This is a genomic window from Nostoc sp. CALU 546 (genome assembly GCF_048836525.1).
Genome location: NZ_JAWJTF010000017.1, coordinates 57672 through 111417 on the forward strand (window position 1 = coordinate 57672; position 53746 = coordinate 111417).

At 41.7% G+C, this 53746-nt stretch carries 60 protein-coding genes and 3 pseudogenes (1 of these 63 running past the window's edge); 32 read left to right on the plus strand and 31 right to left on the minus strand.

The window, feature by feature from the left end; translation table 11 throughout:
* Positions 1-425, plus strand: the end of a protein-coding gene (gene tnpC / locus RRG12_RS11305) for an IS66 family transposase (RefSeq protein WP_420759338.1). It extends 1111 nt beyond the left edge of the window; only the last 425 of its 1536 coding nucleotides appear in the window; the start codon falls outside the window, past its left edge; its stop codon occupies positions 423-425.
* A gap of 259 nt (positions 426-684) precedes the next feature.
* On the opposite strand, the gene RRG12_RS11310 is transcribed toward tnpC, so the two are convergent.
* Both RRG12_RS11310 and RRG12_RS11315 read right to left on the minus strand, forming a co-directional pair.
* Positions 685-1221, minus strand: coding sequence for a GNAT family N-acetyltransferase (locus RRG12_RS11310; protein WP_420759339.1), 537 nt, complete (start codon positions 1219-1221; stop codon positions 685-687).
* Entirely contained in the window at positions 1211-1750 is a 540-nt protein-coding gene (locus RRG12_RS11315; protein ID WP_420759340.1) for an adenylate kinase, read from the minus strand. The genes RRG12_RS11310 and RRG12_RS11315 overlap by 11 nt, the downstream gene beginning before the upstream one ends.
* A gap of 322 nt (positions 1751-2072) precedes the next feature.
* Here RRG12_RS11315 and RRG12_RS11320 point away from each other — a divergent pair.
* A pseudogene (locus RRG12_RS11320) lies at positions 2073-2848 on the plus strand (IS982 family transposase); the annotation flags it as partial.
* 149 nt (positions 2849-2997) lie between these two features.
* Here RRG12_RS11320 and RRG12_RS11325 read toward each other — a convergent pair.
* Positions 2998-3477, minus strand: coding sequence for a GNAT family N-acetyltransferase (locus RRG12_RS11325; RefSeq protein ID WP_420759341.1), 480 nt, complete (start codon positions 3475-3477; stop codon positions 2998-3000).
* A 156-nt stretch (positions 3478-3633) separates the two neighbouring features.
* Here RRG12_RS11325 and RRG12_RS11330 point away from each other — a divergent pair, with 156 nt between their 5' ends.
* Together RRG12_RS11330 and RRG12_RS11335 are read left to right on the plus strand one after the other, a co-directional pair.
* Complete coding sequence (locus RRG12_RS11330) at positions 3634-3807, plus strand: hypothetical protein (protein WP_420759342.1); 174 nt, start codon at positions 3634-3636, stop codon at positions 3805-3807.
* A gap of 99 nt (positions 3808-3906) precedes the next feature.
* Positions 3907-4218, plus strand: a complete 312-nt coding sequence (locus tag RRG12_RS11335) for a YciI family protein (RefSeq protein ID WP_420759343.1) — start codon at positions 3907-3909, stop codon at positions 4216-4218.
* A gap of 91 nt (positions 4219-4309) precedes the next feature.
* On the opposite strand, the gene RRG12_RS11340 is transcribed toward RRG12_RS11335, so the two are convergent.
* Both RRG12_RS11340 and RRG12_RS11345 read right to left on the minus strand, forming a co-directional pair.
* On the minus strand, positions 4310-5140 hold the full coding sequence (locus RRG12_RS11340) for a hypothetical protein (RefSeq protein ID WP_420759344.1): 831 nt from the start codon (positions 5138-5140) through the stop codon (positions 4310-4312).
* 331 nt (positions 5141-5471) lie between these two features.
* A complete protein-coding gene (locus RRG12_RS11345; RefSeq protein ID WP_420759345.1) occupies positions 5472-6104 on the minus strand; it encodes a TetR/AcrR family transcriptional regulator in 633 nt (210 codons plus the stop codon).
* Positions 6105-6202: 98 nt separating this feature from the next.
* Here RRG12_RS11345 and RRG12_RS11350 point away from each other — a divergent pair, with 98 nt between their 5' ends.
* A complete protein-coding gene (locus RRG12_RS11350; protein WP_420759346.1) occupies positions 6203-6874 on the plus strand; it encodes a Coq4 family protein in 672 nt (223 codons plus the stop codon).
* Between the two features lie 17 nt (positions 6875-6891).
* Positions 6892-7095, plus strand: a complete 204-nt coding sequence (locus tag RRG12_RS11355; protein ID WP_420759347.1) for a hypothetical protein — start codon at positions 6892-6894, stop codon at positions 7093-7095.
* 249 nt (positions 7096-7344) lie between these two features.
* Here RRG12_RS11355 and RRG12_RS11360 read toward each other — a convergent pair whose 3' ends face one another.
* Entirely contained in the window at positions 7345-7716 is a 372-nt protein-coding gene (locus RRG12_RS11360) for a hypothetical protein (protein WP_420759348.1), read from the minus strand.
* A gap of 525 nt (positions 7717-8241) precedes the next feature.
* Between RRG12_RS11360 and RRG12_RS11365 the strand changes: the two genes are divergently transcribed.
* From RRG12_RS11365 to RRG12_RS11445, 17 genes and pseudogenes are all read left to right on the plus strand, one after another.
* Entirely contained in the window at positions 8242-8637 is a 396-nt protein-coding gene (locus RRG12_RS11365) for a nuclear transport factor 2 family protein (RefSeq protein WP_420759349.1), read from the plus strand.
* Positions 8638-8772: 135 nt separating this feature from the next.
* A complete protein-coding gene (locus tag RRG12_RS11370; RefSeq protein WP_420759350.1) occupies positions 8773-8991 on the plus strand; it encodes a hypothetical protein in 219 nt (72 codons plus the stop codon).
* Positions 8992-9254: 263 nt separating this feature from the next.
* Entirely contained in the window at positions 9255-9701 is a 447-nt protein-coding gene (locus RRG12_RS11375; protein ID WP_420759351.1) for a hypothetical protein, read from the plus strand.
* Between the two features lie 128 nt (positions 9702-9829).
* Positions 9830-9985 carry a hypothetical protein gene (locus RRG12_RS11380; RefSeq protein WP_289794497.1) on the plus strand — a complete coding sequence of 52 codons (156 nt, stop codon included), beginning with the start codon at positions 9830-9832 and terminating at the stop codon, positions 9983-9985.
* A 58-nt stretch (positions 9986-10043) separates the two neighbouring features.
* Positions 10044-10283 (plus strand): hypothetical protein, encoded by a 240-nt coding sequence (locus RRG12_RS11385; protein ID WP_163939136.1) that lies wholly within the window; start codon positions 10044-10046, stop codon positions 10281-10283.
* Positions 10280-10743 (plus strand): annotated as a pseudogene (locus RRG12_RS11390) (HNH endonuclease). The gene RRG12_RS11385 and the pseudogene RRG12_RS11390 overlap by 4 nt, the downstream one beginning before the upstream one ends.
* Positions 10744-10787: 44 nt before the next feature.
* Complete coding sequence (locus RRG12_RS11395) at positions 10788-10940, plus strand: hypothetical protein (RefSeq protein ID WP_420759352.1); 153 nt, start codon at positions 10788-10790, stop codon at positions 10938-10940.
* 578 nt (positions 10941-11518) lie between these two features.
* The gene (locus RRG12_RS11400) at positions 11519-13378 is read left to right on the plus strand and encodes a hypothetical protein (protein ID WP_420759353.1); all 1860 of its coding nucleotides are present in this window, start codon (positions 11519-11521) and stop codon (positions 13376-13378) included.
* Between the two features lie 115 nt (positions 13379-13493).
* Complete coding sequence (locus RRG12_RS11405; RefSeq protein WP_420759354.1) at positions 13494-13874, plus strand: hypothetical protein; 381 nt, start codon at positions 13494-13496, stop codon at positions 13872-13874.
* A 79-nt stretch (positions 13875-13953) separates the two neighbouring features.
* Complete coding sequence (locus RRG12_RS11410; RefSeq protein ID WP_322720466.1) at positions 13954-14130, plus strand: hypothetical protein; 177 nt, start codon at positions 13954-13956, stop codon at positions 14128-14130.
* 261 nt (positions 14131-14391) lie between these two features.
* A complete protein-coding gene (locus tag RRG12_RS11415) occupies positions 14392-14862 on the plus strand; it encodes a hypothetical protein (RefSeq protein ID WP_420759355.1) in 471 nt (156 codons plus the stop codon).
* A 204-nt stretch (positions 14863-15066) separates the two neighbouring features.
* On the plus strand, positions 15067-15312 hold the full coding sequence (locus RRG12_RS11420; RefSeq protein WP_420759356.1) for a hypothetical protein: 246 nt from the start codon (positions 15067-15069) through the stop codon (positions 15310-15312).
* Between the two features lie 23 nt (positions 15313-15335).
* On the plus strand, positions 15336-15728 hold the full coding sequence (locus RRG12_RS11425; protein ID WP_420759357.1) for a hypothetical protein: 393 nt from the start codon (positions 15336-15338) through the stop codon (positions 15726-15728).
* A gap of 384 nt (positions 15729-16112) precedes the next feature.
* On the plus strand, positions 16113-16685 hold the full coding sequence (locus RRG12_RS11430) for a GNAT family N-acetyltransferase (protein ID WP_420759358.1): 573 nt from the start codon (positions 16113-16115) through the stop codon (positions 16683-16685).
* A gap of 80 nt (positions 16686-16765) precedes the next feature.
* Positions 16766-17496 (plus strand): annotated as a pseudogene (locus tag RRG12_RS11435) (ISAzo13-like element transposase-related protein).
* Between the two features lie 794 nt (positions 17497-18290).
* Entirely contained in the window at positions 18291-19403 is a 1113-nt protein-coding gene (locus tag RRG12_RS11440) for a patatin-like phospholipase family protein (protein ID WP_420759359.1), read from the plus strand.
* 912 nt (positions 19404-20315) lie between these two features.
* On the plus strand, positions 20316-20888 hold the full coding sequence (locus tag RRG12_RS11445) for a CAP family protein (protein ID WP_420759360.1): 573 nt from the start codon (positions 20316-20318) through the stop codon (positions 20886-20888).
* A 297-nt stretch (positions 20889-21185) separates the two neighbouring features.
* Here RRG12_RS11445 and RRG12_RS11450 read toward each other — a convergent pair whose 3' ends face one another.
* Positions 21186-22094, minus strand: a complete 909-nt coding sequence (locus RRG12_RS11450; protein ID WP_420759361.1) for an SDR family oxidoreductase — start codon at positions 22092-22094, stop codon at positions 21186-21188.
* Between the two features lie 147 nt (positions 22095-22241).
* On the opposite strand from RRG12_RS11450, the gene RRG12_RS11455 reads away from it, so the two are divergent.
* Positions 22242-23204 carry a helix-turn-helix transcriptional regulator gene (locus tag RRG12_RS11455; protein ID WP_420759362.1) on the plus strand — a complete coding sequence of 321 codons (963 nt, stop codon included), beginning with the start codon at positions 22242-22244 and terminating at the stop codon, positions 23202-23204.
* Between the two features lie 133 nt (positions 23205-23337).
* Here RRG12_RS11455 and RRG12_RS11460 read toward each other — a convergent pair whose 3' ends face one another.
* Complete coding sequence (locus RRG12_RS11460) at positions 23338-23940, minus strand: hypothetical protein (protein WP_420759363.1); 603 nt, start codon at positions 23938-23940, stop codon at positions 23338-23340.
* Between the two features lie 92 nt (positions 23941-24032).
* Positions 24033-24557, minus strand: coding sequence for an IS1096 element passenger TnpR family protein (locus RRG12_RS11465; RefSeq protein ID WP_420759364.1), 525 nt, complete (start codon positions 24555-24557; stop codon positions 24033-24035).
* Between the two features lie 534 nt (positions 24558-25091).
* Between RRG12_RS11465 and RRG12_RS11470 the strand changes: the two genes are divergently transcribed.
* Entirely contained in the window at positions 25092-25712 is a 621-nt protein-coding gene (locus tag RRG12_RS11470) for a DUF1877 family protein (RefSeq protein WP_420759365.1), read from the plus strand.
* 281 nt (positions 25713-25993) lie between these two features.
* Positions 25994-26815, plus strand: coding sequence for an endonuclease/exonuclease/phosphatase family protein (locus RRG12_RS11475; RefSeq protein WP_420759366.1), 822 nt, complete (start codon positions 25994-25996; stop codon positions 26813-26815).
* On the opposite strand, the gene RRG12_RS11480 is transcribed toward RRG12_RS11475, so the two are convergent.
* Both RRG12_RS11480 and RRG12_RS11485 read right to left on the minus strand, forming a co-directional pair.
* The gene (locus RRG12_RS11480) at positions 26804-27028 is read right to left on the minus strand and encodes a hypothetical protein (protein ID WP_420759367.1); all 225 of its coding nucleotides are present in this window, start codon (positions 27026-27028) and stop codon (positions 26804-26806) included. The two genes, RRG12_RS11475 and RRG12_RS11480, sit on opposite strands and share 12 nt — an antisense overlap.
* 373 nt (positions 27029-27401) lie before the next feature.
* The gene (locus tag RRG12_RS11485; protein ID WP_420759368.1) at positions 27402-29618 is read right to left on the minus strand and encodes an AAA family ATPase; all 2217 of its coding nucleotides are present in this window, start codon (positions 29616-29618) and stop codon (positions 27402-27404) included.
* Between the two features lie 83 nt (positions 29619-29701).
* Between RRG12_RS11485 and RRG12_RS11490 the strand changes: the two genes are divergently transcribed.
* Both RRG12_RS11490 and RRG12_RS11495 read left to right on the plus strand, forming a co-directional pair.
* Complete coding sequence (locus RRG12_RS11490; RefSeq protein WP_420759369.1) at positions 29702-30127, plus strand: hypothetical protein; 426 nt, start codon at positions 29702-29704, stop codon at positions 30125-30127.
* 48 nt (positions 30128-30175) lie between these two features.
* The gene (locus tag RRG12_RS11495) at positions 30176-30391 is read left to right on the plus strand and encodes a hypothetical protein (RefSeq protein WP_420759370.1); all 216 of its coding nucleotides are present in this window, start codon (positions 30176-30178) and stop codon (positions 30389-30391) included.
* Positions 30392-30485: 94 nt separating this feature from the next.
* Here the strand turns inward: RRG12_RS11495 and RRG12_RS11500 are convergent, their stop codons facing one another.
* Positions 30486-31337, minus strand: a complete 852-nt coding sequence (locus RRG12_RS11500; protein ID WP_420759371.1) for an SDR family oxidoreductase — start codon at positions 31335-31337, stop codon at positions 30486-30488.
* Positions 31338-31555: 218 nt separating this feature from the next.
* Here RRG12_RS11500 and RRG12_RS11505 point away from each other — a divergent pair, with 218 nt between their 5' ends.
* Complete coding sequence (locus RRG12_RS11505; RefSeq protein ID WP_163939743.1) at positions 31556-31753, plus strand: NblA/ycf18 family protein; 198 nt, start codon at positions 31556-31558, stop codon at positions 31751-31753.
* 221 nt (positions 31754-31974) lie between these two features.
* Here the strand turns inward: RRG12_RS11505 and RRG12_RS11510 are convergent, their stop codons facing one another.
* Both RRG12_RS11510 and pyrC read right to left on the minus strand, forming a co-directional pair.
* A complete protein-coding gene (locus RRG12_RS11510) occupies positions 31975-32106 on the minus strand; it encodes a hypothetical protein (RefSeq protein WP_277926820.1) in 132 nt (43 codons plus the stop codon).
* Positions 32107-32273: 167 nt separating this feature from the next.
* Entirely contained in the window at positions 32274-33380 is a 1107-nt protein-coding gene (gene pyrC, locus RRG12_RS11515) for a dihydroorotase (protein WP_420759372.1), read from the minus strand.
* A gap of 80 nt (positions 33381-33460) precedes the next feature.
* On the opposite strand from pyrC, the gene RRG12_RS11520 reads away from it, so the two are divergent.
* Both RRG12_RS11520 and RRG12_RS11525 read left to right on the plus strand, forming a co-directional pair.
* Positions 33461-33721, plus strand: coding sequence for a ribbon-helix-helix domain-containing protein (locus RRG12_RS11520; protein ID WP_420759373.1), 261 nt, complete (start codon positions 33461-33463; stop codon positions 33719-33721).
* A gap of 12 nt (positions 33722-33733) precedes the next feature.
* Positions 33734-34030 carry a type II toxin-antitoxin system RelE/ParE family toxin gene (locus RRG12_RS11525; RefSeq protein ID WP_420759374.1) on the plus strand — a complete coding sequence of 99 codons (297 nt, stop codon included), beginning with the start codon at positions 33734-33736 and terminating at the stop codon, positions 34028-34030.
* A 187-nt stretch (positions 34031-34217) separates the two neighbouring features.
* On the opposite strand, the gene RRG12_RS11530 is transcribed toward RRG12_RS11525, so the two are convergent.
* From RRG12_RS11530 to RRG12_RS11595, 14 genes are all read right to left on the minus strand, one after another.
* Positions 34218-34760, minus strand: a complete 543-nt coding sequence (locus RRG12_RS11530; RefSeq protein ID WP_392476011.1) for a DUF4334 domain-containing protein — start codon at positions 34758-34760, stop codon at positions 34218-34220.
* Positions 34761-34948: 188 nt separating this feature from the next.
* A complete protein-coding gene (locus RRG12_RS11535; protein ID WP_420759375.1) occupies positions 34949-36190 on the minus strand; it encodes a cytochrome P450 in 1242 nt (413 codons plus the stop codon).
* Between the two features lie 373 nt (positions 36191-36563).
* Complete coding sequence (locus RRG12_RS11540; RefSeq protein WP_420759376.1) at positions 36564-39692, minus strand: plasmid replication protein, CyRepA1 family; 3129 nt, start codon at positions 39690-39692, stop codon at positions 36564-36566.
* A 141-nt stretch (positions 39693-39833) separates the two neighbouring features.
* Positions 39834-40433, minus strand: a complete 600-nt coding sequence (locus tag RRG12_RS11545) for an alpha-ketoglutarate-dependent dioxygenase AlkB family protein (RefSeq protein WP_420759377.1) — start codon at positions 40431-40433, stop codon at positions 39834-39836.
* A 29-nt stretch (positions 40434-40462) separates the two neighbouring features.
* Entirely contained in the window at positions 40463-41221 is a 759-nt protein-coding gene (locus tag RRG12_RS11550; RefSeq protein ID WP_420759378.1) for a hypothetical protein, read from the minus strand.
* A gap of 26 nt (positions 41222-41247) precedes the next feature.
* Positions 41248-41706 (minus strand): DUF1392 domain-containing protein, encoded by a 459-nt coding sequence (locus RRG12_RS11555; protein WP_420759379.1) that lies wholly within the window; start codon positions 41704-41706, stop codon positions 41248-41250.
* The gene (locus RRG12_RS11560) at positions 41703-42101 is read right to left on the minus strand and encodes a hypothetical protein (protein ID WP_420759380.1); all 399 of its coding nucleotides are present in this window, start codon (positions 42099-42101) and stop codon (positions 41703-41705) included. Before RRG12_RS11560 ends, RRG12_RS11555 begins: the two co-directional genes overlap by 4 nt.
* A 16-nt stretch (positions 42102-42117) precedes the next feature.
* Positions 42118-42327 (minus strand): hypothetical protein, encoded by a 210-nt coding sequence (locus tag RRG12_RS11565; RefSeq protein WP_420759381.1) that lies wholly within the window; start codon positions 42325-42327, stop codon positions 42118-42120.
* A 90-nt stretch (positions 42328-42417) separates the two neighbouring features.
* Positions 42418-43269 carry a hypothetical protein gene (locus RRG12_RS11570; protein WP_420759382.1) on the minus strand — a complete coding sequence of 284 codons (852 nt, stop codon included), beginning with the start codon at positions 43267-43269 and terminating at the stop codon, positions 42418-42420.
* Between the two features lie 125 nt (positions 43270-43394).
* Entirely contained in the window at positions 43395-43784 is a 390-nt protein-coding gene (locus tag RRG12_RS11575) for a hypothetical protein (protein ID WP_420759383.1), read from the minus strand.
* 24 nt (positions 43785-43808) lie between these two features.
* The gene (locus tag RRG12_RS11580; RefSeq protein WP_420759384.1) at positions 43809-44009 is read right to left on the minus strand and encodes a hypothetical protein; all 201 of its coding nucleotides are present in this window, start codon (positions 44007-44009) and stop codon (positions 43809-43811) included.
* Complete coding sequence (locus RRG12_RS11585; RefSeq protein WP_420759385.1) at positions 44002-44328, minus strand: hypothetical protein; 327 nt, start codon at positions 44326-44328, stop codon at positions 44002-44004. Before RRG12_RS11585 ends, RRG12_RS11580 begins: the two co-directional genes overlap by 8 nt.
* A 123-nt stretch (positions 44329-44451) precedes the next feature.
* Positions 44452-45216, minus strand: a complete 765-nt coding sequence (locus tag RRG12_RS11590) for a hypothetical protein (protein WP_420759386.1) — start codon at positions 45214-45216, stop codon at positions 44452-44454.
* Positions 45217-45313: 97 nt separating this feature from the next.
* Positions 45314-45646 (minus strand): helix-turn-helix domain-containing protein, encoded by a 333-nt coding sequence (locus RRG12_RS11595; RefSeq protein ID WP_069074473.1) that lies wholly within the window; start codon positions 45644-45646, stop codon positions 45314-45316.
* Between the two features lie 618 nt (positions 45647-46264).
* Between RRG12_RS11595 and RRG12_RS11600 the strand changes: the two genes are divergently transcribed.
* Positions 46265-47170 carry a hypothetical protein gene (locus RRG12_RS11600; protein ID WP_420759387.1) on the plus strand — a complete coding sequence of 302 codons (906 nt, stop codon included), beginning with the start codon at positions 46265-46267 and terminating at the stop codon, positions 47168-47170.
* Positions 47171-47319: 149 nt separating this feature from the next.
* Here RRG12_RS11600 and RRG12_RS11605 read toward each other — a convergent pair whose 3' ends face one another.
* The 3 genes from RRG12_RS11605 to RRG12_RS11615 form a co-directional block, all read right to left on the minus strand.
* Positions 47320-49002 (minus strand): ATP-dependent nuclease, encoded by a 1683-nt coding sequence (locus tag RRG12_RS11605; protein WP_152592198.1) that lies wholly within the window; start codon positions 49000-49002, stop codon positions 47320-47322.
* 38 nt (positions 49003-49040) lie between these two features.
* Positions 49041-50933 (minus strand): DrmB family protein, encoded by a 1893-nt coding sequence (gene drmB, locus RRG12_RS11610; protein ID WP_420759388.1) that lies wholly within the window; start codon positions 50931-50933, stop codon positions 49041-49043.
* Positions 50926-53746, minus strand: a 2821-nt coding sequence (locus RRG12_RS11615) for a helicase-related protein (protein WP_420759389.1), incomplete at its 5' end; no start/stop codon positions are given. The genes RRG12_RS11615 and drmB, both read right to left, overlap by 8 nt.

Consider the following 53746-nt stretch of genomic DNA (forward strand, 5'->3'; position numbering starts at 1 on the left):
TTTTAGTCCAACCAATTCGTAACACCATTAATTCCTCTCTACAAGAGGCTGCCAATTATGAGATTGGTTCCAAGGAAAAAACACCACTAGCTAAAACTGTTCGCACTTGCCGCCAAATACTGAAATTTGAACCTGCTTTATGGTTGTTTGTGACAGTTGAGGGTGTAGAACCAACTAATAATGCTGCTGAAAGGGCGATACGTCCTGCTGTTATATGGCGACGTACCAGTTTTGGTTCTCAAACCCAGGCTGGTAGTTATTTTGTGCAAAGGATGTTGACTGTTGTGACTACTCTCAAGTCTCAGCGTCGAAATGTCTTGGAATTTTTGACTCAAGCCGTTAGTGCTAAACGCCAGGGTCAACCAACTCCTTCTTTACTTCCACAAGTTCTTACCACTGCTGTTGATGTCAAAAATGCTGCTTAAAACCCACGAATTTATACAGTTTTATTTCTCAATTTGAATCAGTCTGCTGTCTGCTTCTTTGCACCTCTAACTCTTTGATGTCAATGGGTTTTACTTTCTTGTAATTTGCGATCGCCCCGTGGTCGATTACGGTAAATCGGCCTTATCTTACTGCTGTGGAAGAGAAATTGTTGAGTGTTGTGGAGTTGGAATATGGGAACGAGATAAAGTTTTAAGAATTATGGTCGTTTTTATATAGTAAGTGTGCGACAGGTTCTCGTTAGGCATCATGGTTGAAGTGTAATGCCAGATGCTCCTCATCAAAATATCTACCATCAATAAATAAAGCATCACGCTCTAAACCGAAACGCTCAAAACCCCGTGAGCTATAAAGAGAGGCGGCTGGTAAATTGTTTGTAGTGACCGTGAGAACGATCTGTCGCAGACCATTAAGCCGTCGAGCATGGGATAATGCCTCATCAAGAAGCGCGGCTCCAACACCTCGCCCTCGATTCTCAGGTAAAACATACATACTCCAGAGAGAACCAATGTGAACACGCTTCAAACGGTTCTCGTGTGAGAAGCCAAGCATACCAATAAGTTTGTCTCCATCGCTGAAAGCACCGAAAATCCCGTTAGCAGAATTATCGTGAGGGCGAAGTCTGGCAGCAAAGTCGGCCAAAGAAAAACGGGATTCCTCCTCATAACTGGAAGCAAATGCTGTAGGTGAGTCTCTCAATGCTTGCCAACGTAGTTCGCGGTAAACGACGACATCCTGTATGTTTAAAAATCTGATTTCCATAGATTTATGCACCATCTTTTAAATTAGTCTGGCACTCAATTAATTCAAAGAATTGCGAAATTTCTTTAGTCGAGCGAATATGATAAACATTTTTCATGCTTTGAGCCTGCTCGATATACTCACGATATTTTGGTGTCAAATATTTGTGACATAGCCAAAGTACGCGGTAGCTATTAAGCGAACTCCTCAATATTGGACTATTGTCAGGCCAGCCTGATGGCGGTTTAAAGTAACCTGTAATAAATCGTTTAGTTACCAGCCATCCATGCACATATAGAGGTAGATCGACAAAAATTAGAGTATCTGCCTCGTTTAGTCTTAGCCAGAGAGTTTCCATGCAGCCAAACCCGTCAATAATCCATCGGTCAGTAGCTAAAATTTGCTGATGGACGCGCTTATAATCTTCATGTGGAACCTCAGTTCCCCCTGATTGATATTTAATCTTGTCCAAGATGTGAAGTGGTAAATCAGTAATTTGGGATAATCTTTTGCTTAGAGTTGATTTACCGCCTCCAGCATTGCCAAACACCGCTACTTTTTTCATTCCCACTCTCCTTTTAGGGCGATCAAGTTCAAGCTGGCACAAGTTTGTTACGAAAGAATAAGAGCTTTACTTATATTACCTTTATAATACAAGATATATTACAGAAAAAATGTATTACTTTGCCCTGGTATCATGCACTGTCAAAACCTGGGGTGGCGAGTACGCTGTTGGTTTGCAGCATCTCAAATCTTACAATTACCTGCCTGCCGAATGTGAGCAGATGCGGGTAATTAGCGATCGCATCAGTCGGGTGTATTCGAGTTCGTTGGAAGAATCGGTGCAGAAATTTTTGGAATCGTTGGGGAAGTTGAACCGTGCTTATTTGACATTGTTGGTAGCAATGGATTTTTTCCATACCCAGGAGAACAGCAGTTTTTAGGGTTCGTCAGAGCAAACTACTTGAGCCTATTCCCGAAATTGTTAGACCAAAGCCAGTTCAACCGAAGAGCCAGACGCTTGGAAGGAATGCTGGAAGAACTAAGACGTTTCTGGGTTGTTGATTTAGGGGCAATCTTTGAGACCACACTGTTGTTAGACACAAAACCAGTACCAGTAGTGGGCTACAAACGTCACAAACGCCAAAGTGATTTTACTGGCAGTGCTGATTATGGGTGGTGTGCCAGTCGAAAAATGAACTACTTTGGCTACAAATTGGTACTCATCAGTACCCTCAACGGCATACCCCTAGTTTACTCTTTAGTGCCAGCTAGTACTGATGAACGTCTAGCAGCCGAATCAGTTTTAGACTGTGTTCGTGGCTGTCGTATCCTTGCAGATAAAGGATTTATTGGTGGCGAATGGCAGAGTGATATTTCCAAAATCACAGGCAATCAAATTTTCACTCCCAAACGAGCCAACCAACTTCAACAACAGCCAAAAGCGTTTGAGGGTTTATTAAATAGCCTGCGCGAGCGTATTGAAGGGGTGTTTAACGAGGTACAAAATACCGGCCGTAATTTAGAACGTTTGTTGAGAAAGAAAGTTGACGCTCTGTGTGTCCATGTTGCTGCTAAAATCACCAGTCATACTTTACGTATTTTTCTACGTCAGCGTTTTGGTATTGATGTGCTTACTTTTGAACAACATCCTGTGGACTAATTCACATAAGGCGTCAAAGAAGAAATACTATTATGCTGTAAGTGATTCTCTAAAACAGAATTTTGACTTAAAAGCCATGCTTAGGAATAAAAACTAAGCATTAGTGAGAAACAAAGCATATTTTGACAAATATAATATTTAAAAGCCTTTTACAGCTTTTTAAAGTACCTGGCAATTGGTAGTAACCCGAAACCCAGCTTTTCATAAGTACAACGTGCTGGTGCATGACCAGGATCGCCTCCAGTCTCGACCATAGCAACGGACATACCAGCAGCTTTCATCCAATTAAGAGCGAACTCAACTAGAGCGGCTCCAATACCAAGACGTTGATAATCTGGATCAACAGCAATCATGTAGATTTCTCCCATACTACTCTCTGAATGGAGTTTCACGGCTACAAAGCCCACGGTTGAATCAGAGTCGATGGCAACCCACACCTTCATGTCTGCTGTAGTACAGACGGACTCCACAGCATTAAGCTGGCTTACACGCCAACCATCAGGGTAGAATGAATGGTACACCTCAATATCCATCGCTTTTTGAATCGAATCAAAGACTGGACTCCATGCCCGAAGCGAAAGACTTTTGATGGTATCAAGTTTGCTATCTTCGTATGGTTCAATTCGCATAGGAGTATTATGTGGTTATACTATGTTACATAAATACTACCAGCTAATCTTTTGTTTTTCTGGTATGGGGAGTACACCGTCAGAATTGACCACTTGAAGCCATTGAACCATTGAAGTAGCTGGAGTCAGAATGTCAGCAGATGCAGGTGATTTGCGATGCCTGCGGTTCTTGCTAGCCTACGCATCAGTAGGTTACGGGAAGATGAGAACTTAGAAGATGCCCCAAGTGCTGTGCTGAAGCACTTGGGGGAACTAAAGCGACCGTATTTGAGTGAGTTTGAGGAAAAATTATTAAGTTTTATTGAACAAGAATATGGGATTGTAGATTAGGGCAGAGTTAACTTGGTCTTTGAACCTACACTGGCGTTCCAGAAGTATTTCTTGGGTCATACAATCTGAACATCATCTCAAATCACCAGCCAGAGCATTATGCCTAAACTTTTTGCCGTTGTGGTTGCAACCGTTCCAGAGTACTACGACTATAAATTGGCTCACCCAGAGCATGACCAAAATCAACTCGCTTGGTTTAATGAGCAACATGAGAAAGGAACACTACTGTGCTGTGGGCCGTTTTTTCCCCATGATGGAACTGGGCTTTGGGTAATCCAGGCAGAGAATCTTGAACAGGCTCAAGCTGTTGTAAACAGCAGTCCTCGTGTGCGAGATGGGATGCTAGCGGACTCTGCTAGAGTTGTGGAGTGGGAAGTTCACATTGGACGCGATCGGTTTGCTCCCGTGTGAATAACTAGAAGCAACAACTGCTGAATTACTTGGGTAGAAGCAGATAAACGCACAGTATAAAATTCTGATAATTGAGATAACAGCAAAATTTCTAAAGTAAGCGTGCGGCTGCCTCACGTAATCGGGAATTACAATCAGTAACTATTGGACTACCATGAGCTACAGAAATAACCTGCAAATCAGTGATGGCATCAGCTAATGCTTCTAACCATTGACGATAGGCATGGCGATCTGTGAGAAAAAAGCGTTTACCCAAGCCAGTGATCCCGAAAAATCCACTTGACCCAATAAGACTTGCTCCTAGCCACTGAAGTAAGAATTCTGCCGTAGGTAAATGTTGCTGTAAATATTGCTTATTCAGATTAAAGAGAATGTCAGTAAACACTAGTGCTTTTCCCGTAGCAAGAGGCAGTTCATAAACTAGTTCTTGCTCCCGGATACCATCAGGTATGTGGCAAATAATACCGTAAGCAGGTAAAACTTCTTCTGCGATTCCGTCTACGGCTACCACCTGTTCAACATAAGGTTTTGCTGTTGCGGGGCAAACAACTACTAGTTTGGGATAGCGTTGTTTATACACACCTGCATCAAGCCTGTGGATGCGGTTAGGTACAATTAGGATTCTAAGTGTGCCTAAAGATTCAAGTTCTGCCATTCCTTGTTGATTTAAAGCGATGGCACTGTGAATTAGTAAGCTGGAGTCGGCGAATCTATAAACCACCATTTCGCGTGGCACTATAACAGAACTCGGCAAAGTGCCAGTTACGTGCCAAAGATTTGGTGCTAGTTCTTCGATTGCACCGTGAGGTAAAACATGAGACTGCCACTTATCTTCATTAAGAGTGCTTTTATGTTGACGAGGTTTAATTGAGGAGAAGAAAGAATAAAATCGCTCAGAAGCTTGTTCTTTTTCTTGATTCATATATCTCACTGCCTGCAAGATGTAACTCAACTACTCAATTGTGACTTGAAGAAGATTTTGGACAGCTTTTGTCAGGAGAAGTCGGACAAATTCTAAGCTGAAATACCCAGAACTTCGTTAAGGCATTAATCAAGCGATCGCTTGCTGTCGTAAGCATTGCTAGGGAGCAAAACCTTTATCTTGTATATGGAGAGATAGTTGGAGCAGTTTAGCTTCCTCTATGTTATTTTTTGGATGCTTTTGTCAGGTAAACTTGGACAACCTGTCCAAAATCTTCTTCAAGTCACACTATCATAAAGGCGGGAGCAAGTATTGGAGATGTTGAAGATAGTTAAATTTGATATGTTTGCAAATAGGCAGTAATTAAGGTTTTGGTTTCCTTCACTAGTTGTTTGCGCTCAAGTGGCTCACGTGTGAATGAAAGCCACAGCAGTTCATTTGAGACTTTAACTACGGTTGTGGCAATCAGTCGAGATTGAGTGGTATCGAGTTGAGGATTTCGTCGTGAAAAGAAATCAGCTAGTTCAACTAATATCTGTTGGTCATATTCGTTAAACTTACTGGCATCAGTAAGGGTCATCAAGTCGATTAACTGTCCTAATACTGCTCGATAACCAAGATGCTGCTGTGCAAAATCTTCAAACGCATTTACCATGCGCTCAACGTAAGTAGCAATATCAGCCTTTGCCAGCTCTGTATGAAGTTGTACAAAAATTTGATATTCCTGTTCAAAGTAGCGATCGGCAAGCGCCCGGACAAGTGCCTCTTTGTCTGGAAAAAATTGGTATAACGAGCCAACTGGAATGGCTGCACGTGTGGCGATAGCTCTTGTAGTGGTTTGCTCATAACCAAATTCGATAAAAAGCTGCTCCGCCACATCCAAAATGTGATGAACTCGTTCTTGGCTACGTGCCTGCTTGGGTTGGCGTCGCATGGTTGAGGCTTTGTGAAGTTCTTTTGTCATCCTTCAAGATTATCATTGACAAACATGAACAATGCTCATACATTGAAAATGAACATTGTTCATGTTTGTGGTGAATTCCATATTCAATAGGTCATATCATGGCATCCATTGTTCAGACACTCAAAGGGATAAAAGCTTTCGTCATGCTTTTGTTAGATGAAAAGGGTGATCTAAAACCTGTTTGGGAATTGAGCAATAGTCTACTCGATAGTCGTGCTTTTCAACTAGCGGTTGCAAGTATGAAAACAATTCCAGAAGTAGCAGATATCTTGACAGAACGCTATATTGCTCCTACACATGATTTAGAAGCTTTACTACAATATCCTCCAGATTCCTTGGGCTACACCTATGCTAGCCACATGAAACAGTTAAGCTTTAAAACGCTAGAGCCAGAAATAAAGAGCAATTCTGATAGCAGTTACATAGAAAATCGCTGGCGGCAGACCCATGATATTTGGCACATCATAACCGGATTTGATACAAGTGAAATTGGAGAAATTGGCTTACAAGCTTTTTATTTGGCACAACTTAAACTACCGTTAGCAAGCTTGTTGATTGCCAACGCGTTAATTTCTGTAAGTCTGTGGCGACCGCAATTTCTCTCTCGTGTGCTGATGGCGATCTCACAAGGATGGAATATGGGCAACAATGCTAAACCCTTGATTGCTCAAAAATGGGAGCATTTCTGGGAAAAGCCTGTGGTACTATTGCGTGCAGAATTAAATGTCCAACCAGTTAACTTCTGTGAATTTGCCTTGAGATCGGTTTGATTGCAAGTTGAATAGAGATGTCGCGCAAGCTTTTTTGGCATATCATTCGTTTGACCGATCCTTGGTTGCCGCTGCTTATAACTCTGTGGCGCATCATCAGATTAACAGGTATCGACCGTTGCCGCGCCCAAGTTCGATTGTGGATACTCTTGAGCCGGATTGATTTTGCTAGTTTAATAGCACTCGCCAGTGACCTGATTCAACCCGAATTCTGGGCTTAACAAGACTCAAGTCTCAAACATCTACTAAATTGCTTAATTCCGCCAAATTTTCACTCTTGACAATCCCGAACCCCGAAGCTAGGTTCGCTAGGCGATTTTCACCGCAGTCAATGACTTCAGTTACACTGTGAGAATGTGGGATGGCGAGTACACCATTGGGTTGCAGTACCTGAAATCTTACGATTACTTGCCTGTTGAATGTGAGCAGATAAAAGAAGCTGGGGGTAAGGCAGGGATTTATGTGAGCGATTAAGTCATTGTCAATGGAGTTTGTTGTTCAAGCCGAGTTTGTAAATCTACAATCAGGTTTTCTCCACCGCGTCGAGCTGACCATACACCAGAATATTGCAAACCTATATTCCACTCTCCTTGCATATAATCTTCATTTTCTGAAACTATGCCTGTATATCTAACTGGTACAGGTGAGGTAATTAAATAACGTTTAGTAAAACTGACAGTGCGCCCAATTACTTCGCCATTGACCTGAGCTTCTCCTAAATAGTTTTCATCTAAAATGGAACCACTAAAAGTATTTCCACTCTGAACAAAGGTTGCTTCAAAGCGACTAGGGATGTCATCTTGCCAATAAGTTCCTAACCAATTACCGCTCAGGTCTGCCATATTGTTTCCTAGTAAAGATGTCTATGCGCTCACCCGAATTGAAGTAATTGACGCAGCAGGTAGTTTACTCACTATTGTTAAGCTGAAACCGTCAACGGTCAAGTCGTCGAAGTACATTCCCAAGCGGTTACTGAATCGTGTTTAGTAGATCGAGCCAGAGAAAGCGGCTGTTAAGAAGATATTGCAATTGCTGGAGATCATGAAATCGTGATTTTGAGGCTGTCACGGGAACTCTTGTTGAAGTTCTTGAACTGACTGAACAAGAGCAGAGTGTCGAGAGCAAAGCAGTGAAGCAGTCCGCAGAAAGGGTTTTTTGCAAGTAGAGGAACTGCCGAATCCGTAACCCGTCGAGCCTGAACCCTAAAGAAGGGCTTGCTGATAGGCAGCGCTACTGTTAAAACCGAGCTAAGTTGCGAGATTCAGCAAAAACATCAATTTAGATGCATTTTTTGTTGATTTTCCGTATAGTAAAAAGTTGGGCTGCTTTCTTGTTTTAATGACATTCGTATTGGATGGTGAACAATTATGAGTTCAAATCAGCAGTTTCTGCAAAATTTATACGAAGCCTTCAACAAAGGCGAGATTGAAACAATCATCTCGGTGATGCACCCGGACGTGAAATGGGCCAACGGGGTGGAAGGCGGTTTCGTTTATGGACGCGACGCGGTGCGCGAATACTGGACTAATCAATATAAGGTTATTCAAGTGCAGCTTGAAACCTTAAAATTCGAGACGGATAAAAACAATCGAAATGTTGTTACCGTTCATCAAATCGTCAGAGATTTGCAAGGCAATTTGCTTGCAGATGCAACAATTGAGCAAATTTTTACTATTGAGGATAGTTTGATTAGTCTTTATGAAATTGGCGAAACCGAAACAATTCAAGAGATGATTCAAAAGACGAGAACTGCCAATGAGTAATTGGGAAGGCAGTTACAATTCGAGCCGTTGCTTTTACCGATCGCAATGAAGAGGGGTTAATAACCTCGGTCAGATTCTGTATAGATGAGATACCACGTAATTCTCACTTCGCGCAACGAGTAGGAGAAAACAGTAATGCAAAGTATTAAGTTATGTTCTCATGTTGGGGCTGATGGCATTTTGCACCTTGAGATTCCTGTTGGCATAACAGACAAAGAAATGGAAGTCGTGGTGATTTATCAACAAATAGAACCATCAACACCTACAAAAACACCCGAAGAATTGGGATGGCCAGCAGGATTTTTTGAGCAGACTTACGGTAGTTGTCAAGACGATCCAATCAATTGTTATTGACTATAAGGGTGATTTTGAAACAAGGGAAGAAATTCTGTGAGGTATTTATTAAATACCAATGTTTGCACTCGTTATCTCAATGGTAGGTCGCTCTTAATTCGAGAACGTTTACAATCACAAAATCGAAGCTGTGACTAAATGAATATTAATTAATTCAGTTAAATTTTAGTAAAATTATTTTATTTTTAGAGAATTGTACACTAAAGTAAACGTTATTAATAACCCAAAATATTTTAAATTATTCTTAAAGCACAAAGGAAAAAATGAATAATAACGTTCTTGTTCCCATCGAATTTGAACTTGCAGCAATAAAAATAGCCCAAGTGCATTTCCCTTGGCTACGTTTTAAAGTATCTCCTATCCAGGAGAAGGGAAGAGTCTACAATCGCTTATCAGACGCTATTTATTTTGAAGCTTACTTTCAAAATAGTTTAATTGATTATGATTCTCTCCACAAACATAATTACTATCCTAGTTTTAACTTTTACTTGTTACCAGGAAAGAAACTAATTCAGTTAAGTGGCTGGTGGCGCGATCAGGTGTTAACTTTCATCTACGCACCATTAGACCCAGAACCATATAACAAGCACTGGCAAAATGACAAAAACTTGGCTGTATCTTGCCCCTATCCAGACGGCGATAAATTTGAACAGATGGCAATCGCTTTATTTCCTTTAGTTCAAGAGTATTTAGTAGGGTATGAGGGATGATGCTGCTTCTTCAATTGTCTAGGATTTTTCAGCCAAGCCATCTAATAGCTCAACTTACCTAGTCAACCCCTAGAACCTACTGTCAGGATCGTAATCTTTAGTGTTTGGCTTCGTACATTGGGTAAACTTTGGCTCAATTGCTTAAGGAGGTCTTCACTTGGGTTTTATCCAACTGTGACTTTAAGCAAACCTACTTCTTACTACCTAAAGAAGCGATCGCCGTTTATAATGTTGGTACTCCTTGTCTTTATGCTGCCAGTATTTATCTACAGTTTCTTTGGTAACCGAAGATTCGCTGTTAAAATACCACCAGTCCGCTAAATTAAACGAGACATACAGCCTATGATTACTCAAATGATGGTTCAACCCTCATTCTGGGTAGATTCTGGAATAAAACTCAGTAAAGTTAGGGACATACATTTATTTAAATTTACTGAAGAATTACAGTCTCGACTCGAAGAATTGTCTGAGAAAAAGAAAGCTGGATTGCTAACCACAGAAGAAGATGCTGAATTGGCAGGCATATTGGAACTGGATAGAATTTTTACCTTGCTTAATGCCAAAATCATTTCTGAATCATGACAGTTAATGATGTAACCAAAAAATTAGTCAGACAAAGAGCAAAATTTCTTTGTGAATACTGTCATTCTTCAGAAGAAGCAAGTGCTGCTCTATTTTCTATTGACCATATTGTACCCCAGTCTCTTAAGGGTTCGGATGAACCTGATAATCTGGCATTAGCCTGTCAGCGTTGTAATGGATACCGCTACAATTTCACCACTGGAATTGATCCAGATACAGGCCAGATGCTACCTCTGTTTAATCCACGTCAGGAAAAGTGGTCAGACCACTTTATTTGGTCAGCAGATGGTCTAAAAATTATTGGAATTAGTTCTGTAGGACGAGCTACAAGTAATCTAATCGTTTAGACCTCAATGATGAACGTCATAATGAAGGCTCTATTGTCAAAGCTCGTCGTCTTTGGCTCAAAGGTGGTTGGCATCCACCGGATGAAGACCCGCGACAACTTAAAAAGTTTTGATTTGCAATTATTTCTTTAACTATAGAAGTGTATCGCTCTCTTGGGTGCAGCGTAGACCATCGCCTCCCCAATCGATTCTCTCTCTGATTGCCGAAAGCCCTGCTGATGTAGGCTATTGGAGTGATGAGTGGCGTGTTGGTGGGAAATCTCGCGCGAAAATTGGGTTTACAAGCTCTTTTATGCTGATGCACTATTAGTCTTCTGCATGAATTAATTCAAGAAATTGCGAAATTTCTTTAGTCGAGCGAATGTGATAAACATTTTTGATGCTTTGAGTCTGCTCGATAAACTCACGATATTTTGGGGTCAAATATTTGTGACATAACCAAAGCGCGCGGTAGCTAGTAAGCGAACTCCTCAATATTGGACTGTTTTGGGGCCAGCCTTCTGGGGCAAGGGTGGCTATTGGGGCATCGCATCGTCAACCATGTGGCCGAATTTAGCTGTACAGTCGCAATGTGAGATGGTAAGTACACTGTGAGAATCGGCCACTTGAAGCCACTGAACTACCTGCTTGCGGAATGTCAGCAGATGCAGGAGATGTGCCATCGCATCAGTCGGGTGTATTCGAGTGGGCTGGAGGGGTCGGTGCAGAAGTTTTTGGAGATGCTGGGGAAGCTTAACCGTGCTTATTTGACAGCTTTGGAGGAGAAATTGTTGAGTTTGCTAGAAGCTGAAATTGCAAATTAACGTTTGTTAAATAATGTTTGACTGTCCTCCTCGTTACTTCCGGTTGAAATAGGCTATTTATGTAATGCTAAGGGGATTTACCAAGATGCCAAAAAAGAGCCAGAGCAATTCTTTGAGTAAGATTAAACAAGAAACCTCTGTTGGTTCGCGCATCTTTGAAGCACTTACAGAAGGGGAAATTTCCCAGCTACTGGATGAATTATTTGCGGTTTTATCCGACGAACAGCGAGTAACGGTGTTTGCTCAACTGCAAGGGAATACCCAGGAGACTTTAACTCAAATCATCGCTCCACCTCAAACAGTAGAACAGGTAAAAACAAGCAAAGCACAACCAACTTCTTTGGCGAAATTAGCTCAAACTTGGTCTCAATTATGGGGAGAATGGAATCAGATTATTTTGTCAGCATCCCAGTCAGAAGGGAAATATATAGTCCAAGAAGCAAGCTGGGAAGAACCTTATTTTGATGACTGTACTTTTGTTGAAGATTTAGAAGCAGTTGCACAAAAGATGAAGCCATTGGTAAAAACGGCTTTTGAGAATGGCTTTAGTAATGACGATGGTTTTGCAGTCAGTTTGTTGTCAGCAGAAAGTGAAATTTCTAATGGTATACCCGACTGGATGGAAATTGCTAATGGTATTCATTTGGAAGGAGTGACAACAAGTAGCTTATTGGAATGGGAATGGTTATTGGTGCAGTCACAAGGACAAGATGGGTTCAAATTAGCTCAAAAAATTAGGGAATGGGATAAGGAATTTTATCACACCAGTTTAGATGATGATGCCGTGATCGATTTCTTTTCCAATTTACCTGATGTTCAAAAAAAATTAATTTTTGACGGAATGACGAACAATCGAGAAGTTCAAGAGTGGAAGCATGATCTAGAAAATACCCACTCTCCTTGGCATATAGTTTACATGGAATTGATACAGCAATTCTCAACCCCAGAGATATATTTGAACAATCTCCGGGCGACTATTTCCCAGGAATGGCAAAATGGTTTACCTGTAATTGAGGATTTGTTGGCTAAACAGGAATATAGAGAAAGTCTTACAGTGATTCAAGAGACTTTGGATGCGTTATTAAAAAACAAACCTGACTTGAATCCCTGGACACCGGAAAACTCGCTGCTATTTGTTGCTGTGAGTGGATTTTCTTACGAGCCTGGGAATTGGGAAAAAGAAAAAACTTTACTTCGCTATTATCAGCAAGCTGTTCGAGAATTGGGAGAAATCGAACGGGTGAATGCTTTGTCAATTCAGTATATTACTTTTGAATGTTGTTATGACTGGTCGAGTATGTTCAAAGCTTTTGCTGAGATACCAGTTAATAAAGATACTCACAAAGCCTTGTTTACATCTTGGCGTGAATCAATAATTAAACGTGGTACACCATACAGGTATTCATATTTTTATACAAATCAAAAAGCCGTAGATACTTGGTGGTTGCATTGGTTGCTCGATAGTATTACAACTGAGGAAAAAGGACATACTTGGTTTAGGCAACAAATTATCGAGTGGTTGGAAAATTTACCTGGAGATGAAGGACAACTGGGTGGGGAATATAGTATTTTACATTTGTTAACAAAAGATTTGACCGAGATAAAGTACCAGGGAAAATCCCCTTATCCTAAGTTTTATGAGATTGTGATTCTACCAAACCAACTATCAACATGGGATGATATTTCTAGGAGAATGTATCTCCAAGAATATGCGCCCCCTGATTTGTGGGAAAGAGTGATGGCTTATTGGCAAGCAAATTTACACAACTTTGTACCTAGACCGGACTCGTCTCAAAGCTCGGATTATACGAAAAATTCACAATGGATGTCTGCTTTGAAGGAGTTAGCACCGCAGAGTTATGATAGTTTGTTGTCCCAATGGAAAGTCCAGCATAAGCGACGACCTAATTTGTGGAAAGCGATGAGAAATTTGGGATTGGATTGATGTAAAGCATTAAGCTCCAGGTCTAAACTAGAAATAAGCGAATTTATGACTGCAACAAATTGAATTTTTTTTAGTCTTTTGAACAGTCGTTTGATTTTTTAAGAAGGTATCTACTATGAATCGAATTCTCAAACGCGCATTTCTACCCAGTTTCATGGCTGCCAGTTTAACTGGAATCTCCTTAGTTCCTCTTCAACCAGCAGCAGCTAACGACCGAATTTTAGGAGATGCAGCCCTTGGTGCTGGTACTTGTGTAGTAACTGGAGCTGCTAGAAGACGTGGTACTGTTTTACGCAATGCTGCTAAGTGTGCTGCGGCTGGTGCTGCCGTCAATTTGGTTGGACGTAAGAAAAAACGTAACTTAGGTAGAGATGCCGCAGTCGGTGCAGCAAGTAGCGCCGGGGTTCGCGCTATTCTTGGCGGGCGCGAAGATGTGACTGGCGATTTATTAGATGGCGCAGCAGCAGGTGCAGCTATTAATATTTTGAGGAGATAAACTCTCAATTCGTAATCTCTAATTCCGACTTGAGAGTTTACGAATTTATCTTGCAACTTCTCTGGCAGAATTAGAGAAGTTGCTTCCACTTCACTCCCCAACTGGAAACCGCCGCATCATCAAAGCCATTGTTGTTAGACAGCAGGGATTATCTGATGTTGAATCGCAGATTTGGCACAAGGCGATCGCTCTTGCTGTGTACAAGTCCGATCGCTCCTCCTCAAGCGCAATCTTCCAGTTACCGATGCCGATTTAGCCTTTTCAGAACGGTTTTTCAACGGAACTGTTAGGGTCGCTTGAGGGCTGTGGTGGGCGGTAGTAAGGCGATCGCACTGAGCGCATTTTTAACAAAGTTCCACAACACAAGCCAATATAAAAATAAGTTTTTGAGCCAAGGCTAGTATATTTGGTCGTGTAATCGCAATTTTAATTGTTAGTGCAAGAGCTAAGTAGACTGGTTTGTTGTAAATATAGGAGTATCAACTGATTTACTATCTGAAAATTGTAATTACTTTCAATGGATTCCGACTCAATTAAAGACCTAGAAATAGCCGCTCATGTCTTGACAATTGCGAGAACGCATGGAATTTCTGTTAAAGAAGCTGTTCAGTTATATATCCAAAGGGTGAAATGGGAGAAATGGGAAGCCGAACAGCAAAAACAAAGTGATACAAGTTTATCTGACAGTTTAAAAGAAAGACTCAGCCCCCAAAAGTGGAAAGCATTGATGAGCTACGTGCGTCATCATCCTAGTAATGAACAACTGACCCAAGCTTATTATCAAGCTAAACAAGAAGGTAAATTAAAGTTAGCTAAATTATTAGTACCCAAAATTTTTTACTTAAGAAACTCTGATTTTGTTGGAAAAAAGTATTGTGAAGCAGGAGCGATAGTTGAAGCAGAAGAATATGAGAATGTAATTTGTCATATTTGGTTATCACCTGTTGAGTGTGAATTTATTTTTCCAAATGAGGTGGAATTTATTTAATTGTTCAATACAGAGATTTATTTGGCGGTTCCACAAAAATAAAACTTGTAGCTAGTTACGTATTTATAGTGTTAGGAGTGAGATTTTGGTACTCATTATCAAGCAAAGAGCAATATTATTTGTATAAGTAATTAATCGGCAAGGGTGGCTGTTGGGCAATTAATAGGAGATTTTAAATGAATCAATAAGTGAGAGAAAACAGTGATGCAAAGTATCAAGCTAAACACTCATGTGGGGTCTGATGGGATTTTACACCTTGATATTCCATTAGGAATAACAGACAAAGAAATAGAAGTAATGGTGATTTATCAACAGCTAGAGCCATCAGCCTCTCCAAAAATACCCGAAGAATTAGGATGGCCAACCGACTTTTTTGAACAAACAGCTGGAGCATTAGCAGATGATCCAATTCAAAGATATTTCCAAGATGAATATGACACTAGGGAGTGATTAGAGTGAGATATTTGTTAGATATGGGTATTAATGAAGTTGGAAATCTTGCAGCTCCTCCGGGTTCTCAAGCTTGGGCGATAGCTGTGCGATTTGAAATTCAATCATTGTTGGAGCGTAATAAAAACATTGTTAAATCTCTGCAAGCATACCTTTTGCAGATGGAACATTATGCTGGGTATAATCAATTAACAGATGAAAACGGAGAACCTTTTAGTTGTTTTGTTGACTTTTGTAGTGCTAAATCTCCTTGGGGGCTTGGTTACTCCCTAGAAAAAATTCAAGAACTTTTAGGAGAAGAATTATGGATAAATATTCCTTGCGATCCTCAAAAAGCAGGCAAATTGTTAGTCGAACTTTTAGAAATTGAGGAACTAAAAGAAATCCACAAACTCATAGGTGAATATTTAGGCTAAACTTCATTAATTTCTCACAACCTGAATATTGATAGTAGTAGTGATAAAATGTTCGGTATGGGCTGAAAAGTAGTTTTTCAGTTGTCGTTGTCAGAGACAATAACTCTTTTGGCGAAGGTATCGACCATGAGTATATTCATCGGTGTTTCTGTAGGGAGAGCGATCATATGACCCTTAAGTTCATCAAGCCCGAAGCTGGCGTGAGTAGTGGAACTGGCGCAAAATAAGCCATCCTAAACTGTCCATAACTGGAAAGAGTTTATGGCAGTTGGCAAACTCTATGGCGCAGATAGTGCCGATTAATGGATATGTGCTGGGCTATCGGTTTTTCAACCCAATCTTTTAAAAAATGTTGGTAAAAGTAATTTGAGGAGTAAAGTTTGATTGTTTCCACGACGTTTTCTCCCCCAATTAACTGAACGGCTGATTCTGCGTCGATTTATTGATCAGGATCTAGATCGGTTTCTTGCTTACCGCCAAGATTCTCAGGTAGCCCAATTCCAAAGTTGGTCAATGCTATCCTATAATGCAGCGCAGTCCTTTATCTACGAAATGCACACAGCAAAGATTGGGATACCAGGCGAATGGTTTCAAATTGCGATCGCTCATAAACAATCCAACCTGCTCATCGGCGATATAGGGATACAAGTTTACACAGAAGATCCAACAACTGTGGAAATTGGTTTTACTTTGAATCGGCAAGAGCAAGGTAAGGGATATGCGCGAGAAGCTATATCCGCTTTAATACATTCGCTGTTCCAGCTTAGAAACATCAACAAAATTGCTGCCATAACTGACATCCGAAATAAACCATGTGTTCATCTCCTAAGATGCTTGGAAATGAGGTTATCCTATTCGGAAGAAATAGAATTCAAAGGTGAACAGTGCATTGAGCAAACCTTTGAATTAGATCGGAAAGATTGGTTACTCTTTCCCATAAAATCCGATGAAAAATGAGCAATTAGAGCAATATTGGCAGGTATACATAACATCAATTAAAAGGAGCAGCTAAACGTAGGTTCATTGCACAAACAGTTGTGGCATTAGGACACGGAGGGCAGTCTAAAGCAGAGAGAGAACTAGGATGGAATCGTGTAACTATTGGTAAAGGAATTAAAGAATTAAATAGTGGTATCATTTGTGTAGATAATTATCGATTTAGAGGGCGTTATAAATCAGAAACTAAACTGCCAAATCTTTTAGAAGATATAAAAAAATTAGTCGATTCTCAAAGTCAAATAGACCCTACTTTTAAAAGCCAAAGACTATATACACGACTTTCTGCTGCGGAAGTGAGACATCAATTAATTGAAAAATTTGGTTATGCAGATGAAGAATTACCAACTTCAGAAACAATTCGTGTCAAGTTAAATGATTTATGGTATCGCCTCAAGAGGGTTGCCAAAATTCAACCTCAAAAAAAATTCCCGAAACTGATGCAATCTTTGAGCAATTAGCTATAGTTCACCAAGAAATTTCAGAAGACCCAAGCGTTTTACGCTTAAGTTTGGATGCCAAAGCTCGTGTCAATATCGGCGACTTTGACCGTGGTGGTAGAAATCGAGTACCAACGGAAACTGATGACCATGATTTCAAACCAAAAACAACTGTGGCTCCTTATCGAACAGAATTCAGGAGTCAGGAGTCAGAATTCAGTTGGGTATTCTGTATGAAAAAGCGGATGAATAACCGGCGTTTTTGCACCCCACCAAATTTTCAACTTGGTGGTCAACAAGAAAGTCGCGGGTCTGAATCCCCAACTGATTGATTCTGACTCCTGAATTCTGACTTCTGAATTCTTCTTCAAGCTACTGGGGTGCGTTTAACTAAAGGAGCGATGCAAGAAATTGAAAATAAAATTTCACGTTTGACTAATTTGGGTCAAGAGAATTTACCAAACTTAGGCAAGTGGTTTGTTGATATTTGTTACGGAGCAACGTAATTGTTAGAAGTTAAATAACAGTTTTTCGTGCAATAGCCATTCTCCTCACTGCGCTATGCGTATTGTTGAGTGCAGACATTTATATTGCATATATTTTGTTAGGAGAGAGCAGTTGCTGTCGGCAACTGCTCTCTCTCTTTCAGAATGATTATCATTTTTGTTAACTGTATATTTTATTCTCTGGAAGTCCCTTAAGCCAGCGTATGCTTGATCGTCCATCTGAGTCTGGCTCTCGACCACAAACAACCCCAACTTTTCCAGTTACATAGAAAGGACGTAGAATCAAAACTGTGTCTCCTACTTCAGGAGGGTCTGGGGTCTGCAATAGCGCTCCTAAAGGTGTTAGCTCTGAAAAATGAGCTTATACAAGTGAAACCTCTGTTGTATAACCTTATCTTAATCAGGGCTTAATTCCTAGCTAATCTTCCTGTTGATGCAAGTGATGGAATGCTTTGAGGCTAGAGCAACACTCCACAAGGGGACGCACGTTAACGTTAAAAATCAAGTTCGTTTTCCAGGTTTACCAACAGTGCCTTCGCTATATCTTCCCCAATTTAAATTTTCATAACTCAACTGGGAATACTTATAGAAGTACACGACAATAAAAAGCCGGTTGTAATATGTCATCTCAAAATCAGGACAAGAAAAAATTTAAGATACTTGCTTTAGATGGAGGTGGAATTCGGGGCGTAGTAACAGCAAAAATTCTTGAAGAATTGCAAAATCAACTAAAAGTTGCAGGAATAGAACAACCTTTAAACCAATACTTCAACTTAATTGTTGGTACATCTACTGGTTCAATTGTAGCTGCTGGTTTAGTGCTAAATAAAACCCCAGAAGAACTGATAAATATTTATAGAGACAGGGGTAAGGAAATCTTCAAGAGTACATGGTTACGAATCCCAATATTGAGTACTAAATATTCTAATGAAGGGTTAATTCAAGTTTTAAAACAAGAACTAGGGGAAGATATTACACTTCGTCAAGTTGGCGAAATGCCAGGAGCAGAATTGTTAATTCTTGCCTATGACACTTTATATCGCAATACAACCTTTTTTGCTAGTCGTTATTTTCAAAACCATAATGATAAGTGGTTTAACGATAAGCGACTGTGGGAGATTTGTCTTAGTTCTGCATCAGCACCTACCTTCTTTCCTCCCTATGAATTCAAATGTAAAGATGAAGGAGGAGAGTGGAGATTTCCTCACGTTGATGGCGGAATAGGTGCTAACTGCCCTTCTCTGGCAGCGCTTCGTTATGCCATAAAAGAAAAAAAACAAAGTATTGAGGACATCTCTATTATTTCTATTGGTACTGGTAGAACCACCAGACCGCTTGAATACGAAAAAATTAAAAATTGGAATATTTTGAATTGGGGACAAAATATTCCTGACGTATTTATGGGAGGTCAAATTCAGATTATTACTGACTCGTGTGAAGAGATTGTAAATACAGCTAATCCTAAAGGTTATTTACGACTTCAATTTAATATAACTGAGCCATTTGAAAAAAGGGGAAGTGAAATTAAACCTGTAAAAATAATCAAGCAAAATGAACAAATCAATAAATTTACCAAAGAGCATATCAACCATGCAATGGATGATGTGAGTCAAAAGAATATTAAGAAGTTACTGGATGCAGCATCTCTTTATTCTAAAAGTAAAAGTAGTGACATTAAAGAGTTCATAGCAAATCATAAAGAGTCAAAAAACTTGCAACCAATGGCTTTCTAGGTTCAATCTATTTGTGAAATTGCCATAATTTTATATGGTTCGGTTAAGCCTAAAAACTTGGGAAAGGTCTTGGAGGACTGTTGCCATTCCTCTAGAGTAGCCCTGTAGGATTTTCGATGAAAGCGATTGCTGGTCTACACTGGTTAATGATCCTAGATTGTTCTCCCCAGAGTAAATATCTGAAGTTGCCAAGTCCAAGTCTGTTGCCTAAGTTACTTGTGCCGACGCAAGAGAAACCCTACATTAAACTGTAGGCAAGATTTGCAGTATTTATACGGAGGTATAAATAATTACTAAAGTATAAACTGAATACTGGTAAAAGATGATTATAGTAAATTTATATACTCTATTGAGGTCAATAACTTAGTAGAGTATTTTTGTGAAAGTGTGTCTACGGTAAGCGATCGCCTTTCATGTGCCCTTGTTACAACCGCCCCTCTACATGCGATTGTTCTCTTGAGGTCAAGGGTGTTGTATTGGGCTTGGTTTATTGCGTCTAATCCTTGTATAGTGCAGCTTTAAAAGTTTTCCGCTCTTTTTGCATAAAGTAAAAAATTTGAACTGAAGAGTATTTCTGGAACGTTGGAAAAGATTGATGTTTCTTGGACAATTACTGAATTCTTCGTTGCAGACATGGAGTTAAAAGCTTTCTGAAATTTAGTAGCCCACCAGGATTGAAAAATAGCCTGTCTTTCTAAGCGGATATTAATCGCTTTAAGTAGCTCGTCTAATGTTGAGTTGACTGTTGACTATTAACTGTTAACTAAAAACTCGTGAACCGTCAACGGTCAACAGTGAACAATAGCAGTGGAATATTTTTTTACTTGGAAGTCCCTCACCTACAACAAAGTTACATTGACCTGCAACTTTGTTGCACTGACCTGCAAAAGCTAACCCAAGAAATACAAAACCATGAATAAATTATTTTCAACTCTAACCCTGACAACAGCTACAGCTTTAACAGTTGCAATCACAGGAGGAGCAATGATCGGTAATTCAGTTTTAGGACAGACATCTATTGACTTAGCCAAGTTGTGTAGCGATGTGGTGACTGCACACAACACTTATCGAGCCAAGCATAAGAGTCCTAACGTGAGTATTGATGATACTCTCAACCAGAGCGCCCAAGCTTGGGCACAAACGATAGCAGCTAAAGGTGACTTAGAACACAGTACCAATCGAAACAATGTAGGAGAAAACATATACTGGAGTGGAGATGGAGACTCAACAAACTTAGGTAGTGCAGCAGTTCAAGACTGGTACAGTGAAATTACAGACTATGACTACACCAAACCTGTATTTTCTGGCAACACCGGGCATTTTACTCAGGTGGTCTGGAAGGGCAGTACCAAACTAGGCTGTGGTGCTGCACCTGGCCCTGCAACAATTGAGGGTACTAAGTACGATGGCTTCTATGTAGTTTGTCAGTATGCTCCCGCAGGTAATGTGCAAGGACAGTTTGCTGATAACGTGCTGAAACCCTAGTTGTCTGCTGTTTGCTCAACTTGTCTAAATAAGGTGGGCAAATATAGCGGTTCTTAAATGGAAGCAATACAGAATGGCACTAAGACTCATGTGAAACCTCGCCAGGGCAGGGTGTTGGAGGTAAGTGTAGGGTGTAATGTTTCGGACAATTTCAATGCCAGTACGTCAAGAAGTTCAACATCTTCTTAATTCCCCACACCTGAACCTGCAACCCCGCACCTAAAAGCTAGAAATAGCAGGGATTTACGCTTTTCTTAGTGCCATTCCCACAGAATACGTAGTGTTGTGACTGGAACATTACCTATATCCGGTCGCATCAGGAGGTTTACCCGCCTCCTGGACTTCATGAATGTAGCGCCACGCATCGGGTTGAGAGCCATCAAGATCGGTAAAGCCATAAACCTGTGCTAGTTGCCCACTGGAAAGCGATTGGCCATTCCAGCGCACTACTTGTGGATCGCCAGCTAGATAAGCAACTGCACGCCCGACATAGTAGGGCGTCTCAGAAATGATGAAGTGTGGTTCTTTTGCTGTTGCGTCCTGCCAGTTGGCTTCACTCACTCCAAAATGATCGAGCATGAGTTCCGAGCGCAACCAGCCCGGAGTCAGCGCTACGGCAGTACATTGATGCGGTTTAAGTTCTTGCGCCAATCCCCATGCCATGCGAATTACCGAGGTTTTAGCAAGGTCATAGAACAGCGACAGCCGATAGTTTTTGCTGTTATATTCGGCAGTCCCATCGGTAATTTCGACTACCAATCCACCGGGTTTCTGGATCAACAAGGGCAATGCGAAGTGGCTAGCGATCAAATGGGTGTTGATCGCCAATCTCAGCATCCGTAATCCTCGCTCCAAAGAAAGCTCCCACACAGGCTTGTTGAACTCCGCCAGATATTCTGCACCAATATCGTTGACCAGAACATCCAGACGGCCATGTTCCTGCTCAACACGAGCAACAAGCGCCTGTACTTGTTTTGGGTCTAAATGATCGACTACAACCGCGATTCCTTTTCCACCAGCCTGGTTTACCAATTCCGCCGTTTCTTGGATCGTTTCAGGGCGGTTGTATTCCGAACGCACAGTAAGAGTAGTGCGTCCGGTGACATAAACGGTTGCCCCTGCTGCACCAAGTTCCACAGCAATACCACGACCTGCACCGCGTGTTGCCCCAACTACAAGCGCAATTTTATTCTTCAATAGTTGCATAATTGACCTCCTTAAATACTGCTAGGTAGCTTAAAGAAATCGATGACTCCAAACCATCTTTATGCAGCATAAGCTGAACTTCCTGACATCCCTTGTCATATTTAGGCAGTAAAGTAAAAAGTAGTTTCGATTGGTCTTGGGATAGTTATGCGTGCCGATCGCCTCCTCTCGATCCTGATGTTGTTGCAGGTTTATCGTCAACTAACAGCGCGAGATTTAGCAGAACGATTGGAGGTATCTGAGCGCACCATCCATCGTGACATGGATGCCCTCAGTAGTGCCGGAGTTCCGGTGATGGCAGAACGCGGTAAAGGAGGTGGTTGGAGTTTACTCGACAGCTATCAAACTACGCTGACAGGACTTAACTTGGCAGAGATCCAGGCGCTGTTTTTGCCAAAGTCCGCAAACCTGTTAGCCGATTTAGGCTGGAGTCAAGCATTTGAAGCTGCTCTGCTCAAACTTCTGGTAGCAATGCCTGCCGCAAATCGTCAACAGGCAGAAATGGTTAGCCAGCGCATTCATGTCGATCCAACAGGCTGGCATCGGTGGGACGAGGAAATGTCGGCATTTGCGACTCTACAAACAGCGATTTGGCAAGAGCGGCAAGTAAACCTCAGCTATGAGCGCGGTAATGGCAAACTGGTCAAACGATTAGTCAACCCACTGGGATTGGTCGCCAAAGGCAATGTTTGGTATTTCGTTGCCTCGGTAGAGTCAGAGGTACGCTCCTACCGGATTTCACGAGTGCGGGATGCCATGCTTACAGATTACCCCTGTGTTCGTCCGGTTGAATTCAACTTAGCCGACTATTGGCAACAATCGATGGTTGAGTTCAAAGCCAATCTGCCTTACTATGGCGTAACGGTGCGTGTTGCTCCAGAGGTTATGCCTCGGTTACGCTATGCCGGATACTTTGCCCGAATAGAACAGATTAACTCGCCCGATGCCGATGGCTGGACTCGCGTCTGGCTGAGGTTTGATATAGAAGAAGCGGCTTGTGCTTATGTGCTGGGGTTCGGCGCACAGATGGAGGTAATTGAGCCATTAGAATTACGCGATCGCGTTTTGCAAGCAGCAAAAGAGGCGATATCACGCTATGCTGGACAATGAACAAGTGCATTGCGTTTTGAGAACTGTGCGATCACCTAAAGGTATGGCTAACGCTTCCGCTTGAACAACACCGCTCAGTTCCCGTCATCTCGACTCCTACAAGCACCAGAAGCTACTGCCATAATTCCTGATTTTAAAAGTTATTATCAGTAAAGGGAACTATGGATGGTAAAAATCTTTGGGCAGATGGGTAAAATTCTAACCTTGCTCCATAATCATCTGTTTGTGATATTTCTAATTCAATTTTTTGCTGATTTTTATCATCAAAGAGTAACTGGATTTGATATTCTGTCCAGAATTGCTCACTTAGTTCATCTTCTAGATCAAAAAGCTGTTCTTCATCGCCCCAGATATCTGACCAAAGGACTATCCGATTAGCGCGGAAATGATTTTGACCTTTGACATCTGCAATCACAAAATATACTTCGACATTTAAATTAAACCCAAACTCATCAAGCTCTGTCTCTTGTATCGCACATTTAACCACAACTAAGCTATCAGGGTTAACATTCACTACTTGCTGTTGGCGCTGTAACATTTCTTGAAATACCAAATCAGGTAGCAGCTTTGAACTCTCTTCGAGTACAATTTTTTGAGTTTCTGGTGAATAGCGAGTTTTTAATTCTTGGGTTATTAGATTTAAGATATCACCCGTGGCTAAATTGACAACTATTTTTTTATTTGTGGAATTAAGGAAACATCCATGATTAAGTAAATAATGTTTTTTAGCTGCCATGATTCTTTAAAAACCTTCTCTGCTTGAGTGATATCCTGATTTACCAAATAGCCTATCGTAGCAAGGCAATGACGATTGTCTTGCTTTTTCTTCTACTCAAAATCCGCATATTGCGGAGGACTAGCCCCGACTCGCTGAGTAATTTTAGGATATTTGCCTGATGGAACTGTGTCTGCAATGCTGATGACATCAATCTGATGCCACCAATCATCACCAAAATCGAACCAGTAACCAAAAGCATCATCTATAGATAAGCCCAAAGACGCAATTGAAGTACTAGAAACATTTCCTGTAGGCTTTGGTGTCAAATCGGAACTTGAAAATGCTTGTTTTATGCAATAGCGTCTTGCATTTGGATCTTGCGGCCCTTTTCCTCCTACTTGAAATTCATATATATGTTCTTCTTCTCGGTCAAATGCTTTGAAGATGATTTTATGCAGATCCTGCAAAGTATTGCTGCTTTCAATTTCGATGGTTCTGGACACCACTGGATTTTCTGCTGCAAATTCCTCTGTAATTGGGCCATCAATTAAAAACACCTCTAGCACATATAGTGCATTGGGAGAAGGGTTAGTCGCTTTTTTGGGAGCATTTTCTGATTTTTTAGTTTTAGCCATATTCATTACAGGAATTTAGCTCACCCAGCTCCAGTTTTCTAGGATTTTATCCTTTTGAGTCGGTTTGAGTTTTTGAAATCAAACCAGAACTGTTGCGTATAAAGCCACTTGCATCAATCATTATTGTAATTGACTGTAGCGTTTTGATTTACTCTGTTCCACGCAAGGCGGGAGGGTTTCCCAACGCCCGTCAGAGATAATGAGAAGTTTGGCTTGTAATGAGGGTATAGCTATCTTGAAGTGGCAGACACACTTCGCAAGCAATAGTTTATTGGTCTAATACCAAGCTTGGGTGTAAATCAAGCCATCCATTCAGTCCACTGGGGCGCATCTGTCACCAGTTGAGCAAATTTTTTGGGGTAAGATAAGATCCTCAAACTTCAGTATCACGGCGCAATGCTCATTAATTGTTGGCTGATTTTGATGATTTGCTCCCGCGAGTAAACCGTGGGGTTCACTCTCTGCTATCAACACATCCCCACTAATTTTTTTGACTATAATAAATAGTTTGACAGGATTAGCAGAGGAGGACAGATGGGCTGGGAACTCCAACTGAACGCGCTCCCCTCGAAATGCACCTTACTAGAAAACGTCGTTAGCAGTGATATTGATGTCGAATATCTTTCGTTTGTACGGAGGTATTTTAGCCTGCGCCGCGAACAGCCCAGTCGGATCAACAAATTTCCTTATGGTGAAGCGGAGTATAAACAGTTTGTCGATGCCCTTGAGGAACTCGTCGAAACGCACCCCGGAATTGAGAATCGATACTGCGATCTTTCTAGGCGATTCGATTGGATAAAATGCTTGCTGATGAAATGCGCTCTCTCCGAAGAGGAGGAATCGTTGGCTGTCACTGCAATCACCGGCCAATCAAACGTGTTACCTTCAGCACGAAGCACACAAGGATTCCCCATCCGTTGGACTCCTGCCGACAAATGCGAGTTGATTCACATTTGGCTTAGTGGAATTACTGAAGAAGATATCAAGTCCAAGTACGCTCCGGTACTGATGTACGATGCACACCTTTACAAGTGGCACCAGACGAGGGATACTGACGAGGCATTTGGATGGATCGTCAGGGACTTCACGGCACTCAAGCGATTCTACGAAGATGTGGTAGATCATTCAGAGGCTGTTCTTATAGTTACCGACTGATACGCTTGGGTGAGACTGAGGAAAGCGCAAAAATCTTTGAGCCGTAAGCAAAAAGCTTCAAATTAGTATATTTTCAGTAATAAGCTTTGCAAGTACTGTATATCTAGCTAAGTACTCTTGTATGTAAATATCAGTATTAGATGTTAAAGTCTTATAGCCAAATTTTATTGAACCTTCTACTAGGGATTACTGCCCTTCTTTCAATAAGTGTTAGTTTTTTTTGGCAGTATCCTTTCGAGTTATTAAGTCACGGCAGAGTTTATTACTTTTTAGTTTCTTTAGTGATCACTATCGGAATTTTGTGTGCTTGGTTGGCTGGAATTCGTTGGCAGGGCACACTGTTTTTTGCTCTTGCTTTGCTAGCGTTTAATAGCGTTTGGATATTACCTTGGTATTTGCCTAATAGCCACCAAGGGCGAGGTGAATCTATAAGAGTTCTAGAATTTAACATCAACACTCAAAATACTCAGTTGAGATATGTCGCTAATCTCGTTGAACAGCAAAAGCCTGACATAGCTGTATTAATCGAGATCAGCTCACCCGCGATGAAGGAACTAACCGCGTACCTGCAAGATACTTTCCCGTTTAGTTACCGGACTTCTGGTGGTGGTTTGGCTGTTTTTAGCCGTTTTGGGTTGGTAAATCCTCAAGGAAAGGCACTAAGTGCAGGAACGATTTTAAGCACATCTGTAAAAATTAGTAATAAAAATATTACTTTGGTAGCAGCCCACCCTTTAGTACCGATCAAACCTGATCTTTTTAATAAGCGCAACACCGTATTAGCTGAATTAACTCAGTACTTGCAAACTCAAGGGGATAAAAGACTAATATTTGCAGGTGACTTAAACCTAACTCCTTGGTCGCCATACTATAAAAGGCTAGTTGAAAAAACGGGTCTACACAATACAAAATTGGGCTTTGGGATAGAACCTTCATGGGTTGAATCGGCAACTCATGTTCATTTACCAGCCTTGATTATAGGCGTACTTAAGCTGCCAATAGATCATATTTTTGTTAGTAATGATATCAAAGTTGTAGATTGTAAAACTATCATAGGTGGAAATTCAGACCATCGAATGCTATTGAGCGATTTAGTCATTTAAAAATTGTTTTAATAATTCTTGTAATACGAAATCAGGTAATAGCTCAGAACTTCCCTCACGAGCTTGTTTTTGAGTTTCTGGCGAGTAACGAGTTTTTAACTCTTGCTTGATTAAAATTAAAATATCTTCTCTAGCTAAATTGACAACTATCTTTTTATCTGTGGGATTAAGGAAACTTCCAACATTCAGATTAATGTGTTTTTTAATTGGCATAGTTCTGTAAAATCCTTTTGAACAGTTCATACTCATCTACAAATAAAGCGAAGGCAAGGAAAAATATTACCGAAGAAAGGCAGAAGGCAGAAGGCAGGAGGCAGGAGGCAGGAGGTAAGAAGTATCAATTAAAACTTTAGTTTTGGTCTAAAGCCCAGTTCAAAGCGATAATTATACCGAGACTGCTTGCAGCGAGGTATAAAACGTCCTTGCTTCAATCCCACTATGAGTAAGGGTGGGTTACCTCCTGCCTTCATCCTCCTGCCTCCTGAACTCAGCTTCAATTATCAGTTTTTATCGAGACGTACTTCCGAGTAATTGCAGGAGTGAAAATCATAATTATAAATGACTGTGATTTGATAGCCTATTATGTTCATCCGCTAATATTTAAAAATGCCACAGTGCTTGACCAATTAACGGATTGGTTGAGTAAGTAACGAACAAATAAATTTTTAATAATATTTATTTCCTCACTGGTCAAATTTGCAGCCAGACGCTCGGCATAACTTGGTCGATTAAGATTAGTAGCAAATAAACGCTTGATAAAATTATCAGAGATGTGCATTGGTGTCAAATACTGTTCAACAACGACTTGTACACAGTGTCCATTTGAGGCAAAAGCGTGACGCAAATCGTCAGCATCCCAGTTAAGCATGGGGTCAGAGGCATCTGTATAAATAGCTTCTTCTGCTAAAACTAATCGCTCATACAATTGATTATCGAGACTTTGGCTTGGCAGTAAGTGGTAAAACCTTTGGGTATGACGAGGTACTGTCTCAGCTAAAATAAGCTTGACTGAGTGCGGGAGCAATTGACCTAAAATTTGAGCAGCAAGTCCCTTATCTGATTCCGAGGCTAGTACATTGCGCCCGATAATAGAGTCAAACTGTACATTTGGTGCAAGAGATGCCAGCATAGGAGGTATCTGTGCAACAGATGCAGTAAAAACTATTGGTCGCATTGTTTCAGGAAGTGCCGCAGCAAGTTCTACTAAAGCATTGACATCAGAGCGATTGCGAACACAGGCATAAACCCCACCTTCAGGAACTTGCCGGATTGCTTCCCAAGTAAGTAAACCAGTGGCGGCATTTAGATCCAATACTAAGTGATGACGTTGTAATTGGGCGAAAGTGAAAATGCGTTCGCGCACAGATGCTAATTGTGTACTTACCTGAGAAAGTGTGCGTTGCAACCAGCGCTCATCTGCTCGGTCAACAGTTCCATAAGTCATAACTTCCATTGGTGCAACACCAATACCTTCTACTATTGCAGCAAGTTGAGCTTCTCGACGACGTGCCACTTGTGTTGCGATTTGGTGTTCATAACCTTGGGTTGAAGGTTGATAAAACAATTGACCTTGCAAGCTGGTGGGTAAATATTGCTGTTCTACCCAATGATCTCGGTAAGCGTGAGGATAGAGATAACCAGCCCCATGCCCAAAACCTTTTTTATCACGATTGGCATCTTTAAGGTGAGTGGGAACGGGAGCAACATTTTCAATTTCTACTGCGGCTAAAGCATCAAAAAAGCCCATAATGCTATTGGATTTTGGTGCAGTAGCTAAATAAAGTACTGCCTGCGCCAAATGATAACGTCCTTCCGGCATTCCCACGCGATCAAATGCTTCAGCACAAGCATTTGTAAGGACAACTGCTTGTGGGTCAGCCAATCCAACATCTTCACTGGCAAGAATTAACATCCGACGGAAAATGAAACGCGGGTCTTCACCGGCATAAACCATTTTGGCTAGCCAATAGAGTGCTGCATCTGGGTCAGAACCTCGTAAGCTCTTGATAAAAGCACTGATGGTATCAAAATGGACATCCCCTTCTTTGTCGTATAAAACAGCACGCTGCTGAATAGATTCTTCTGCCACTGCTAGGGGAATATGAATAACACCTTTAGTATCGGGGGGTGTAGTTTCTACAGCTAGTTGCAAAGCATTCAATAATGAACGAGCATCACCGTTAGCAACATTAACTAGATGAGCTAAAGCATCTGTGTCAATTTGTACTGTTAACTTGCCATAACCGCGTTCTGAATCAGCTAGTGTTTGCTCAACAATTTTGTATAAATCTTTATCAGTTAATTGCTGAAGTTGAAAAATCCGTGAACGGCTGACAAGTGCTTTGTTGACCTCAAAAAAAGGATTTTCGGTGGTAGCACCAATGAGAATGATTGTACCATTCTCTACCCAAGGCAATAGAGCATCTTGCTGAGACTTATTAAAACGATGGACTTCATCGACAAAAAGAATAGTTCGTTGATTATGGAACTTGCGCTGTTGTTGGGCTATTTCAATTGCCGCTCGAATTTCTTTGACTCCTGAAAGTACGGCATTGATAGCGATGAAGTGAGCGCGGGTGCTGTTGGCAATAACTCGCGCTAGAGTAGTTTTGCCAGTTCCTGGTGGCCCAGAAAAGATTACTGAAGACAGTTGATCCAAGCTAATAGCACGCCGCAATAGCCTTCCTTGTCCGATAATATGATCTTGACCAACAAATTCATCAAGTGTCCGTGGACGCATCCGAGCCGCTAGGGGTGCTGATTCTTCAGTTATTTTTGCAAGATGCTGGTCAAATAAGTCCATTATTTCTCGGATTATAATAATTATATAGAAATAGGCATTATTTTAGGCTATTAATTGAATCTAATCATAACAATTGATGCCGAATGCCAGATGTTAATTATGAAAATTTATTAACTGTAGTAAAAACTATGAAAATTTCCGAAATATCAACAGAAACTCTGGAAAAAATCAAGTCAGTTAGGTGGGATAGAATTATTGAGAAACATGAAGGACCAGAAAGTTGGGAATCGGTTTTCAGATATGAAGAACCAGAATTTTTGTCAGTAGAAGAATGCTCAATATTATTACCTGTAGATAAATCACATCATCCGAATATTACTATAATACGTTGTATCTGGAGTGCGGATAATAATTCTGTAACAGTTTTTCTATCAGATACTACCTATGAAGATGATCCATTCTTTTCGGGATTTATGGCAGTATGCGATCGCCTGAAGAATGAAGAATTTTTCTTAGCAATCTTGTACCATGAATGGTTTATTATTGAAAGAGCCGCAGTTTGTGAATAAAGAGTTTTCAGGAGTTATTCAAAAATCGGACAGATTCTCAGAAAATTTATGATAACTACTTCTGCTTTGACTATTGGCTCTCAAACCGCTAGAGCATGGTTTGATAGAGATCCAACGAGCGAAAAACGTGCAGATGTCACCCAACAGCATCTGCAAATTCTGAGTTCCAAATATACATCAGATTATCGTGAGTTACCTGTTTCAATTGTTGAAGAACGTCGCTTCAAATTAAATGTCAATCTTTCTCAATATCAGAGGAAATAGATTGCGCTTTCATAAAATGAAACAGGAAAGCTATTAGCTGTTCCAAATTTCAGAAGTAATGGAATTATGACTACTGACAGGGAGCAAAATCAACTTATAACCAGAACTGTCGATAGTCCTCGATATACTGCTGTATGGTCAGAGGTGAACGATTGAGTAATTGCTCCGTATCAGGTGTGATGTTGCCGGAAAATCCTAGTCGAGCGGTTGTGTAGATTGCTAGCATTACTAAAATAAAGTCTATTGGCAACCTTTTGGAGCGCATTTGTCGAACAAACTTTAGCACAGAGGGATTATAGCGTACCGATTTACCTAAAACAGATGTGAAGATGTCTGCAACTTCATAATAAGTTAAGGCTTTTGCGCCTGTAAGGGGATATGCTCTTCCCTGATGCCCATCTTCAATCAAAGTACGAACTGCAACGGCAGCAATATCCCGCACATCAATGAAACTTGTTTTACCATTACCAGCCGGAAGAAGCAATTCACCACGAACTTTGATGTCTTCTGTGTGTGTGGTATTAAGATTTTGCATAAAAAAGCTGGGCCGTAAAAAGGTAGCTTTAATACCTAATTGGTTGATATAGCGTTCAATTTGGGAGTGTGGCAGAAAACGGTTGTGTTCGGCTCCTAGTATTGAAAGAAACACGATATGCTCAACGCCTGTGAGTTTTGCAGCATTTAAGGCGGGGGCAATTTGAAGAGGAATATTAGCAAGGGCAGGCGGACGCACTAAAAAAAGTTTATTGACTTCAAAAAAAGCATGATCAAAGGTGTCAGGATTGGTAAAGTCGAAAGGGACGTACTGAATATTGTTGCCTAAAAGGTGTTTAGCGTTGTTTGGATTTCTAACTCCAGCACAGATATTACAATCGTGGGATTGTAGTAAGCTCAGAACTTCTTGACCGACATTGCCAGTAGCACCTGTGACTAAAATTTTCAGCATGATCAGCAATTTTTGTTAGAGCATACTTACTGAATTTTAGCCATCAATAACATTATTTACTTGGTTTGCCACAATGGAGTGATATCAAGGTTTTCAGCAGCAGATACTGTATTTCTAACCTACGCCGGTACGGTTTACACCCCTTCATCTTTTGTAAAGCTATCGTAACATTTATTTATATAAAACAATATTTGCTTAATTTAGCAAACTCAAAAGCTATGAACCAACCCATTGAATTATCTTTAGAACAAGAATTTAGCCTGAGAACTTTTTCTGATCAAGTGCAGCAGATGTCCCGTGAACAAGCTCAAGAATTTTTGCAGATGCTGTATAAGCAGATGATGATAAGGGAAACGACTTACCAAGAATTGCTCAAACATCAGTGGGAAGTTGGTTCAGGTTCAATCTTGGGTTAAAACAAACCTTGCTCCCGTCAACTGTAGAAAGAGCCAACACTGTCAAGTCGAAGCTGCATTTTCAGCTTCAGTCCCTTCCAACCTTGAATAACAGCACTTTCCACCAGGGTGAGTGTTTGCGAAATGTCAAAGGATATGTGTTAATTACTTTTGAAGAACCGTTTTTCAACTTAATATGTCATTAATCTTTGATTAATCTCTCAAAATTAAATAAACTTGTTTCAATTGACGTAGAAACGGCGATCGCTGGGGCTGAGATCGGGTGTACGCTGTGGGTTACAGAGTTTACACTGTATTGACCGTTGAGTAACAAAAAATTGTCTGCCAAACACGGCAATCAACAGATGATTCACGCCATCCACTCCACCCAATCAGGCGCTCTGTCCACCAGTTGAGCAAATCCATCGGGTTAAACCTCCTCAAACTCAACCATCACCCCCCACCTTTCATCACTCGTCAGCGTACTGAGTAGCTCTTGTACCATGCCAGATTCCACAACGGCTGATGCACAATGCGAATGTCATACCATTTGCCATGTCATTTCCTGCCCCGCCCCCAAAGGTACAAGCCCAGATTCCATAAATGGAACTTCATCAGGAATGCGCCAAGTCGTTTTGGACAAGGTAATTCGCTCGGTATTACGCGGCAGTTGATAAAAATCTGGGCCATAGAAGCTAGCGAACGCCTCCAATTTATCCAGGGCTTTCACGCTTTCAAATGCTTCGGCATACAACTCAAGGGCGTGCAGAGCCGAAAAGCATCCCGCGCAGCCACAGGAACTTTCTTTGCTGGTGCGGGTATGGGGAGCGCTATCGGTGCCTAGAAAAAACTTCGGATTAAGCGATGTTGCCGCTTGCAACAAAGCCTGACGATGCTCCTCCCGTTTCAAAATGGGCAGGCAATAAAAATGGGGGCAAAGGCCGCCTTTGAACAGGGCATTACGGTTAAACAACAAATGTTGTGGCGTAATTGTTGCTGCGATGGTGTTGGCAGACAGGACATACTGCACCGCATCCGAGGTGGTGATATGCTCAAGCACCACCCGCAGGTTGGGAAATCGCTGCTTGAGGGGGATTAAATGTCGCTCGATAAACACCTTCTCGCGATCGAACGTATCAACATCGTTATCGGTCACTTCCCCGTGCAGTAATAACGGCATGTCCACCTGCTGCATTGCTTCAAAGACGCGATCACCCTTTTGAATATCCGTCACACCGGAGTCTGAGTTGGTCGTTGCACCGGCTGGGTAGTACTTGACCGCTTTGATAAACTGAGATTCTTTCGCCCGGAGAATGTCGTCGGGGCTGGTGTTGTCGGTGAGGTAGAGCGTCATCAATGGCTCAAACTGTTGGCCTTCTGGAATGGCGGCGAGGATGCGATCGCGATAGCAAGCCGCATCTGCCACTGAGCGGATAGGGGGCTTCAAGTTCGGCATGATGATCGCGCGGGCAAACTGACGCACCGTGTAGGGCAGAACCGCTTTCAGTGCTGCACCGTCGCGCAGATGCAGATGCCAATCGTCAGGTCGGGTGATGGTAAGCTTTTGCATCCTTTCATTATAAAACGGCAACAAGGGCTTCATGAGAATAGGGGCGATCATCCAGATATGGTATGGGGCGATCGCCATATTAGAAGGGATTGGCTATAATTTGATGTCGCATGAAAACTGTCAGCTAAAATAATGAAGGGAGTTATACAGGAACGCCAATGAATATCAGTATTGACATACCTGATGAGGTGCGCGTTTATGTAGAGGCACAAGTGATGACAGGTGCTTACAGTAGCATCGGCGAATATTTTCTCTCATTGGTACAACAAGACCAAAAACGCAAGGCACAAGTGAAGTTAGAAGGACTATTGAAAGAGGGTATTGATTCTCTTGGGCAGGAAGTAACACCGGAATATTGGCAGAATTTGCGTTCTACCGTTTTAGGTCAGAACAGCATGGGGAACCAAAACGATACATGAACTATCGGTTAATTGTCAAAGACCGGGCAACGCAAGATTTACGACATTTGGCAAATTATATATTGGTTAATAGGGAATACGGATGCAGCAGTTAAATTCTTAAATGCTGCGGAATTAACCTTTGCTCAGTTGTCAAAGACTCCTGGGATGGGAAAGGTAACGCGGTTGGTGGAATCGAGATTGGGTAAAATCCGACAATGGCGGATCAAGGATTTTCGGGATTATCTGATTTTCTATTCTTTTGAGGATACTACCATTGAAATGCGGGCGGGTATTTCATGGATCAAGAGATTTAGCAGATGTACTTAGCTCTTTAGACGAAGAATTTTAACCCAAAATAAAACCAATCCATATCTGCAATTAATCGGGTGAGCTTTGTGAGGAATGACCTACACCGCTCTCTAGTATCCTTGGAAGAATTGTTGTTGAAAGCCGTGAGCGATTTAAGGAGGTCTACGGAAAGAATCTCAGTCTCAAGCTATTTATCCGCCAAAGGCTAAAAGCATCGTTTGAGAACAAAAAAGAAAGGTTGAGCTAGGTTCTTATAATCCATAATTCCTAACACAGTATTCTTATCTACTTTTCTAAAATAATCATTGATTGGCAAATAATCATAAATCATAGTAGCCGTGACTTTGCCTCTGTACTCCATCATTCTCAGTCTGGCTTGGCTTTTATCGGTTTTGAGTAAAGAATTAATTGATCCTAGTAACGGTTTGAGAGAATTATTTTTGGGTATCGGTAACTTCAAAACCCAGTTCATTAAAGTCGGATGAGGCGCAACTGGAAAAATCTTCCCCTGACTATCTAAAAATAACAAAGGGTGAACATTTTCAGCATCTATAAATTCTTTTCCATACCAATTAGAAATTTCTAATAAACCATCCATTGGATGATTTGTATGTAGTCCAGACCCTTGCCAACGACCAAACATAAAATCTAAATTCACGGGTTCAAAAGCATCAAACAATTCTAGAGCTTTTTCTATTGTAGTTTTACCCGTTTTTAGAATTAACTGATAATTTTCTAAGGTTTCCATTGTTGTTATCCTTTTACCTATTATCTTAGCAAAACTGAGCTTTTTATACTCATTCTTTCCTATGCGAGTGCAAGCCTCTGATAGGAGATGGGAATTATGACAGGCTTACCGATCTCCTGTAAATGCTATATAAATTCTAGTTCTATTCTTGATGAGAAATATGAAATACAGTTTTCTGATTGCCACTATCACACTTTGTCAAACTCAATATAGAGGTGCTTCAGTGTACGCATGAGTACGTTTGGTAAGTATTGGTATCCTTCTGATGCCAAGCGGATATTCTTTATCCGTAGCAGCAACTTTTTATAAGCGATGTGCATTTCCTTACGAGCAAGCATAGCACCTAAACAAAAATGAATACCATGACCAAAAGATAGGTGGTTACTTGCATTATGGCGGCGGACATCGAAACGCTCACTCTCCTGAAATTTTCTGGGGTCGCGGTTAGCGGCATCGAAACGAAGCATCACTAAAGACCCAGCTTTGAGATCGATGTCTTGGAGTTTTGTATCTTGCGTTACAACTCGCCACATTCCGGCTGTGGGGCTTTCCATCCGTAAAACTTCTTCCACTAAATTCTCTAGCAGGGAAGGATCTGCTTGTAGCAACGGAATCTGCTCTTGATTCTTTGTCAGCAACAACATCCCAGCTGTAAGGGCACTAGTGACCGTCTCATTACCTGCTACTAGTATTTGCTGAATTATACTTAGCAGTTCAGCAGTGTCGAGCGCTCGTTCTCCAGCCACCTTTGCCTGTACCAAGTCGGTGATCAAATCATCTTCCGGCTGTTTTTTGCGTGACTCAATGACATCATGAAAATAATGTTGGAAAGCAACAACATCTTTAGCACACTCGATCTCCTGCTCTCTAGAAAGTAGATGACCTAGACGCGCAATAAAAGCATCAGACCATTTTTTGAACTTTGGCAGATCCTCTGGCGGCACACCTAATTGTTGAGCAATAACTTTGACAGGTAAAGGGACGGCAAACTCACTGACAAATTCACACTTGCTCCTCGTGATGAAACAGTCAATAAGTTCATCAACAATCTGCTCAATCAAATTATGCATTTTGTTCACACGCGACGAGCTAAATGCCTTATTCACTAGCGCTCGGAATCGCTCGTGTTCTGGCGGGTCTGCTGTGAGCAGGGTGTTCATCTGAGGCCAACCTTGAGCAAAGATTTTCTGCAATTCATTATCTTGTTCTTCAATGCCTGCCAGTAAAGTAGAGAAATTGCTGGAGAATACTCCTGTATCTTTAAGGATTTCGTTTATTAAGTCATAGCTGGTAACAAGAAAGAGCTTGGCATCAGTTCTGGGACTTGGTAGTTCCATAATTGGTGCTTGCTCCTGAGCCAACTTGTAAAATTCATAAGGACACACAAGCAGTTCTGGGTCAAAGAAGTTGTAATCCGACAGATGCTTCATGCTTATAGTGGTGGTTAGTAATAATTTGCTTTGAGTCACTGTCAAGTTAACAAGATCATAACAGTTTAAGGGCAACCTCTAAAGCCTTATCTTATCTGCGGGATTGCATCCTTGACCAAACGCTAGTAGTCTGCCAACCCAAAAATGCTGCGTGATGGCTGGGTAAAGGTTAAGGGGTAAGGACTTTCCCCCTTCCCCTTTCCCCTTTACCCCGCCAAGTGAACTTGGCGAACTACTAGGGCTACGCTAATGTTCCTGGGCGGACGAATGCACCTTGCTAAGATCACCCCATACACTCGACCCAATCACACAGCACAGAAGTACATCTGTCAGCAAAGTTAACAGCAACCTGCCACTGCCCCAAGTATCCATTTCATATTGGCTCACCATCAGCAACCCCAACAGCCTCGCCAATTGTGGAGACTAACTGATTGTAGAACGAGCCAGCGCTGTCCAAACCTTGCTGCAACTTCAGTTTCAGCCCTTTCCAGGCTTCTCCTTGGGGGCTGGACACTACCTCTTCTACTAATATTCGGGAGGTTGTGTCAATCACTGGTGTGGTTAACACTATATTATTAGTGACTGACACCAACTCACGATTTAATGCTTCATCTCGATTGAACCACTGCCCAAAAATCGAATCACGTTGATCATCAGGGGCAACAAACCGATAGACGCACTCCCGGTTTTCACGCTTACCCAACCGACCAACGTAGTTCAACTTCAAATCAATTTTGGCAAGTAACTTCTGGGCGATCGCTATGGAAGTAAGCTTTTCAGAGATCGTCACATTCAAGTAATTCTTGATAACGTGCCGATGCGTTACTGCCAGCGCTTTAAACTCAACCATCTTCTCATCACTTCCACGCAACTGAACGTCTGGTGTAAGAAACTGCAACAGATTGAGATTTTCTAGTAACAGTACAGCAGGTAATAGCTGCCCCTTGTTAAAATCCGGTTTCCAAATCGAATTTTCCCCAGCCTCTAACTGCGTCTTAGCCCGTTTAGTATCACGGTTCGTCAGAAATTCCCGCCCCAGGGTCAAATAGTAGTGCATTCTCAGTTGAGGATACCACCCATCGTCATCTTTCTCGACCAAATCAGGGGTTACGTCAATTTCATAGCGACGGGACAATTCAGCCTTGCGCTGCTGATGTCGTTCGGTTTTCGTTTTAGCCCGTTTGTCTTGCAGCTTCTTCAATTCGGTTGGGGAGAGTTCATCGGAATCCGCGATCGCCTGACACTCAGCAGCATACAATTCAACAGATGCCGCTTTAACCGACTCGATAACTGCCCCGCTCTCATCATCATCAACATCGTCGGCATCAATAACGGTGTATCCATCCTCGACCAAACCCGCAAGCACAGATTCTCGATAGCGCCGCATCTCGACGTTAATCACAGAACCACGTTTCCCCCAGGTTTGCAAAGATTCGGGCTGAAAGTTCTGGTCAATATAGCTCAAATCCGCATTATCCGCCGCCGACAACAGCGCAATGTTAGCCTGTGTTGCAACGTGTTGACTTCTGAGCAATCCTTCGATGGATGTGGAACCATTGCCCACAACCGACATCCCCCATTCTCTAATCCAGATATGACGGTCAACTGTCTCCCTAACCCGTGCCAACATCTGACGAACGGAGTTAACTGGCTGCACTCCCTGAAAAATCCCCCATACCCCATCAAAATGTCCTCGAATATCGATGCTGACTCCAGTTTCAAGACTTGGGGAGGCGATAACCAAATCATACTGGGTGAGAATTTCGTTCAGGTGAGCAATACAACCGAAAGCCGCATGAGAGGGGTCAGCAACAGATTCGCTGTCAATTCGCAGAATTCGCAAGTGTGGGAATTTGCGGCGAAACCGTTCCTCAAGTGCCTGGGTTCCCCATTTGGATTTTGCCTTTTGAGCAGAACAGCAGAGTAAATGATGCCCACCTTTGGCAATTGCTTTGTCCAATGCCGCAATCAAATTCTTCGGGTTGTTGCCAGAGTAGTTGTAACAGTTTCCGGCTACGTGCCGATAATTGTTGACGATGACAAAGGGGTTAACCCGATATTCTCCCGCAAGAGAAAGAACGTATTTTACATCGGTATCTGATACGTCCGCAGACGAGAGGTAAATCTTTCCGTGTTCACTGCCCAAAACATTTTGTACCAGTTGTTTGAGGTTTTTGAGAACAGATACCCGACGTTTTTGCACTTCAGTACCAGAGTTGAGCAAATGCCAGAAAACTTGGTCACATTCATCAATAATAATGACATCATTTGACCAGTCATCAGGGTTGAATCGCGCCTGACTCTCCTGATGTAGCGAATCAACGCACACCCCGTATCCCAATAATGTGCCTGTTTCATTCGTGCGGACTTCGGTAACATAGTTAACACCAAATCGATTACACAACGCCTCACCTAGCTGGATGCGATGGGTTATGATTAATACCCTCTGCCCTTGGTCATGGGCTTTTGTCACCTCAGTTGCTAGCCATTCGGTTTTACCAGTGCCTTTGGGGGCTTTGAGGATAATCAGTTTTTCACCTTCGGGTACGAGAAGCTGTCCGAGGAATCTTTGGTTAAGTGCGATCGCTGGAGGATAAGTCAACAAGGTAAACAGCTTAATTTCCCACAACTCCAATGCAACAGCCGTATTGTAGAGTGCATCAAATGCAGGTTGACCGTGAGCAACAATAAAATCATCAACCCCTTTCTCTGCCCCTAACGGTAAATCAATCACTCGCAGCGAACAGCCCTCATTCACAAGCAGCCGACCCATGCGACTGATAGCGGTTCTCACCCGTTGGACTGTCTCAGGTTTATTGTCCTGGTCAAAACAGATGTTAACCTGTCTCCCCTGTGTTGCAAAATGTTTCAAGTCGGGAATCAGAAATGGTTTACCAATGGCAGTACCGTACTCATCAGTAGGTGTGCGGTATCCAGCGTTTACTCCTGGAATTGCGATCGCAGCATAACCAGCAGTCAATAATGCCCCCGCTTTCTTGACACCTTCGACAATTGTAACTGGGACGTTGTGCCGCCAAACCCAATGCCAGAAACCGCCGGGATGCTGCAAGTCTTCTTCAGTAATGGGGATGCCGCTACGATTGGAGACTTTCACCCAAATGCGATTCGGCACTAGGAGGAAGAAAGCGCGTGTCTCTTCTCTAAATGGGTGTTCGTACTTGATGAATTTGTGGATCTTTTGGCGATCGCGTCGGGGATGGTCAGGTTTGAAACAGCCCCACATCATCTGTGCGTAATTGTTGAGGGGGTCAATGCCATTGCACCACCAGCCGCCTAGTTCGATGTGCTGGTATTTTTTCAAATCGCGATCGCGCAATCGTCCATCATTGCGACGGGAGATTTTGGGACTGTAGAGCAAGTATTCGTAGGGTAACGTCCCAAAGAGCGAACGTACATTCAGATGGAAGATTTCTTCGTCAACTCCACTGCCCCGCCATTCTTGTAAATGTTTGAAGTGAGAATCAGACTCGATTACACGCATATTCCCTCTGTTTTTTGACGCATGGAAATGAAGCGGCACTATGGGTCATGCCGCTTTGAAACTCTTTTAGACTTGAGAAAGAGAAAAGGTTACTGGGTTTGGGTTAAAGGAGTGAGAACAATTCCTTTCCCCTTAGCCTTCTTATCTCCTGTCTCCTGTGTGTGGTCGGAAGGTCAAATTAATTCGCGTGCTAACGACTTTATTGGTTTTAGGAACCTGATGCAGATGTGTAGACTGACAACCTGGGTGCATCACAAGCAAACTGCCGTGTTCCAGCCATAAATCCGTTGCTTTGCCATTTCTCGGTTTAATTTGAAACTTGCGAACACTACCGAGGCTAAGGGAAGCGATTGCTGGCTCATATCCCATTGATGGTTCATTGTCAGCGTGCCAACTGATGCTGTCCTGGCCACTGCGGTATTGATTGCCGATGACGATGCGGAATTTGTAGCCAGTCAATTTGGTAATGGAGTCGCGTAACTTGGCCAGATTGTCTGTCCAAGTCAAGGGTTTCAAAAACACGCTGTTGGAGTAAAGGTAATCACATCCGGCATCACCATAAATACATTCGAGGCGAGGAACGGGCATTGTTTTACCCGCGATCCTGATTTGATTTTGCTGCCACTCCAGTTTCAAGCAGTGTTGGTAGAGTTCGTTTGCAAGTTCAAGAGTTAAGAAATCGGGGTAATAAGTGATGGGTAAAACTGGGGTTGATTCGTGAAATAAATTGAGTTGTTGCATGATATTTCTCTCAAATTTTGAAACTGCTGTTAGTTCTGTTCGGCTTTAAAAACCTCAACCAAAATAGTCTCTGGATACAAACCAACTTTTCCAAAACGTGGATCATGAATGCGTTCTATTTCTATTCCTTGTTTTCGACACAATGCACTTGCTTTTCGACCTTTAGTACCCGCTTCTTTTACCGATATTTCTAAACCTTGAAGATTAGCAAAACCAACAACACTATATTTGTGACCGCATGGTGTGTTCACCCTGTCTTGCTCAACTTCAACCGCTTTGAGACGGTGCAAAATTTCAGTCTGTTGCTGTTGTTGTTGGAGTAAATGCTGTTCTTGCTGTGCCATCTGTTGGGCGATCGCTGCGAGTAACTGTATTTGTGTCATCGCTGTTTCGCTATTAGAGGCGGGTTTAGTCCAGCCCAATTTGTCCTGAATCCATGCCCGAATGCCGATGGTGTTGAATGAACGACATACCAATCTGGCTTGTTTAGTGCAGTATCGCCCAGCCTCGTAAGCGTAGTACTCTAGGATAATTGCGATCGCTATATCCGGGATACCGACAGCTCTCCACTCAGTTAGATTAACAGCTTCAAAGCCTGATTCCATAAGCATTTGAGCTAGTTTGGAAGGTTCTAGGTTAACGCTGTCTAAGGTCTTGAGAATTGCCACAGCGCTGACCCCAGCCAGTCTTGCAGTTGCCCGAAGGCTAGCTTTCGCTTGACCATTAGTGTCAACTTCAATCTCTTGTTTTATCTGTTCGATGATTTCGGCGATTTCAATTTGTGACATAACTTTAGTTGGGTGATTAGAAAGAATTAAACATTTACTCGCACCAAACTTTTTTCACCAACTAATGAGAAACGATTCGATATAGTTGGTGTATTAATTAACGTTGGTGACATCAATTCAACAAGGTAAAACCAAGAATTATGTACCAGCGCAATCCCTAGAATCAGGCGTTGTTTTGTTCCCTTGTCGTGAGAACAGAGGATTACTCTTTCGCCCAAAACAAAAGCAGGTTTTTGCACAGTGATGACTTCTAATTCTTCAGTTTCGATGATTTGGTTTTGTGTGGCGTGGAGTATTTCTTTTCCACAATCAATTGAATAAATCCAACATTCATGCTTCCATTGCATACCGCAGCAGTAACCGAATGTTCTTGTTGTGCGGAGAAAAACTCTCTCCAGTAAATTAACTGCGACAGGTGGAATTGTTCCACGCCAAGGTGGAGAAAGATACCAGCTTGTTTGAAGTGCGTTAATGTGGTCAATCATGCTTTTCTTCCTAATAAGTAATTAATGGCTTCGGAGTCAATAGAGGCAATACGCTTTTTTAAATGTTGTGGGGGATTTTCAAAAAAGCTTTTGAGATGCCATCGACGAACTTGATAACGCTTAGAAGAACGGCGGGTAGTTTTCAACCAACCACGGCGCACCCAACCAGAAACAGTGGTGGAATGCACACACAGAACACGGGCGATTTCAGCACTACTATAGTTATCGAGAAAGGGGCTTGTAGAATAACCCAAAGCCCAAAGTTTAGTAGCGATAGCAATTGGAGTACGAAAATACCCATGTCTTTTTAAGATTGAGGCGATTTGCTTAGGGGTATAAAGTTCAGCTTTAGCTTCAATGATTCCGAGTTCTTCGTCAGTCCATTTGGGATTCATTTATTACCTCCAATGTTTATGCAGATTTAGGAGAAGAATTTTCTTGAACAATCCGAGCGCTCATAGATTCAAAATCCACTTGAAAAATGTTCATCTCAGTTTGCATTCCCCCAGTGTTGTAGCGGTCTACTATGTGCTGTTTGATAGCAGATTGATTCAGCCCATCAGGGATATTGATATGTGCTTCGCTGGTAATTTTTTCAACAACTGTAACGATGACTCTCATGGTTAATTCCTCTGATGTTGAGAATTCAGGAGCCAGGAGTCAGAAATCAGAATAATTCTGAATCCTGAATTCTGAATCCTGACTTTTGATTTACACCGCTCCGGCTTTTGAAGCTTGCAACTGTTGCATCCATCTGTTGATTGCCGTTAATTCATCAGCACCCTTAGCGACAGTATCAACAACAAGATTTTGATACGAAGATTCGGCATGATTAGGATATTCACACTTGCCTGCTGCCCAAGCCAAACACATGGTTTTGATTAGTTCATTAATCTGGTGAATATCAAGTAAACTTGGGCGGTCAACATCCTGGAATTGCAACCACTCTTTGACCAAATCAAGTGGATAATCAAGCAAGGTGCGAATATTTTTAATTCGTAGGTCTTGAGGATGTACTGGTTGAGGAACTACGCTAAGTTTTGCTGGAGCTACTGGCGTTTCTGCTATAGATGGAATAGTTAATGATGTGCCACCTAATCGGGATTGAATGTCATTAATGAGAGTTCCCCAATCAGCATTTTTATTCCATTCCCTTTCAATTCTGGTTTTAGTCGCAGCATCGTAAAGATTGCAGAAAACCGTATTTTGTTCACCAGCAGTAGCAGCAATAATCAGTGGCTTAGAAAAATCCTGTACTAATGATGCAGCCAAGAGAAAGCTTTTGGTGAAGTTTGTTTCAACACCACTTCTGATGACATAAACTTCATCAGCACTCACTACAATGTCCAGTTTGAGATTATCCTTTCCTTTGAACTCTTTAGTCGTAAATCGCAGTTCAAACAGATAACCAGTTAATGCTCTTTGGGAAACAGGGATGGTTTTCTCCTTATCAATATCGTAGTTATACCAGAGATAAGATTCTCCACCTAACTCAGCGTTTTTGACATATAAATAGATGGGTTCAGGAGGGTTGCATAAACCTAGTTTGATTTCAGTAACCATGTTCACCTCGGTTAAAGTTTTATTGATTGGTGTTCTGTGTGCAATAATGGGAATTCTGTAGCGGAAGAGAAACTTCCGTGCGTTCACCTGAAGTAATGGCATTCCTTTAGGTGAACGCTTTTGTACTAATTAGAAGGTTCTCGATTACGCTCTAACTCCCATTGCAGATAGGTGAGTGCAGTGCTAGCATCGGCAATGTTTAAATCTGGCTGATACCCTGCTGACAATAGTTGTCTGTAGTCTGGGTGCGTAGCAATTTCACATATCAGATTTTGGGCTTGTTCAACTAATTGCTGGAGACTGGGACTAGACATTTCAATACCCAGCCGTGAGCATAAATCCTCAGCTTTAACACCTATTGTTCCTGGCTCAATCTCCGTTTCCAACTCTTCAAGCAGAGATTGAAAGTTGGGGTGTTCATCGTTGATTTCAACTTCAAATAAATCTGCACTCTTTGTAACGACAGTTGCCCAATTGGGTAAAGCCTGTGGAATGCTTTTGGCGTAAAGTTTCATAATTGGTTCCTCTTCGATTAAGAGTTAAAAATCCTCGGTAATCTCCAACAAAAAGCCGCGTTCCGTATTCTGCACTTGCACCAGTTCCTTATCCAGCAGTGTTTGAATAACTGAATCCGAAAATTGGAATTGCAAACGGTGCAATGGAATGCAACCACCACAAAGCTGAATCGAACGCAGCAAATGATTGGCTCTACGGTCAAAGTTTTCTGTAGAGTTAGCCATTGTTTGCACCCTTAGTTAATACGGTTAACTGTCGGTTGAGAATGTTTATCTGTTGTTGATAAAAGTCAATCTCTGCGGTAATTTGCTGGAATAATTCTTCTGGCGTGAGCGGTTGGATTTGATCCTCTTTCAAGTACGATATTTCATCAGAATTCTTCTTAGGCATCAGCGCATAACGCCACCCACCACCAAATTGTTCAGCTAATTCTGTCCCTGATGGGTAGTATTGAAGTCCCAGAATGATGCCCTGTTGTGTACGCTGTTCCAAAGCAAAGCGAGGGTAGCCCCAGTGTTGAGGGATTGATAGTGTCGGTTGCATTGATTTAATGGGGATTGGTGAATAAATAATTAGGGAAAGGGGGAAAGGGCAAAGGGGAAGGGAATGAAGAAATTTACCTTTCCCCCTTACCCTTTAACCCTTTTCCCAAGCGAAGCCCAAGACTTACGCTGTGACTAACTCCGTTCTCTCCAGCAGTCGTTGCAATCTATCGCCAGTTAGCTGTTCTAAGGGTTGCTCTAAAAAATATTCATCAAAAATGGATTTACTATCAGTAGACACATCCACCATCGACAGCGATCGCACTGCATCAAACACAGAGTTGGAATACTTTTGCTGGACTGAATAACGCCTCTTCACCCACCAGTTACCGTCAGTGCATCCGACTTGCCCCAGTTTCACGCCGTTGTTGTTGTAAATGCCATCATCGAGAATTTCAAACCCGTAATTCTGGCACTCGTTGAAGATATGCGCCATGATTTGGTTTTCGGTTGTGGGGGGTGTTGCTTCTTGTTCCTGCACTGGTAATGAACCGTCTTTGTAGTGAGTGCAGATGAAGCGATCGCAACGCATTAGAGTGTTGGAACGGAATACTTCTTCGTCGTTGACCATCACGAATATTACGCTGGCTATCAGTTGATTACCAGCGTAATATTCGTGATGGTCAAACGAGATTTCGACTATTCTGAGGGGGTCGGGAGCTACGGCTTGGGCTTGGTTGGTGATGAAGTGGTTGAGTTCGGCTTGGGCGAGGGCTTGGTTGTCAACTTTCTGAAGGTTGGTGGATTGGTGGGTGATGATTGCGTTTACCCAGGATTCAGTCGCTCTTCTATCGCCGGTAGGTGTAGCACCGAGTTCGGCAGCGATTCTTTTGAGGCGGGGGAGGTTATAGCGGGAGAGCGCTTGCTGTGTATAGGTTGGATGCGTCATAATAAGATTTCCTTGTAAAAGGGTCAAAGGGCGATCGCACAAGTTTTCCAGGCTGAAGCGGTTGTCCTTTGTTTTATCTCTTACTATTTTACATATTTTATGGAAATTTATCAACGGCTACGGACGAGATTTTTTGTAACAACGGGTAACTAAGGGTTTGTGCTACAACAGGATAAAATTGCCTAAGCTCGATTCCTAAAATTTGACAATATTTCAAGATAAGAGACAAAGAAACAGAGCGATCACCTTTACCTTTCCATTTTTCTATTTTATGAATTAATTGCTGAGAGCAAGGTTCTCCAAGCCCTGTAATTGCTTGTGCGACTTCTTCTCTAGAAAGTTTCTTGTCTTCTCTTTGCTGAAATAAAAACTCACCATATTCCTGATCCCAGTCAATCCGGGATACCAAATCCAAAGGTATTCCTTGCATTACGATTTCTCTCACTGATACTCCTATATTTACACAATGTGTGGAAATAGTGGTATACTTCTTCTATGAAGTATGTAAAACCTAAGCAGTATTAGCGTAGAGCCTAAATCGTGAAAGCGATCGCTCTAAATTTTTGTTGTCTTTTAGGAAGTAAGTTGAGAGTTCTTACTCTCAAAAGGGTTCTAAAAAATGACAGACTTACAAGTATTATTTTCCAGCAATTAATGGTGCAACGAATTCCCACATGGGACTGCACCAAGCCATACATAAACTGCGACACGGTTCAGTTAAGGAAGTGAAGCAACTGCTGACGTCTCAAAAAGAGGCTGTACTGGCCCCGCTATAGATCCACAAGTACACCTTGGGGTTGTCAAAGCGGCATGAGCTTACTTGCCGCTTTCCTTGTCATGGACATTTTATATACGGGAATGTAGAGACAATGCCAAAGCCGACAAAGCAGCAAGGATGGCTACCGCAGATGCAAATATATATGTAAACAAGTTAAGGAAAAACCCCAACCTCAATAAAAGGTTTGGGGAATTTATATCAATTTAATCACACGTCTATCATGGCACAACTCGATATTCGTTCCAGCACTGTTCAGCTAGAGATGGAATAATGGCTAAACCATTCTCTAAGCGTAAAAAGCCTACCCCTGCTACATCCAGTGACGACACGCCACCAGATAACCAAGACCTTGAAGAAAACCCAGCTACAGCAACAATCACCGTTGCTGCTGTTGAAGTCCCAGAATTAACTGAGGAGGAGATTCGCTATCGCCTACTCCTGGAGAGGAAAGTAGAGAGGGCATTTTTTGAGGCGGGGAAGGCATTAATGGAATTACGGGATCGCAAGTTATATCGCTCTACTCACAAAACCTTTGAGGAGTATTGCCGCGATCGCTTTGGCCATAATCGTCGCCAGTCTTATCTTCTAATGGATGCAGCAGTAATATTTGATAACTTAGAGCAAAAATGTGATCGTTCCGATCACATTTTGCCGACGAATGAGTGGCAAATCAGGCCACTGACCAAGCTAGACCCGGACATCCAGCCTGAAGCATGGGAGCAAGCAGTAGAATCTGCCAACGGGAAAGTACCTTCGCACCGGCTCGTCAAAGATGTTGTGCAGCGTATAATGGAGCGAACCCAAGTACCCAATACCTACCAGATTGGCGAAGTCTGCCAAATTCTTACCAAAGACAATCCCGAACTGAGAGGCAAAGGTGGCTGTTGGGCAATTGTCAGTGCAGTGAATGACTTTAGTTGCAGCGTGAGAATGTGGGATGGCGAGTACGCCGTTGGCTTGCAGCACCTTAAATCTTACAATTACTTGCCTGCCGAATGTGAGCAAATACAGTTCTTGAGCGATCGCATTAGTCGAGTGTATTCTGGTTCATTGGAAGAATCAGTGCAGAAGTTTTTGGAGTCGTTGGGGAAACTGAACCGTGCTTATTTGACTACTGTCGAAGAGAAATTGTTAAATGTTCTGGAGTCTGAATATGGGGGAAAGAGAATACTTTAAACAGATGTATTTTACAGTTGGTGCGATCATTAGCTAAGTATATATCTCTTTAGCAGCCCTTTTATTAAAAGCATAGTTTCAGACAATTTAATTGCTATTTCAAGGTGTTACACAAGAATTGGCTTTTTTTATTACTATGTATGTTTTAATTAAAAAGCCTTTCGTGCAAATACTTGAAGTTCCTCTACTGCAAGATACTTAGAGATTTTGATATCATTAAGATTACGTTTATATTTTTCTCTAAATGCTGCTCTAATTCCTCGAATAAGTATCTTTCCGTGGCATAGCTGAGGGATATTGTTGCTAATTTCTAATGGAGCTTTTGCAGCAAGTTTACCATAGTCAACTTGTCTTCCATTCCCATTCTGACGTTCGATCTCAATACGTCCATTTACATAAGCTCCAACGATATCTTCATAGAATGACTTTATAACTTCTTCAAGCATTGTTTCAAACTCTTTTTCAGAAACCTCATTATTAAGCAATGCAAGATGTTTAGCATTAACTAAATAAGATTCCACATTTGTACCAAAAGTTAAAAATGGTTCTACTTGTAGCTGTCTTACTTGCTGCTGCCAAGAGATAGTTTCTGAATTACTAAGGAAATCTCTATCTCGATGAAGAAGGATTTTTGCTGATTCATTTGAAGATTTTACTATATTGATGAGTGGTCGTAGGTTCTTAATAGCTGTAACACCATAGTACGGCAAAATGAGAGTGTAATCCATTTTAAAACCAGAAGACTCAAGAATAGATTCGAGAATACGTATATTCTCATCTTCAGTTAGTACTACAACTTTTGCGGCTCGATCATGTGCAATTCTTTCTCGAATGTCAAGTGCACCAATGTCCAAAAGGACGCCAAGCTCATCATCTTGTGTAGCTGTTTCAACTGTTGCATTTCGCACCCAAAGGAACCTGACGGACGATCCAAGAGCATCTACAACATGGCGTGAATGTGTTGTGAGAAGAACTTGTGTATCTCTTTCTTCAGCAATTGTTCGCAGCAATTTGCATAAAAGCCGTTGATTGTTTGGATGAAGATGTGAGTCAGGTTCATCTAGAACAATTAGACGTGGAGAGAACCTATGGATATAAGAAAGAATTTGAGCTGCTTGTAAAACTCCTGTCCCTGCAAGTTCAATAGGTACTTCTCCTGAATCAGTTGAAATCATCACTTGAATATGCTCATCTGTTTCTGGAAGAAAGTTCACTCTAATATTAGTTTCTGGAAAAACTTCATGTAAATCTTGTATAAAATTATTCCACTCAGGCTTTTCCCAAAGTCTAAGTAAGATATTTCGTAAAACAAGATTTGCGTCACCTCTGGCTAAAGTTCTAAGCAAAACACCATCAGATAAATAAGTTTCATTTTTAGCGATGCCCGCAAGCCCTGGTGAGAAAATACTGAATGGTGTTTTTAGATCCGAAATCTTTTCAGCAGTTTCCATTGAATCAACTGCTACAGAGATATTTCGATTTCTTCCTCTTCTAATATTGATTTCACAAGAATCTCCACTTGTAAGTGTAAACTTGACAGCAATCCCTTGTGCTTCATCTGTTCTTAACTCTCCTCCTTTCCCCAAAGAATATACAGAGTCTGATGGAGAGTATATGAGTTGCGTAGGACTTAGTGTTGATGACCCTCTGCGAATATTACCATTGCTTAACTTGACAGACTGAAGAACGCCAATAGCAAAATGTAATCCTTGAATAATACTGCTCTTACCTGAGTTATTTGCGCCTACAAGAACATTAATACTATCTAAGTCAAAAAATGCATCCTCAATTCTTTTAAACCGCTGTATTCTTACTGATTGAAGTGAATTCATACAAAATTATGTTTGATAAATTTATTTATAGATTGATATTAAATCTTTTGGTTTGAGGGATGCAGAGCAAAAAATCCGATGTTTCGGTTTTCAATATCACCAACAACCACACCTCGATCCAAAAAACGGTTGAACTCTTCACAAGCTGTTTCAGGCACTAAAGCGCAGCTATGGCAAGCTGCCAAGTTACATGAATCTGGCCCCTGTCCCCCGCTCTCACTGACTTCCATACATACAGGATCAGCAGAACACCAACTAGCAGCCTCTAACAAAGAACGCACTACTGGCTCAAAGTTACCAGGCTTACCCATTCTGACAAGTCCTCCCATTGTACCTTCGGAATCACCAGCAGCAGTGTAAATCAATACTCCTGACATTGGGGCGTTAGGGTTATCTGAGACATAAAGCCTTTCTCTCAGTGCCGCTGAACTGTAACCACACTCAAAAGTCAACCTATTCATCAACAAGTGAGCAAATGTGTGTAATAGGATGAATTGCGGTGTGATAGAGCGTTTCCGTAAATGCCTTTCCTCCTGTATTTTTTGATAGCGCTTCACTAGAGGTTGTATTCTGGGGTAAATTTGATCCCCGTGTTTCTGCAACCACTGACGGAGACGGGTTTCGTTGAATTCAATAAATATGCCTTCACCGTAGACAACATAAGCGGGTAGCCATGCATTTTGTTGCAGTGGCTGACGCCATAAAAGAGATTGTAATTCTTGCAGGGGTTGTTCAGTTTCCGGTAATATGCGGGTAAATCCAGTTAAAACCCTGGTCTCTTTTAGCTTGTCAACCAACATAATTCTAGAAAAATAATCCGCCATATCGGGTTGATAATCACCTAGTTTTATCGTCCGTATTTTGAGATTATCTTCACGACGCTCAGTTCTCAAAACATTAAATTCTTGCCGACGAAACCTTGTTTCTGGGTCGTCCCCTTCAACGTCATCTGTATTAATGTCGGCATCTTTGTCTAATAAAATAATTTTTAAAGAAATTTTTATATCTTCATTCGAGAAATCTTGTAGTAGTTCAGGGCGATCCTCTCGGAGAACTTCAGGTGTGATATCATCACCCAATCTTAACAAGCGATCAATAAGTTTGGAAAGAGGTGGTTGTTCCAAAAGAGAAACAAGTTCTCCACCATTACACCTTTGCAGATAAATTGCGCTACGCGTTTGTGCATAGTAAACGTTAGAGGCACTTCGTAGCGCACCTCTCATTTGACGAGAGCAAGAGCAGGGTTCACTATCTTCTTTACCCAGCCAAGGACGTTTACCTTCACAAAGAAACTCAGAATCGCCCAAGCTCTTACTAAGTCTTGTTTTATCCCCATCAACTTCAGTAATCCCGCCAAGAGAGCGTTTGACACCACACTCACACCGGACACTCAAGCCTGCGAGGGTGGCACTTCCAGTTCCTACTAAACGCAGCGGTTTATCACAAGTCGGTTTAACTGACCGATGCACCCATTCTCGCCAGGGAAAGTCTTGGATATGGCCACGATCGCACATAGCGATAATTGGAACCTGTGCCATGTATTTAGTCTTTTTCTTGTTTTCACATTCTGGGCATTTAACCTTACCACGGGCAGTCAGTGGAAACTTTTGCAAGCGATCACAAGCAGAACAAAAATGCCATTGGGGAAAACGTAAAAATGGGACAGTTAAATAAGCATTAAGCACTCCATCGCCTTTGTTGGATTTTCTAAAGTCCGGGGGTAGGCGAAAATGATCCATTTCTAGAGACTGTGCCAGACGCCATTCATCTACTCTAAATTCAGATTTATCATCAGTTCTGTTACCATCTTCACGCTCGTACCAGTGATCGAGTCCAGCAGTAATTAAAGATGTACCATCTCTTACCACCACCATTGCACCTAGGCCAAAAGGGGCAATCAACTGAGCGCGTCTTATCGGGCCTTTAGGCATCTTCTTCTGCTCCTTCATTTAAGTAAAGATTAGTAATTTCCGCTTGGCATTCTGCATCTACATTTCTCATTGACATCGGTGTAGACCAAGAATAACGTTGCAATTCCAGGCTGGCATAACCTCCTGCTACTCTCAGCAAAGGTATATCAGTAGAATTGCTGCCCTTTTTCTCCCAGTTTATCCGTTGCCAACGCTGCCATTCGGAAGTGCGTTTTTTAAATACATTCTCAAAATTTTCTATCTCAGCTTCGTCAATTAATTGAATGCGAGGAATCAAAATTTGTCGCAGCTGTTCTATAAGATTTTCTGGGTAAGGCTCAGGGTTTTGGACTGTTTCTTGATTCCCAGTTTGTCTTACATAAGTTACCATGACAGCATGAAGCGCTCGATCTAAAACTGGTGGTGAAAAGGGGGTAATGCTAGTTGGCTCCACCTGTGCATAAAGCCGTTGATGATAACTGCGAAACTTCTCAAAGTGGGAGCGGTCGCGTGGTCTTGTAGGGCTATATAGAGTAATTATTAAACCTGGACGTTCCCACCACCGACGCCCAACACGACCAGTTACTTGGATATATTGAGAAGTTGTCTTAGGCTGACCAACCACAACCATTAGTGATAGTCTGTCGATATCAACTCCTACTTCGATAATATTAGATGCCAGACAGACATCAACGGGTAGCTGATTATAAGTATTGTCGCATTTGACTTCTAACTTACTAATAGATTCTGGAACTTTGTCGCTGCGTATTCGCCCAGTTAATTCCGAAATATGCCACAAGCGACGCATTTTGTCTTTGTCTAAACCTAATCTGTTTTTTATTACTTTTAAATAACCAGGAATATCTGATTGCAATAGTGATAAAGTCGTTCCTAATTCCTTGAGGCTACTAAAAAATAATAATAATGTCCACCACGGATCTCTTTCCTTTGGTGTAAGGAGAACAGGTGCTTGTAAAACAGCAGAAAAAGTACGCATCTGGGCAGTTTGCAAAGACCTCAAAACAGGTGCGTGGACACCTACATAAACTCTACCTCGTTGCAATGTCCCATCTGGATTCAGAGCATAACGCGAGAAAAATGAATCCTCTGCATCAATTCCTGGAGGCGGAAATAACACGACATCTTCACGCCCATAAAGGGCTTTTACTTGTTCAGTATAGCAGCGTATTGTAGCTGTAGAACAGACAATTTTTGGTTTGATTTTTTGTCTGTTACGTCTGTCGGTGCAAAGCTCCTCTATAACAGTTTCATACAATCCTACAACTGAGCCAAGAGGACCAGAAATTAAGTGCAATTCATCTTGAATAATTAACCCTGGTGGCGAATTTTCTCTCACGCCATCTGAACCAATTCCAAATAAAGCTCGTGCCTTTTGTGCATAACTCCAAGCCAGCAGTGCGAATTTATCCACAGTGCCGATAATTAAAGAAGGCCGTTTTTCATAAATATCTTCATCAATCACATAAACTGGTAATCCAGTAGTGTGGAATTCACAAGCATTGTCAGAACACTTCAAAATAACAGTTCCACGGCTTTGCTGATAACCGAGAATATTCAAGTCTTTTGACGTATTCCGCGAAAGATTTAAATGATAACGCCCCATCTGGGCACTACACCAAGGACATCGACTGATAATGAATGGATTTTCTGCTGATGGATTACTTTGGAGTTGGTTTAACTTAGATACCGCATCTTTTCGATTATTTGGCGTAGTTTCTCCACCTACCCAAATACCAATAGAAAATGGTTCTTTTCCCAACTGTGTCTCAATTGGGCGGCGTAAATATTCCATTGAGCAAATAAGCGCAGACGCTCGTTGAAACTGTTGTGCAGTTAGCAATCTCAGGGTATATCGCATTAAGACATTAACACCTACATCCTCTGGATTTTTGAGGCGTCGCATGAATAAAGAAAAAGCTGACAAGCCTAAATATGCCTCAGTTTTACCGCCACCAGTAGGGAACCAGATTAATTCAACTGTTCTACGTTCGGGAATCTCACCCTCAGCAGTAGACTGGATTGACATCAATAGAAATGCCACCTGAAAAGCTCGCCATTTACCACGATTACTGTCAGTTTGTAGATGGTTAGGCGCTTGATAAGCCGGGGAAAAAGTATATCTTTTTGCCACAGCATCGAAGTTAGCCTGACGCAGGTCGCGGCTACTACAAATTTGCTGTAGTAATATAGCATAGTTAGCTAGTTGAAATGCTCTCTTAGCTTGGGCATTACTCTGCAAGTAATCCAGCCCATTTTTCATCCTTTCAGATGCTCTTGTACATTCTTCCATGTGCCTATTAGCAGCATTTTGATATTCTGTATCAAGAGATCGAATTTCAATTTTTTTATAATTAATCCACTGTTCATAACGGCTAACAACATCTGAAAGAGATGCAAAGCCATCATCATCTTGTACTAACCCAGCCAAGGGAGCCATTGGTACTTCTATCCCAATATCAGGGGTGATACTTGGGGTTTCAAAAGTAGGAAGGCATTCTGCTGTTACTGCTTTGACTCTACCAGCACTAGATTCTTTATCCCAATCAGCTGCACAACCATGTCCCACGGCATAGGTTTCCATTTGGCGGTAGAGTAGCGCTATGGATTGCTCTTCATCATCAGAGTTAAAGTCTGGTTTTGGATAAGGTAAGATATGCGCCTCACCCTTTGGAGAAACAATAGTTGCTTTGAAACCTGCTTGAAATAAACAATCTTCATCTCTAGAACCATTTGTCCGGTTAATCAGACAAACAGTTAGTAAACGTATCCCTTCCCGTTTTTTTTGATCCAGGGTGGTTTCATACAAGCAGAGA

Bases quoted from the DNA above. Each gene is read 5' to 3' on its own strand.
- RRG12_RS11325 (WP_420759341.1), bottom strand. From the start codon at position 3,477: ATGCGAATTGAACCATACGAAGATAGCAAACTTGATACCATCAAAAGT.
- RRG12_RS11580 (WP_420759384.1), bottom strand. From the start codon at position 44,009: ATGGCTAACTCTACAGAAAACTTTGACCGTAGAGCCAATCATTTGCTG.
- RRG12_RS11400 (WP_420759353.1), top strand. From the start codon at position 11,519: ATGCCAAAAAAGAGCCAGAGCAATTCTTTGAGTAAGATTAAACAAGAA.
- drmB (WP_420759388.1), bottom strand. From the start codon at position 50,933: ATGCCTAAAGGCCCGATAAGACGCGCTCAGTTGATTGCCCCTTTTGGC.
- RRG12_RS11545 (WP_420759377.1), bottom strand. From the start codon at position 40,433: ATGCAACAACTCAATTTATTTCACGAATCAACCCCAGTTTTACCCATC.
- RRG12_RS11520 (WP_420759373.1), top strand. From the start codon at position 33,461: ATGAATATCAGTATTGACATACCTGATGAGGTGCGCGTTTATGTAGAG.
- RRG12_RS11355 (WP_420759347.1), top strand. From the start codon at position 6,892: ATGTCGCGCAAGCTTTTTTGGCATATCATTCGTTTGACCGATCCTTGG.
- RRG12_RS11595 (WP_069074473.1), bottom strand. From the start codon at position 45,646: ATGCAAGGAATACCTTTGGATTTGGTATCCCGGATTGACTGGGATCAG.
- RRG12_RS11575 (WP_420759383.1), bottom strand. From the start codon at position 43,784: ATGAAACTTTACGCCAAAAGCATTCCACAGGCTTTACCCAATTGGGCA.
- RRG12_RS11415 (WP_420759355.1), top strand. From the start codon at position 14,392: ATGGATTCCGACTCAATTAAAGACCTAGAAATAGCCGCTCATGTCTTG.
- RRG12_RS11445 (WP_420759360.1), top strand. From the start codon at position 20,316: ATGAATAAATTATTTTCAACTCTAACCCTGACAACAGCTACAGCTTTA.
- RRG12_RS11500 (WP_420759371.1), bottom strand. From the start codon at position 31,337: ATGCTGAAAATTTTAGTCACAGGTGCTACTGGCAATGTCGGTCAAGAA.
- RRG12_RS11385 (WP_163939136.1), top strand. From the start codon at position 10,044: ATGATTACTCAAATGATGGTTCAACCCTCATTCTGGGTAGATTCTGGA.
- RRG12_RS11555 (WP_420759379.1), bottom strand. From the start codon at position 41,706: ATGATTGACCACATTAACGCACTTCAAACAAGCTGGTATCTTTCTCCA.
- RRG12_RS11360 (WP_420759348.1), bottom strand. From the start codon at position 7,716: ATGGCAGACCTGAGCGGTAATTGGTTAGGAACTTATTGGCAAGATGAC.
- RRG12_RS11340 (WP_420759344.1), bottom strand. From the start codon at position 5,140: ATGAATCAAGAAAAAGAACAAGCTTCTGAGCGATTTTATTCTTTCTTC.
- RRG12_RS11365 (WP_420759349.1), top strand. From the start codon at position 8,242: ATGAGTTCAAATCAGCAGTTTCTGCAAAATTTATACGAAGCCTTCAAC.
- RRG12_RS11490 (WP_420759369.1), top strand. From the start codon at position 29,702: ATGCCAGATGTTAATTATGAAAATTTATTAACTGTAGTAAAAACTATG.
- RRG12_RS11375 (WP_420759351.1), top strand. From the start codon at position 9,255: ATGAATAATAACGTTCTTGTTCCCATCGAATTTGAACTTGCAGCAATA.
- RRG12_RS11600 (WP_420759387.1), top strand. From the start codon at position 46,265: ATGGCTAAACCATTCTCTAAGCGTAAAAAGCCTACCCCTGCTACATCC.
- RRG12_RS11590 (WP_420759386.1), bottom strand. From the start codon at position 45,216: ATGACGCATCCAACCTATACACAGCAAGCGCTCTCCCGCTATAACCTC.
- RRG12_RS11425 (WP_420759357.1), top strand. From the start codon at position 15,336: ATGGGTATTAATGAAGTTGGAAATCTTGCAGCTCCTCCGGGTTCTCAA.
- RRG12_RS11485 (WP_420759368.1), bottom strand. From the start codon at position 29,618: ATGGACTTATTTGACCAGCATCTTGCAAAAATAACTGAAGAATCAGCA.
- RRG12_RS11330 (WP_420759342.1), top strand. From the start codon at position 3,634: ATGCCTGCGGTTCTTGCTAGCCTACGCATCAGTAGGTTACGGGAAGAT.
- RRG12_RS11570 (WP_420759382.1), bottom strand. From the start codon at position 43,269: ATGGTTACTGAAATCAAACTAGGTTTATGCAACCCTCCTGAACCCATC.
- RRG12_RS11540 (WP_420759376.1), bottom strand. From the start codon at position 39,692: ATGCGTGTAATCGAGTCTGATTCTCACTTCAAACATTTACAAGAATGG.
- pyrC (WP_420759372.1), bottom strand. From the start codon at position 33,380: ATGGCGATCGCCCCATACCATATCTGGATGATCGCCCCTATTCTCATG.
- RRG12_RS11460 (WP_420759363.1), bottom strand. From the start codon at position 23,940: ATGGCAGCTAAAAAACATTATTTACTTAATCATGGATGTTTCCTTAAT.
- RRG12_RS11345 (WP_420759345.1), bottom strand. From the start codon at position 6,104: ATGACAAAAGAACTTCACAAAGCCTCAACCATGCGACGCCAACCCAAG.
- RRG12_RS11350 (WP_420759346.1), top strand. From the start codon at position 6,203: ATGGCATCCATTGTTCAGACACTCAAAGGGATAAAAGCTTTCGTCATG.
- RRG12_RS11605 (WP_152592198.1), bottom strand. From the start codon at position 49,002: ATGAATTCACTTCAATCAGTAAGAATACAGCGGTTTAAAAGAATTGAG.
- RRG12_RS11470 (WP_420759365.1), top strand. From the start codon at position 25,092: ATGGGCTGGGAACTCCAACTGAACGCGCTCCCCTCGAAATGCACCTTA.
- RRG12_RS11450 (WP_420759361.1), bottom strand. From the start codon at position 22,094: ATGCAACTATTGAAGAATAAAATTGCGCTTGTAGTTGGGGCAACACGC.
- RRG12_RS11465 (WP_420759364.1), bottom strand. From the start codon at position 24,557: ATGGCTAAAACTAAAAAATCAGAAAATGCTCCCAAAAAAGCGACTAAC.
- RRG12_RS11405 (WP_420759354.1), top strand. From the start codon at position 13,494: ATGAATCGAATTCTCAAACGCGCATTTCTACCCAGTTTCATGGCTGCC.
- RRG12_RS11560 (WP_420759380.1), bottom strand. From the start codon at position 42,101: ATGAATCCCAAATGGACTGACGAAGAACTCGGAATCATTGAAGCTAAA.
- RRG12_RS11585 (WP_420759385.1), bottom strand. From the start codon at position 44,328: ATGCAACCGACACTATCAATCCCTCAACACTGGGGCTACCCTCGCTTT.
- RRG12_RS11310 (WP_420759339.1), bottom strand. From the start codon at position 1,221: ATGGTGCATAAATCTATGGAAATCAGATTTTTAAACATACAGGATGTC.
- RRG12_RS11370 (WP_420759350.1), top strand. From the start codon at position 8,773: ATGCAAAGTATTAAGTTATGTTCTCATGTTGGGGCTGATGGCATTTTG.
- RRG12_RS11420 (WP_420759356.1), top strand. From the start codon at position 15,067: ATGCAAAGTATCAAGCTAAACACTCATGTGGGGTCTGATGGGATTTTA.
- RRG12_RS11495 (WP_420759370.1), top strand. From the start codon at position 30,176: ATGATAACTACTTCTGCTTTGACTATTGGCTCTCAAACCGCTAGAGCA.
- RRG12_RS11535 (WP_420759375.1), bottom strand. From the start codon at position 36,190: ATGAAGCATCTGTCGGATTACAACTTCTTTGACCCAGAACTGCTTGTG.
- RRG12_RS11530 (WP_392476011.1), bottom strand. From the start codon at position 34,760: ATGGAAACCTTAGAAAATTATCAGTTAATTCTAAAAACGGGTAAAACT.
- RRG12_RS11480 (WP_420759367.1), bottom strand. From the start codon at position 27,028: ATGCCAATTAAAAAACACATTAATCTGAATGTTGGAAGTTTCCTTAAT.
- RRG12_RS11565 (WP_420759381.1), bottom strand. From the start codon at position 42,327: ATGAGAGTCATCGTTACAGTTGTTGAAAAAATTACCAGCGAAGCACAT.
- RRG12_RS11455 (WP_420759362.1), top strand. From the start codon at position 22,242: ATGCGTGCCGATCGCCTCCTCTCGATCCTGATGTTGTTGCAGGTTTAT.
- RRG12_RS11315 (WP_420759340.1), bottom strand. From the start codon at position 1,750: ATGAAAAAAGTAGCGGTGTTTGGCAATGCTGGAGGCGGTAAATCAACT.
- RRG12_RS11440 (WP_420759359.1), top strand. From the start codon at position 18,291: ATGTCATCTCAAAATCAGGACAAGAAAAAATTTAAGATACTTGCTTTA.
- RRG12_RS11335 (WP_420759343.1), top strand. From the start codon at position 3,907: ATGCCTAAACTTTTTGCCGTTGTGGTTGCAACCGTTCCAGAGTACTAC.
- RRG12_RS11505 (WP_163939743.1), top strand. From the start codon at position 31,556: ATGAACCAACCCATTGAATTATCTTTAGAACAAGAATTTAGCCTGAGA.
- RRG12_RS11550 (WP_420759378.1), bottom strand. From the start codon at position 41,221: ATGTCACAAATTGAAATCGCCGAAATCATCGAACAGATAAAACAAGAG.